Annotated in this window: 54 protein-coding genes (1 of these 54 running past the window's edge); 29 read left to right on the top strand and 25 right to left on the bottom strand. The window is 35.3% G+C overall.

The genetic code is table 11. The features are described 5' to 3' along the window. The first annotated feature begins 57 nt into the window (after window positions 1–57). On the top strand, window positions 58–3063 hold the full coding sequence (locus ABD692_RS11295; protein WP_344767035.1) for a SusC/RagA family TonB-linked outer membrane protein: 3006 nt from the start codon (window positions 58–60) through the stop codon (window positions 3061–3063). Window positions 3064–3083: 20 nt separating this feature from the next. Beyond that, window positions 3084–4454 (top strand): RagB/SusD family nutrient uptake outer membrane protein, encoded by a 1371-nt coding sequence (locus ABD692_RS11290; RefSeq protein WP_344767033.1) that lies wholly within the window; start codon window positions 3084–3086, stop codon window positions 4452–4454. Window positions 4455–4534: 80 nt separating this feature from the next. Here the strand turns inward: ABD692_RS11290 and acs are convergent, their stop codons facing one another. Then, window positions 4535–6430, bottom strand: a complete 1896-nt coding sequence (gene acs, locus ABD692_RS11285) for an acetate--CoA ligase (RefSeq protein WP_344767031.1) — start codon at window positions 6428–6430, stop codon at window positions 4535–4537. Window positions 6431–6642: 212 nt separating this feature from the next. On the opposite strand from acs, the gene rpmB reads away from it, so the two are divergent. The 6 genes from rpmB (at window position 6643) to ABD692_RS11255 (ending at window position 10380) form a co-directional block, all read left to right on the top strand. Next, the gene (rpmB, locus tag ABD692_RS11280; protein ID WP_025145121.1) at window positions 6643–6876 is read left to right on the top strand and encodes a 50S ribosomal protein L28; all 234 of its coding nucleotides are present in this window, start codon (window positions 6643–6645) and stop codon (window positions 6874–6876) included. A gap of 44 nt (window positions 6877–6920) precedes the next feature. Beyond that, complete coding sequence (gene rpmG, locus ABD692_RS11275) at window positions 6921–7103, top strand: 50S ribosomal protein L33 (RefSeq protein ID WP_010599807.1); 183 nt, start codon at window positions 6921–6923, stop codon at window positions 7101–7103. A gap of 84 nt (window positions 7104–7187) precedes the next feature. Next, complete coding sequence (locus ABD692_RS11270; RefSeq protein ID WP_010599808.1) at window positions 7188–7343, top strand: DUF4295 domain-containing protein; 156 nt, start codon at window positions 7188–7190, stop codon at window positions 7341–7343. 86 nt (window positions 7344–7429) lie between these two features. After that, entirely contained in the window at window positions 7430–8392 is a 963-nt protein-coding gene (gene ftsY, locus ABD692_RS11265) for a signal recognition particle-docking protein FtsY (protein ID WP_316756418.1), read from the top strand. A 21-nt stretch (window positions 8393–8413) separates the two neighbouring features. Beyond that, window positions 8414–9745, top strand: a complete 1332-nt coding sequence (gene rimO, locus ABD692_RS11260; protein WP_344767027.1) for a 30S ribosomal protein S12 methylthiotransferase RimO — start codon at window positions 8414–8416, stop codon at window positions 9743–9745. Window positions 9746–9879: 134 nt separating this feature from the next. After that, the gene (locus tag ABD692_RS11255) at window positions 9880–10380 is read left to right on the top strand and encodes a hypothetical protein (protein WP_344767024.1); all 501 of its coding nucleotides are present in this window, start codon (window positions 9880–9882) and stop codon (window positions 10378–10380) included. A gap of 65 nt (window positions 10381–10445) precedes the next feature. On the opposite strand, the gene ABD692_RS11250 is transcribed toward ABD692_RS11255, so the two are convergent. The 4 genes from ABD692_RS11250 to ABD692_RS11235 all read right to left on the bottom strand — a co-directional run bounded on the left by ABD692_RS11250 (window position 10446) and on the right by ABD692_RS11235 (window position 14855). Then, on the bottom strand, window positions 10446–10787 hold the full coding sequence (locus ABD692_RS11250) for a hypothetical protein (protein WP_316756411.1): 342 nt from the start codon (window positions 10785–10787) through the stop codon (window positions 10446–10448). 224 nt (window positions 10788–11011) lie between these two features. Next, the gene (locus tag ABD692_RS11245) at window positions 11012–12010 is read right to left on the bottom strand and encodes an NAD(P)H-dependent glycerol-3-phosphate dehydrogenase (protein WP_316756409.1); all 999 of its coding nucleotides are present in this window, start codon (window positions 12008–12010) and stop codon (window positions 11012–11014) included. Between the two features lie 117 nt (window positions 12011–12127). After that, window positions 12128–13465 carry an efflux RND transporter periplasmic adaptor subunit gene (locus ABD692_RS11240; RefSeq protein WP_316756408.1) on the bottom strand — a complete coding sequence of 446 codons (1338 nt, stop codon included), beginning with the start codon at window positions 13463–13465 and terminating at the stop codon, window positions 12128–12130. Window positions 13466–13496: 31 nt separating this feature from the next. Continuing rightward, window positions 13497–14855 (bottom strand): TolC family protein, encoded by a 1359-nt coding sequence (locus ABD692_RS11235; RefSeq protein WP_344767021.1) that lies wholly within the window; start codon window positions 14853–14855, stop codon window positions 13497–13499. A gap of 70 nt (window positions 14856–14925) precedes the next feature. Here ABD692_RS11235 and ABD692_RS11230 point away from each other — a divergent pair, with 70 nt between their 5' ends. The 3 genes from ABD692_RS11230 to ABD692_RS11220 all read left to right on the top strand — a co-directional run bounded on the left by ABD692_RS11230 (window position 14926) and on the right by ABD692_RS11220 (window position 21190). Continuing rightward, window positions 14926–15543, top strand: a complete 618-nt coding sequence (locus ABD692_RS11230; protein WP_344767019.1) for a polysaccharide deacetylase family protein — start codon at window positions 14926–14928, stop codon at window positions 15541–15543. Between the two features lie 409 nt (window positions 15544–15952). Further along, window positions 15953–18718, top strand: a complete 2766-nt coding sequence (locus tag ABD692_RS11225; protein WP_344767017.1) for a bifunctional aconitate hydratase 2/2-methylisocitrate dehydratase — start codon at window positions 15953–15955, stop codon at window positions 18716–18718. 189 nt (window positions 18719–18907) lie between these two features. Continuing rightward, window positions 18908–21190 carry an aconitate hydratase gene (locus ABD692_RS11220; RefSeq protein ID WP_316756402.1) on the top strand — a complete coding sequence of 761 codons (2283 nt, stop codon included), beginning with the start codon at window positions 18908–18910 and terminating at the stop codon, window positions 21188–21190. Between the two features lie 109 nt (window positions 21191–21299). On the opposite strand, the gene ABD692_RS11215 is transcribed toward ABD692_RS11220, so the two are convergent. The 4 genes from ABD692_RS11215 to ABD692_RS11200 form a co-directional block, all read right to left on the bottom strand. Beyond that, window positions 21300–21620 carry a hypothetical protein gene (locus ABD692_RS11215; protein WP_316756400.1) on the bottom strand — a complete coding sequence of 107 codons (321 nt, stop codon included), beginning with the start codon at window positions 21618–21620 and terminating at the stop codon, window positions 21300–21302. Window positions 21621–21854: 234 nt separating this feature from the next. Next, complete coding sequence (locus tag ABD692_RS11210) at window positions 21855–22259, bottom strand: hypothetical protein (RefSeq protein WP_344767013.1); 405 nt, start codon at window positions 22257–22259, stop codon at window positions 21855–21857. Between the two features lie 58 nt (window positions 22260–22317). Beyond that, window positions 22318–23655 carry a GH1 family beta-glucosidase gene (locus tag ABD692_RS11205; protein WP_344767011.1) on the bottom strand — a complete coding sequence of 446 codons (1338 nt, stop codon included), beginning with the start codon at window positions 23653–23655 and terminating at the stop codon, window positions 22318–22320. A 63-nt stretch (window positions 23656–23718) separates the two neighbouring features. Further along, window positions 23719–25533, bottom strand: coding sequence for a MutS-related protein (locus tag ABD692_RS11200; protein ID WP_344767009.1), 1815 nt, complete (start codon window positions 25531–25533; stop codon window positions 23719–23721). A gap of 41 nt (window positions 25534–25574) precedes the next feature. Between ABD692_RS11200 and rlmH the strand changes: the two genes are divergently transcribed. Then, window positions 25575–26048: a 23S rRNA (pseudouridine(1915)-N(3))-methyltransferase RlmH gene (gene rlmH / locus ABD692_RS11195; protein WP_316756392.1), complete on the top strand. Its 474-nt coding sequence runs from the start codon at window positions 25575–25577 to the stop codon at window positions 26046–26048. A gap of 271 nt (window positions 26049–26319) precedes the next feature. Here the strand turns inward: rlmH and ABD692_RS11190 are convergent, their stop codons facing one another. Further along, window positions 26320–26868 (bottom strand): DUF5606 family protein, encoded by a 549-nt coding sequence (locus tag ABD692_RS11190; protein WP_316756390.1) that lies wholly within the window; start codon window positions 26866–26868, stop codon window positions 26320–26322. Window positions 26869–26939: 71 nt separating this feature from the next. Beyond that, window positions 26940–27398 (bottom strand): peptidylprolyl isomerase, encoded by a 459-nt coding sequence (locus ABD692_RS11185; protein WP_316756388.1) that lies wholly within the window; start codon window positions 27396–27398, stop codon window positions 26940–26942. A 460-nt stretch (window positions 27399–27858) separates the two neighbouring features. On the opposite strand from ABD692_RS11185, the gene ABD692_RS11180 reads away from it, so the two are divergent. Then, window positions 27859–29040 (top strand): asparagine synthetase B, encoded by a 1182-nt coding sequence (locus ABD692_RS11180; RefSeq protein ID WP_344767082.1) that lies wholly within the window; start codon window positions 27859–27861, stop codon window positions 29038–29040. Between the two features lie 255 nt (window positions 29041–29295). Continuing rightward, a complete protein-coding gene (locus ABD692_RS11175) occupies window positions 29296–29988 on the top strand; it encodes a porin family protein (protein WP_344767005.1) in 693 nt (230 codons plus the stop codon). A 53-nt stretch (window positions 29989–30041) separates the two neighbouring features. Here the strand turns inward: ABD692_RS11175 and ABD692_RS11170 are convergent, their stop codons facing one another. From ABD692_RS11170 to ABD692_RS11130, 9 genes are all read right to left on the bottom strand, one after another. After that, on the bottom strand, window positions 30042–32093 hold the full coding sequence (locus tag ABD692_RS11170) for a putative porin (RefSeq protein WP_344767003.1): 2052 nt from the start codon (window positions 32091–32093) through the stop codon (window positions 30042–30044). Between the two features lies 1 nt (window position 32094). Further along, entirely contained in the window at window positions 32095–32910 is an 816-nt protein-coding gene (locus ABD692_RS11165) for a purine-nucleoside phosphorylase (RefSeq protein ID WP_344767000.1), read from the bottom strand. Next, complete coding sequence (lpxK, locus tag ABD692_RS11160) at window positions 32882–33943, bottom strand: tetraacyldisaccharide 4'-kinase (RefSeq protein WP_344766998.1); 1062 nt, start codon at window positions 33941–33943, stop codon at window positions 32882–32884. Before lpxK ends, ABD692_RS11165 begins: the two co-directional genes overlap by 29 nt. Window positions 33944–34241: 298 nt before the next feature. Continuing rightward, on the bottom strand, window positions 34242–35516 hold the full coding sequence (locus ABD692_RS11155) for a mechanosensitive ion channel family protein (protein ID WP_316756376.1): 1275 nt from the start codon (window positions 35514–35516) through the stop codon (window positions 34242–34244). A 155-nt stretch (window positions 35517–35671) separates the two neighbouring features. Then, entirely contained in the window at window positions 35672–37630 is a 1959-nt protein-coding gene (gene ispG / locus ABD692_RS11150) for a (E)-4-hydroxy-3-methylbut-2-enyl-diphosphate synthase (RefSeq protein WP_344766992.1), read from the bottom strand. 106 nt (window positions 37631–37736) lie between these two features. Beyond that, complete coding sequence (locus ABD692_RS11145; protein ID WP_344766990.1) at window positions 37737–38348, bottom strand: RDD family protein; 612 nt, start codon at window positions 38346–38348, stop codon at window positions 37737–37739. Between the two features lie 84 nt (window positions 38349–38432). Next, window positions 38433–39407 (bottom strand): LiaF transmembrane domain-containing protein, encoded by a 975-nt coding sequence (locus ABD692_RS11140; protein WP_344766988.1) that lies wholly within the window; start codon window positions 39405–39407, stop codon window positions 38433–38435. A gap of 5 nt (window positions 39408–39412) precedes the next feature. Then, window positions 39413–40093 (bottom strand): PspC domain-containing protein, encoded by a 681-nt coding sequence (locus ABD692_RS11135; protein ID WP_344766986.1) that lies wholly within the window; start codon window positions 40091–40093, stop codon window positions 39413–39415. A 19-nt stretch (window positions 40094–40112) separates the two neighbouring features. Then, window positions 40113–40802 carry an SDR family oxidoreductase gene (locus tag ABD692_RS11130; RefSeq protein WP_344766985.1) on the bottom strand — a complete coding sequence of 230 codons (690 nt, stop codon included), beginning with the start codon at window positions 40800–40802 and terminating at the stop codon, window positions 40113–40115. A gap of 149 nt (window positions 40803–40951) precedes the next feature. Here ABD692_RS11130 and ABD692_RS11125 point away from each other — a divergent pair, with 149 nt between their 5' ends. From ABD692_RS11125 to ABD692_RS11110, 4 genes are all read left to right on the top strand, one after another. Beyond that, window positions 40952–41686: an MlaE family ABC transporter permease gene (locus tag ABD692_RS11125; protein WP_132403625.1), complete on the top strand. Its 735-nt coding sequence runs from the start codon at window positions 40952–40954 to the stop codon at window positions 41684–41686. Then, entirely contained in the window at window positions 41686–42438 is a 753-nt protein-coding gene (locus ABD692_RS11120; protein ID WP_316756359.1) for an ABC transporter ATP-binding protein, read from the top strand. Before ABD692_RS11125 ends, ABD692_RS11120 begins: the two co-directional genes overlap by 1 nt. A gap of 95 nt (window positions 42439–42533) precedes the next feature. Then, window positions 42534–43415: an RsmD family RNA methyltransferase gene (locus tag ABD692_RS11115; RefSeq protein ID WP_316756356.1), complete on the top strand. Its 882-nt coding sequence runs from the start codon at window positions 42534–42536 to the stop codon at window positions 43413–43415. A gap of 101 nt (window positions 43416–43516) precedes the next feature. After that, window positions 43517–44563, top strand: coding sequence for a hypothetical protein (locus ABD692_RS11110; protein WP_344766982.1), 1047 nt, complete (start codon window positions 43517–43519; stop codon window positions 44561–44563). Window positions 44564–44681: 118 nt separating this feature from the next. Here the strand turns inward: ABD692_RS11110 and ABD692_RS11105 are convergent, their stop codons facing one another. Further along, entirely contained in the window at window positions 44682–44864 is a 183-nt protein-coding gene (locus tag ABD692_RS11105) for a hypothetical protein (RefSeq protein ID WP_344766980.1), read from the bottom strand. Window positions 44865–44880: 16 nt separating this feature from the next. Between ABD692_RS11105 and ABD692_RS11100 the strand changes: the two genes are divergently transcribed. Next, the gene (locus ABD692_RS11100; protein ID WP_344766977.1) at window positions 44881–46026 is read left to right on the top strand and encodes a hypothetical protein; all 1146 of its coding nucleotides are present in this window, start codon (window positions 44881–44883) and stop codon (window positions 46024–46026) included. 102 nt (window positions 46027–46128) lie between these two features. Here ABD692_RS11100 and ABD692_RS11095 read toward each other — a convergent pair whose 3' ends face one another. Further along, window positions 46129–46779 (bottom strand): DUF1349 domain-containing protein, encoded by a 651-nt coding sequence (locus ABD692_RS11095; RefSeq protein WP_344766974.1) that lies wholly within the window; start codon window positions 46777–46779, stop codon window positions 46129–46131. A 93-nt stretch (window positions 46780–46872) separates the two neighbouring features. Here ABD692_RS11095 and ABD692_RS11090 point away from each other — a divergent pair, with 93 nt between their 5' ends. Beyond that, window positions 46873–47637: a response regulator transcription factor gene (locus tag ABD692_RS11090; RefSeq protein ID WP_344766972.1), complete on the top strand. Its 765-nt coding sequence runs from the start codon at window positions 46873–46875 to the stop codon at window positions 47635–47637. 6 nt (window positions 47638–47643) lie between these two features. Here the strand turns inward: ABD692_RS11090 and ABD692_RS11085 are convergent, their stop codons facing one another. Together ABD692_RS11085 and pnuC are read right to left on the bottom strand one after the other, a co-directional pair. Then, the gene (locus ABD692_RS11085; protein ID WP_344766970.1) at window positions 47644–48732 is read right to left on the bottom strand and encodes an acyl-CoA dehydrogenase family protein; all 1089 of its coding nucleotides are present in this window, start codon (window positions 48730–48732) and stop codon (window positions 47644–47646) included. A 79-nt stretch (window positions 48733–48811) separates the two neighbouring features. Next, a complete protein-coding gene (pnuC, locus tag ABD692_RS11080; RefSeq protein ID WP_344766968.1) occupies window positions 48812–49432 on the bottom strand; it encodes a nicotinamide riboside transporter PnuC in 621 nt (206 codons plus the stop codon). Between the two features lie 293 nt (window positions 49433–49725). Between pnuC and ABD692_RS11075 the strand changes: the two genes are divergently transcribed. From ABD692_RS11075 to ABD692_RS11035, 9 genes are all read left to right on the top strand, one after another. Next, a complete protein-coding gene (locus tag ABD692_RS11075; protein ID WP_344766966.1) occupies window positions 49726–50547 on the top strand; it encodes a gamma-glutamyl-gamma-aminobutyrate hydrolase family protein in 822 nt (273 codons plus the stop codon). Between the two features lie 63 nt (window positions 50548–50610). Further along, the gene (locus tag ABD692_RS11070; RefSeq protein ID WP_344766963.1) at window positions 50611–51000 is read left to right on the top strand and encodes a DUF7793 family protein; all 390 of its coding nucleotides are present in this window, start codon (window positions 50611–50613) and stop codon (window positions 50998–51000) included. A 106-nt stretch (window positions 51001–51106) separates the two neighbouring features. Beyond that, entirely contained in the window at window positions 51107–53056 is a 1950-nt protein-coding gene (locus ABD692_RS11065) for a beta-N-acetylhexosaminidase (RefSeq protein WP_344766961.1), read from the top strand. Next, entirely contained in the window at window positions 53056–53529 is a 474-nt protein-coding gene (locus ABD692_RS11060; RefSeq protein WP_344766959.1) for a CYTH domain-containing protein, read from the top strand. Before ABD692_RS11065 ends, ABD692_RS11060 begins: the two co-directional genes overlap by 1 nt. Before the next feature lie 400 nt (window positions 53530–53929). Next, window positions 53930–54394: a BON domain-containing protein gene (locus ABD692_RS11055; protein WP_316756331.1), complete on the top strand. Its 465-nt coding sequence runs from the start codon at window positions 53930–53932 to the stop codon at window positions 54392–54394. Window positions 54395–54402: 8 nt separating this feature from the next. Then, window positions 54403–54825: an SH3 domain-containing protein gene (locus ABD692_RS11050; RefSeq protein ID WP_344766957.1), complete on the top strand. Its 423-nt coding sequence runs from the start codon at window positions 54403–54405 to the stop codon at window positions 54823–54825. 162 nt (window positions 54826–54987) lie between these two features. Beyond that, window positions 54988–55233, top strand: coding sequence for a hypothetical protein (locus ABD692_RS11045; RefSeq protein WP_316756327.1), 246 nt, complete (start codon window positions 54988–54990; stop codon window positions 55231–55233). Continuing rightward, window positions 55233–56000 carry a DUF3667 domain-containing protein gene (locus ABD692_RS11040; protein WP_344766955.1) on the top strand — a complete coding sequence of 256 codons (768 nt, stop codon included), beginning with the start codon at window positions 55233–55235 and terminating at the stop codon, window positions 55998–56000. Before ABD692_RS11045 ends, ABD692_RS11040 begins: the two co-directional genes overlap by 1 nt. Window positions 56001–56005: 5 nt before the next feature. Continuing rightward, complete coding sequence (locus ABD692_RS11035) at window positions 56006–56191, top strand: KOW motif-containing protein (protein WP_344766953.1); 186 nt, start codon at window positions 56006–56008, stop codon at window positions 56189–56191. Between the two features lie 563 nt (window positions 56192–56754). Here ABD692_RS11035 and uvrA read toward each other — a convergent pair. Beyond that, window positions 56755–57671: the 3' end of an excinuclease ABC subunit UvrA gene (uvrA, locus tag ABD692_RS11030; protein WP_344766951.1), read on the bottom strand. It continues 1927 nt past the right edge of the window; 917 of the gene's 2844 nt are visible here — the last part of the coding sequence; its start codon lies off the right edge, out of view — the gene reads right to left on this strand; the stop codon is at window positions 56755–56757.

Here is a 57671-nt window from a genome sequence, read left to right as displayed (position 1 = left end):
TTTGTTACATTAGGGTTATATTCAATTCAACCATTACTAACTAAAACCAACAATTTGATGAAAAAACTACTCTTGAGTTTCTTTTTATCCTTTTGCGTTATTGCATCTGTTTTTGCACAAGACAGAATAATTAGCGGAAAAGTAACTTCGGGCGCAGGCGAGCCTCTCCCTGGAGTGAGTGTGTACGTGAAAGGTTCTCCTTCAACAGGTACACAAACAAATGCAACTGGCGATTATAAATTAAGTGTTTCACAAGATGCCAAAGTATTGGTATTTACTTTTCTTGGTTTTAAAACTAAAGAAATGCCAATTACAGGTTCATCTCTTAATGCAAATTTAGTCGAAGAAAACACAATATTATCTGATGTAGTTGTTGTAGGTTATGGAACGCAAAATAGACGTGATGTAACTGGATCTATTGCAAAAGTAACCGCTGCAGACTTGAAAGACCGACCTTTGACAACAATAGAAAGTGCATTGCAAGGTAAGGCTCCTGGTGTATTTATCAACTCAAGCAGTGGTAAACTAGGGCAAGCTCTTCAAATTAGGGTTAGAGGAATTTCTTCAATTTCGGCCAGCAATCAGCCATTATTCGTAATCGATGGAGTTCCTATTGTGAGCGATGCATTGGGAACTTACACAGAAGCAGATAATCCATTAGCTGCTATTAGTCCAGATGATATTGAATCAATGGAGGTTTTAAAGGATGCGGCATCTGCAGCAATTTATGGTGCCAGAGGTTCAAACGGAGTTGTATTAATCACTACAAAAAAAGGTAAACAGGGAAGAACCAATATAGATTTTGGCTACTATGCTGGCTTTAGTGATCCAACAAAAAAAGGAGAATTCTTAAATGCGGCGCAATACAAACAGTTAATGGAGGAATCTTTCAAAAACATTGGTTACGATGGCTACAATAATTCTTCTGAGTTATGGGCCGATTATACTGGAACAAATGACTGGGATGGTACTGCTGATGCGAATTGGGTAGACGCATCTTTTAGAAAAGGGCATGTACAACAATATAACCTAAATATAAATGGTGGTGATGCTAAAACCCGCTTCTTAATCTCTGGTAATTACAGCAATAATGATGGAATTATAGTAAGTAACCGCTATGTGCGTACAGGTGGCAGAATGAGCTTGGATCATACAGTTTCTAAAATTTTAGATGTTGGTGGAGCAATTAATATTTCTAAAGTTGCCAACTATCGTATTCCTACTGATAATGCATTTTCAAATCCTCTTCAGTTAAATGCATTGCCTCCTATTCAACCCATATATGATGCATCTAGTGAGCTGAATAATAATACGGTTTATTACAATTCACTAATTGATATTGCTAATGGAAGCAATTTATCTACTACATATAGAACTTTTGCTAATGCATATGCGAGTTTAAAAATCACACCAGAACTAGTTTTTAGAAGCGAATATGGCTTTGATTTTAACAGTCTGGAAGAGGAACAATATCTGGGTTCGAAAACGCAAGATGGTGGTAGCACCAGTGGATATGGAAATGATTACAATGCTAAGTCAATCAACTTTAACACGAATAACACTTTAAACTACACTAAAGTATTTAATGAAAAGCACAGCTTAAACGTATTGGGTGGTTTTACTTTCCAGGATACCAAATTTAGATATGGAACAGTTACTGGAACAGGTTTCCCTTCAGATAGATTTGTGAAAATTGCAAGTGCAGCTACGATCTCGGCAGGAAGTTCATTCGAAACCGAATACTCTTTCGTATCTTATCTAGCCAGAGTAAACTATAAATATGATGACAAATACTTGGTAAGTGCTTCTGTCCGAACTGATGGTTCATCAAGATTTGGTTCTAACAATAGATATGGAACCTTCCCAGCGGCTTCAGTAGGCTGGATTGCTACGAATGAAGATTTTTTAAAATCCAGCTCTTGGCTAAGTTTATTAAAAGTTAGAGCGAGTTACGGATTAACAGGAAACGCAGAAATTGGAAATTTTGCATCTAGAACATTATATGGTGGTGTTAACTACGCAGGTACCGCTGGTACACTTCCTAATCAGCTAGGTGACCCAAATCTGACATGGGAGAACACCTCTAACTTTAATCTAGGCTTAGACTTTGGATTCTTATCAGACAGAATTACAGGAACCATTGAAGCTTACAAGAAAAAAACTACAGATTTATTGCTTAATGTACCAATTGCGGCAACAAATGGCTTTACCTCCATCACTCAGAATATTGGAGATATGCAGAATAAAGGATTAGAATTCTCATTGAATACGAGAAACTTTATTGGCGCTTTTAAATGGAGTACATCATTCAATATCGCCTTCAATAGAAACAAAATTCTTCGTTTGGTAGATGGCCAGCCAATTTTTACTGGCGGTAGATTCTTGGGACGGATTGCAGAAGGCGAGCCATTTGGATATTTTTATGGCAAGGCATATGCAGGTGTAGATGCAAACAACGGCGATGCACTTTATTATATTGATGCAAGTCGCACAGCAACAACAAATAACTACAATACAGCACAAAATCAAAAAATTGGAGATCCAAATTCAAAATATTATGGTGGATTAGGAAATCATTTCTCCTTCAAAAATTTTGATTTAGATATTCAAACACAATTTGTTAAGGGCAACGACATCTACAACATGGCAGGCGGTTTTCAATCTGCAAATGGCGATTATTTCGACAATCAAACAATTGATCAATTAAATTATTGGACGCCTACAAATAAAGTTACAATGATCCCTCAGCCAAGATTTGATTCTGCAAACGGGACCAGGCCTTCATCGAGATATATTCAAGACGGATCTTATTTAAGGGTTAAAAGCGTTGTTTTTGGATACAACCTGCCGAAAGAGTTTATAACAAAATACAAATTACAGAATGTAAGAATCTATGCATCGGCACAAAACCTATTTACCATTACAGGGTATAAGGGATATGATCCAGAGGTAAATACTCCTGCTGGTTCTTCTCTTCAAACAAACAATATTCAGATTGGACATGATTTTTACACGCCTCCACAGGCCAGAACGATAACTTTTGGAGTAAATATTGGACTTTAACGGATATAAATATTAGAATTATGAAAAATTATTATAAAAATATACTGGCCGCGAGTCTTCTTATTTTAAGTGCTTCTTCTTGTAAAAAGCAGCTCGAAATCGAGCCAAAACAATCAATTTCTTCAGATGTAGCTTTATCAACGACCGCAGACGTTCAAAATGCTCTTATAGGTGCTTACACAGTATTAGCTACGGGAGATTTATATGGTACAAATCTTATTTTTCTTCCAGATATTTATGCGAGCAATAATTATTTGAACTGGACGGGTTCATTTAGTACCTACAGGGATATTTCTAATAAGGCAATAATTTCTACAAATGCAGATGTATTAAGGACTTGGGTTTCTGCCTACAAAGCGATAAATGTAGCAAATACGGTACTTGCCGCAACTGGAGTTGTAAGTAATGCAGATACTAAAAATACAATTGAGGGTAAAGCTTTATTTATCCGAGGGATTATGCATTTTGAATTAGTAAGACTTTACGCCCAGCCTTTTGACGCAGCTGGGGCTAATTCAGGGCTCGGTGTTCCAATAATAACAAAAGCAGTACAATCAACTAGTGATATTGTAACGAGTGTTCCAAGAAGTACAATTAATGAAGTTTATACAGCGGTTGAAAACGACCTCAAGTTGTCAATCACCAAACTTGGTGCTGTTAATGAAAAATATGCATCAATGGCTTTTTTAGCTCGAGTTTATTTGCAAGAAGGAAAGTATGCTTTGGCTAGAGATCTTGCAAACGACATAATTACTAATAGCCCATATACTTTAATAACCAACTCTTTAGAAGCCCCATTTAGAACCAGAAATTCAAGCGAGGGCATTTTTGAGATTCCACAGAACGAGCAAAGTAATGCTGGCTCTTCAAATGATGGATTGGCAACTTTTTATGCCAGTTATGAAAATTCAACTGGGGGTAATGTAGGTCGCGGAGATGCAAATGTTAATACTATTTTTTATAACTCTTTTGAAGCTGGCGATAAAAGGCAAACCGATCTGATTTATACAGGCACTGGAGCTAAAACAGGCTTATTTACAAAAAAATGGTATGATTATTTTGGAAATATTCCAGTAGCACGCATTACCGAACAATATTTAATTAGAGCCGAATGCAATTTCAGATTAGGCGCGACGATCGGGGCCTCTCCAGCAAGTGATATTAATATGCTAAGGGCGAGAGCGGGTTTAGGTACAGTAATACCAACGCTAGCTATAATATTAAACGAACGAGAAAAAGAATTAGACTATGAAGGCTTCAGATTGCATGATTACAAACGCACAAAACGTTCTCTTGGTGCTTTTTCATACAATGATCCAAAATTAGTTTTCCCTATTCCTGATCGCGAATTATCTGCTAATAAAGCATTAGTCCAAAACCCAGGGTATTAATAAATTAATTTATCTATAATAAAAATGACCTTTGCTGTAGTGGCAAAGGTCATTTTTATTATATTCTTCTACTAAAAGTTTTACAGTTTCCTAGCCGCCTCAATAATCTCTTCAACAACAGCTGGGTCTAACAAAGTAGAGGTATCGCCCAGGCTTGAAGTATCACCCTCGGCAATTTTTCTTAAAATTCTACGCATAATTTTGCCTGAGCGTGTTTTAGGTAAACCTGTAACAAACAAAACTTTATCTGGCTTTGCTATGGCACCAATTACTCTTGTAACTGTTTGCAAAATGTCTTTTTTAGTCAAATCGACATCACCGTGCATTTCAGGATAAATTACAAATGCATAAATACCTTGCCCTTTTACATCGTGTGGGTAACCTACAACCGCACTTTCTACCACTCCAGCATGCATGTTAATTGCGTTTTCAACTTCTGCCGTACCGATTCTGTGTCCAGAAACATTTAATACATCATCCACACGGCCTGTTATTCTGTAATATCCATCCTCATCACGTAAACAACCATCACCAGTGAAATACATATTTTCGTACGTTGCAAAATAAGTTTGCTTACAACGCTCATGATCGCCATAAGTGGTACGCAACATACCTGGCCATGGAAATTTAATACAAAGGTTTCCACTCACCCCATTACCTGTTATTTCAGTACCATTCTCATCTACCAAAATCGGTTGGATGCCAGGTAAAGGTAATGTAGCATAACTTGGTTTAGTTGGCGTTACGGTTGCAATTGGCGAAATCATAATCCCACCAGTTTCCGTTTGCCACCAGGTATCTACAATAGGAGCTTTGCTGTGCCCAATCTTTTCATCGAACCAATGCCATGCTTCTTCATTAATAGGCTCCCCTACCGAACCTAAAACACGAATTGAACTCAAGTCTTTTCCTTTTAACGGATCTTCGCCAAAACTCATTAAAGAACGGATTGCTGTAGGCGCAGTGTACAAAGTATTAACTTTATGTTTTTCTACAATATCCCAAAAACGAGATGGACTTGGATAAGTTGGAACGCCTTCAAATAACACCGAAGTTGCACCCTGCGAAAGTGGGCCATAAACGATATAAGAATGGCCAGTAATCCATCCAATATCTGCCGTACAGAAATAAACTTCACCTGGTTTGTAATTAAAAACATTTGAAAAAGTATAACCCGCATAAACCATGTAGCCACCGCAAGTGTGCACAACGCCTTTAGGTTTACCTGTAGAGCCAGAAGTATAAAGAATGAAAAGCATATCTTCTGCATCCATTTCTTCCGCTTCACAAATATCGTTAACGTGTTTTACTTCATCTTCCCACCAAACATCTCTTCCTTTTAACATAGAAACTGGCGTGCGGACATGTGTTAAAACGATGCATTTTTCTACTGTCGGGCAGCCAATTAATGCGTCGTCAATTACATCTTTTAAAGGGATTTGTTTATTTCCACGGTATGCACCATCGGCGGTAATAACTAATTTACATTGCGAATCGTTAATTCTATCGGCAATAGATTTAGCAGAAAAACCACCAAAAATAACCGAATGAACTGCCCCAATCCTAGCACAAGCTAATACAGCAATAGCTAATTCTGGAACCATAGGCATATAAATGCAAATACGATCGCCTTTTTTAGCACCATTCCTTTTCAATACGTTTGCGAAACGACAAACACGTTCGTGAAGCATTTTATAGGTATAGGTTACCGATTCTTCTTCTGGGTTATTCGGTTCCCAAATAATTGCGGGTTTATCGCCGTTTGTAGCTAAATGTCTGTCTAAACAATTTTCGGTGATATTTAATTTTGCACCTTCAAACCATTTAATATTGGGCTCTTCAAAATTCCAGGATAAGACTTTAAACCAAGGTTTACGCCACTGAAAATTTTGAGCTACTTCTCCCCAAAACTGCTCTGGGTTTTCTACACTTTTTTTATAATCTTCTTCGTATTGTTTAAAAGATGTAATTTGCATTGCTCGTTTATATATTTTGTTAGTATCGGCTAATTTAAGTAAATAATAATAAGCTGAAATGGTGAAATCGTATCAAAATCAATACTCCTCAACTATTTTAAAAATATCTAAAAATATTTAGCAACACACTTGCTGTTTTCAATTATTATTCAGATATTTGCACACTCTTAAAAAAATTAAGCGGAAGATATTAACAACTATATTTACAAGTCATGTCAAGAGTTTGTGATTTAACAGGAAAAAAAGCAATGGTAGGTAATAACGTTTCTCACTCAAACGTTAAAACCAAACGCAAATTTTATCCTAACCTTCAACTTCAGAAATTTTACATTCCTGAGGAAAACCGTTGGATTACGTTGAAAGTTTCAACATCAGCGATTAAAACCATTAACAAAGTGGGTATTAGCGAAGCAATTAACCGTTTCGTAAAAAAAGGATTTTTGTAAAAAACATTAACTGTTGAGATTAACAGTTTACAATTTATATTAAAATGGCAAAAAAAGGTAACAGAGTTCAGGTTATTTTAGAATGTACTGAACATAAAGAAAGTGGCATGCCGGGTATGTCTAGATATATTTCTACCAAAAACCGTAAAAACACTACTGAGAGATTAGAATTAAAGAAATTCAATCCAGTGTTGAGAAAAGTAACCGTACATAAAGAGATAAAATAATTGAACGATAGTTTGATTGAATGAGCGAATTTTAAATTCTATCATTTCAACATTCTTTAACTCAATAATTAAAATTATAAGAACATGGCAAAGAAAGTAGTTGCAACCCTTAAAACAGGTACAGGTAAAGAATATTCGAAAGTAATTACAATGGTTAAATCACCAAAAACTGGTGCTTACTCATTCAAAGAACTTATCGTACACAACGACCACGTAAAAGATGCTATCGCATCTAAATAAGGTTAATATTTTTTAATATTGATAAAAATATTAAAGGCCGTTCCGTATTAACCGGAAGGGCTTTTTTTGTTATATAAAATTTTGATATGGGCTTATTCGATTTTTTCAAAAAGAAAGAAACTGCACCTGAGGCTCAGGAAGCTTTAGATAAAGGTTTAGAGAAAACTAAAGATGGTTTTTTTAGTAAAATAACCAAAGCTGTTGCAGGAAAATCTTCTGTTGATGATGAAGTTCTGGATAATTTGGAAGAAGTACTGGTAACTTCTGACGTTGGCGTTAGTACTACGCTTAAAATTATTAAACGAATTGAAGAACGTGTTTCGAAGGATAAATACCTGAATACATCAGAACTTAATTTTTTGCTTCGTGATGAGATTCAATTATTGCTATCAGAAAATAACAGTAACGATTTCCGCCAGTTCGAATATGGCGACCATAAACCTTATGTAATTATGGTGGTTGGTGTTAATGGTGTTGGTAAAACCACAACTATTGGCAAACTGGCACATAAATTAAAAGAAGCAAATCTTAAAGTTGTTTTAGGTGCTGCCGATACATTTCGTGCCGCAGCTGTTGATCAGTTAAAACTTTGGGGTGAGCGTGTTGGTGTTCGGGTTGTAGCGCAGCCTATGGGTTCTGATCCAGCTTCTGTAGCATTCGATACTTTACAATCGGCAGTAGCTAATGGCGAAGATGTTGTAATTATAGATACGGCTGGTCGTTTACATAATAAAATAGGCTTGATGAACGAACTTGGTAAAATTAAACAGGTAATGCAAAAGGTTGTACCCAATGCTCCTCACGAAATTTTACTGGTTTTAGATGCATCTACAGGTCAGAATGCTTTTGAACAATGTAAACAATTTACCGAAGCGACAGACGTAAATGCTTTAGCCATTACCAAATTAGATGGAACAGCGAAAGGTGGTGTAGTTATCGGGATTTCAGATCAATTTAAAATACCAGTGAAATACATTGGCGTTGGAGAAAAAATAGGCGATTTACAACTTTTTGATAAAAAAGAGTTTGTAAATAGTTTGTTTAAATAAAAGTAAGATTAAGTGTAAAAGATGAATACTAAAGTAGTAAGAAGTAAAACAGCTGTTAAACAACCTAAAATCAATGTAATTACATTAGGTTGCTCAAAAAATATTTACGATTCGGAAGTATTAATGGGCCAGTTACGTGGCAACAATCTAAATGTTGTTCACGAATCTGATAAAATGGGTAAAAACGATATTGTCGTGATTAATACCTGTGGTTTTATTGACAATGCGAAACAAGAATCTATCGATACCATACTTCAGTTTAGCGAGTTAAAAGAAGCTGGAAAAATTGGCAAGGTGGTTGTTACAGGCTGCTTATCTGAGCGCTACAAACCAGAATTAGAATCTGAAATTAAAAACGTTGATGCTTTTTTCGGCACCAATGATTTACAAAATATATTACATGAGTTGGGTGCAAATTATAAACATGAGCTTATTGGCGAGCGTTTACTAACTACACCATCTCACTTTGCCTATTTTAAAATTGCCGAAGGCTGCAACCGTCCTTGTTCTTTTTGTGCGATTCCGCTAATGCGTGGAAAACACTTGAGCAAACCAATGGAGGAATTGGTTAATGAAGCGAAGATTTTAGCTAAAAATGGCACAAAAGAACTTATTTTAATTGCCCAGGATTTAACTTATTACGGATTAGACCTTTATGGAGTTCGTAAATTAGATGAATTAATGCGTCGTTTATCTGATGTTCCAGGCATTGAATGGATTCGTTTACAATACGCCTACCCTTCTGGTTTCCCGATGGAAATTTTAGATGCTATGAACGAACGCGACAACATTTGTAAATATCTGGATATGCCTTTACAGCACATTACAGATAATATGTTAAAATCGATGCGCCGTGGTACTACTAAACAAAAAACCATCGATTTGGTAAACCAAATTAGAGATAAAGTTCCAAATATTGCCATGCGTACAACGTTGATATGTGGTTACCCTGGCGAAACTGAACACGATTTCCAAGAAATGAAAGAATGGGTTGCAGAAACCAAATTCGACCGTTTAGGTTGCTTTACCTACTCGCACGAAGAAAAAACCCATGCACATACTTTAGTTGATGATATTGCTGATGAAGTAAAGCAACAACGTGTTGATGATATTATGGAAATTCAGCAAGGTATTTCATTTGATATCAACCAGGAAAAAGTTGGCAAAACTTTTAAGGTTTTAGTTGATAAGAAAGAAGGTGATTTCTTTGTTGGCAGAACCGAATTTGATTCGCCAGAAGTTGATAATGAAGTTTTAATTGATGCAACGACAGGTTATGCGGCTAATGGAAGTTTTGTTAACGTTAAAATAGACAGAGCTGAAGATTTCGATTTATACGGAATGATTGTATAGATCTTGAACATAAAATATTAAATCCCATCAATTGTTTATTGGTGGGATTTTTTTTGCCCAAAAATCTATTTCCTTATATTGTAGCGAATCAGTTAACCCACTCGTTTTAAGAAGATAACCAAAACTAAATTTATATGAAGAAATTTCTTGCTGCATTCCTTTTGATTTTTATCGTCAATTTAGGTTGCAAAAAAATGGATGTTGGAGGCGGTGGTCTATGCGCTTGTTCTATATTGCCTCAACCAATATTAAGCCTACTAATTAAGAACAGTGCTAATGCCGATTTGCTCAATTCAGCAACAACCAGGTATTTTGATAAAAGTAAAATTCAGTTTTATTACAAAGATGCCAACAATGTAATTAAACAACTTAATTTTGGAATTAACCAACCTTTTACCTACACCAACGACTTAAAGGTTACCGATTATCAGTTGGTTTCTTACGAAATAGGAACGCTTGCTAAAAGCATCGACACTTTTTATTTAAAACTTGGTGATGGTATAGTTTATGAAGTTAAACTAAAAGTGAATAATACCATAATTGAAAAGTTGATGATCAACAATGTAGAGTTATCTAAAGAATTTCCAGCCATTAACATATCACCAATTAACAGCATCTACACTTTTAAAATTTAAAAAAAACTATCACATAAAAAAAGTAGCCCGTATTGGGCTACTTTTTTTATGTGATACTAAACTTATTATTTCTTTTCAACTCGAGTTCTAATTTCGGTTGGTTTTAACCAAATTTTAGCTCCTTTTGAATTTACGTAATATTTTTCATTTTTAGCATTGATGTAAACATCCGAACCATCTGGAGCCATTTTACCTTTCCAGGTTTTATCGCCAACTTTAGATGTTCCTTTTACAGCAACTTCTGCAGTTTTATTACCTACAGATTTAGCCCCTTTATCAATCGCTTTTCCTGTATGTTGTAATGCTTTTCCAACTTCTGTTTTCTTTTTTTCTTGTGCGTTTACGCTTAGTGTTAAACCGCCAAATAATGCGAGTGTTAACATTCCTATTGCAAATTTATTTTTCATAACGGTTATATTTATTTAACGAATAACACACGTTAAAAGGTTTTGTTTTAACTATGAGCATTATCTGTTTTTTATAAACCTTATTGAAGCGGTATCTCCCGATTGAAGCATTTGTTTTTCCATTTCTATGGAGTGCTTAAATATAGCACAGGCTTTTTTATCGGGAATAAAGCGGAAAGAAGGACTGTTGCAACTGATGAAATACTGAAACTGATTTCCAAAAATTAATTTAACTTCTCGGCAAGCAATTTCATTTCGATTTGCGGCGAACGACCTTCGTACAAAATACGATGAACGGCCTTGCTAATCGGCATATCGACATCATAAGTTTGATTTTTAATATGCATACATTTTACAGCATAATAGCCCTCAGCAATCATATTCATTTCGAGTTGAGCAGATTTTACGGTATAGCCTTTGCCAATCATATTACCGAAAGTACGGTTGCGGCTAAATTGAGAATAAGCTGTTACAAGCAAATCGCCAAGATAGGCTGATTCTTTTATATCGCGGTTTATAGGGTGAACGGCATCTACAAATCGTTTAATTTCGCGAATGGCGTTACTAATTAAAACAGCTTGAAAGTTATCTCCGTAGCCAATACCATGACAAATACCACTTGCTACGGCATATATATTTTTTAAAACGGCTGCGTATTCGGTTCCAAAAATATCATCAGATACGTTGGTTTTAATATATCTTGTATTTAAAAAAGTAGCAAATGTTGATGCTGTGCCGATATCGGTACAGGCAATTGTTAGATAGGAAAGCTTTTCTAAAGCAACTTCTTCTGCATGGCATGGCCCGCTTAGCACTAAAATATCGTGGTAAGGAACCTGGTAAATTTCGTGCAGGAATTCGCCAATAATAAGATTGTCTTCAGGTACGATGCCTTTAATTGCAGAAATAATTTTTTTGCCTTTTAAATCACCAGGTTGAATACTTTCCAAAGTGTCTTTTAAAAAAGCCGCAGGAACGTTTAAAATGATATAATCAGCTGCATTTATAATGCAATTAATATCAGTTGATATATTATCTGGTTTTATTTTTAATTCTACAGAACTAAGATAGTTTGGATTATGTTTAAACTTTTTAATGTGTTCGATAGCTTCGCCATTACGCATCCACCAATAAATTTCTTTTTCTGTCAGATTATCTGATAGCATTTTTACAATGGCAGTAGCCCAGCTTCCGCCTCCAATCATTGCTATTTTTGGTACCATGTTTTATAAAAAATGTTAAAGGTAAAAGGTGTAAGATTTAGGTTTTAGCTACTGCCTTAAACCTAAATCTTACACCTTCACTAATGCAAGATACTATTTCTTGCGATTATTTATTAACTACTTTTTAGCGTCTTTGCTAAACAATTGGTCTTTAGAGGTTTTTTCTACAATCATACCATCTTTAAGTTTATTTTGAATGGCAGAATACGGGCCAGTTACAATTTCTTGTCCAGCTTTAACACCTGATTTAACGATGATAAACTGATCGTTTTGAATACCAGTTGTAACCTCAACTTGCTTAACTTTTTTAGTAGCGCCATCGAAAACGTATACGAACTGTTTAACGGTTTTATCTGCAAGTTTCGATTTTTGTTTGTCGTTATTCTCCTGATTATTTGCAGATGCATCAGCAGGTTTATTTTTACTATCAGTAAATACCGATTGAATTGGAACTGATAAACCTTTTAATGATTCGCTTTCGATATCTACAGTTGCAGACATGCCTGGACGGAAAATAGATTGTTGTTTACCTGATAGTTCTTCTGTTATTCTAATTTTTACAGAGAAGTTAGTAACCTGATCTACCGAGGTAGAAGTTGTTGTACCAACAGCTGTAGAAGAACTTGCTATTTCCGTTACTTCGCCTCTGAATTTTTTATCAGAAAAAGCATCTACATCAATCGAAGCCTTATCGCCAACTTTAACTCGTGTTATATCGTTTTCATTAACATCGACATTAACCTCCATTGAAGATAAGTTTGAGATACGCATAATTTCTGTACCTGCCATTTGCGAGGTTCCTAAAATACGATCGCCTAATTCGATAGAAAGTTTCGAAACCACTCCATCTACCGGTGCATAAATTGTAGTTTTTGCAAGGTTTGCACCAGCTTCTTTTACGTTTGCACCTGTTTGATCTAAAGTAAACTTAGCACCTGTTACATTTTCTTTAGCGCTTGCTAATGTTGCTTTTGCAGTTAAATAAGCTGCTTTTGCAGCATCAAATTCTGATGCAGAGATTACTTTTTTGTTGAATAACTCTACATTACGTTTATAAGTAGCTTCTGAGTTTACAAAGTTTGCCTGGTTTTGAATTAACTGTTGCTGAGCAGCGGCAACACTTGCCTTTTGAGCATTAAATGAAGCAACGGTTCTTTCGTAACCCGATTGCAGCACATCTGGCCTAACTTTACAAAGTAACTGTCCAGCTTTTACAATATCGCCTTCTTTTACCTTAAGTTCTACCACCTCACCCGATACTTCAGAACTTAATTTTACTTCAGTTTCTGGTTGGATTTTACCACTCGCGGTAACCGTTTCTACAACAGTTCTATCCGATGCTTTTTCTACAGTAACTTTTTCGGTTTTATCGCCTCCGATAACACCTGCCAGTTTTAATCCGATAAGAACAACCAGGATAACACCAATGGTAATTAAAATGTGCTTCAGTTTCATAATATTTTATTGTATTTCGTTTGTTGGTTTATTAAAATGTAATCTGTTTACCCAAATAGTAGTCAATTACTTTTGCTCTAAATAATAAATCATATTTAGCCTGGATAAAATCTATTTCCGCTTTGTTTCTATTTGTTTGTGCTGTACTATAATCTAATGAGTTTACTAAACCTACATTATAACGCTGCTCTACTACATAAAAAGCATCTTTTTGAGCGTTAAATGCATTTTGAGTTGAGCCATAACGGCTTTCAGCTGCTTTTAAATCTGTGGTTGCCTGAAAAATAACTTTGTTCAAATTATTTTTTGCCAACTGCTCAGAAGTTAATGTATTCTGATAAGTAATTTTTGCTCTGCGAACACTCGATCGTGCCGTAAAACCATTAAAAATAGGAATCTGCAAACTCATTCCTATACTTTGCCCTAAACGTTGATCAATTTGATCTATAAAAGAAGATTGTGGATTTGCACCGTTATAATTAAACTGATAAGAATATGATGTATTTAAGCCCGCACCCAAGCTTAATGATGGAGCGTAAGCTCCCTTTGCAACATCAATAGCCTGTTTTGCTGCAAGAGAACGTAAAGTTGCCAGCTTAATATCTGGAAAAATGTTCAAAGCATTATTAAAAATTTCTTCGGGATTTGCTGCTGAAGTTGCTGCTTTAACATTATCAATTAAAGGTGCCTGAACAACAAATTTTTGATTTGGCTGCATTTCCATTAGCTGCCCTAATGTTAAGTAAGAAATAGATAAGGCATTTTGTGCATTTGTTAAGTTTAACTCAGCAGTTGCAACCTGAGATTTAGCTTGAGAAACATCTGCCAGTGTTTTATTCCCAGCATCTAGTAAAGCATTTTCTCTAATTAAAGTTTTATTAGCAATGTCTAATTGTTCTTTAGATGCTCTTTCTAAATCAGTATTATATAACACCTGTAGGTATGCTGTAACAACATTCAAAATTAAATCGTTTTTAACTTTGTCTACATTGCTTTTATCAGCTTCCAAAAGTGTTTTATTCTGTCTGATTCTATTTATTTTCGCAAAGCCCTGAAACAAATCCACATTGGTGCTTAAATTACCACTTGTATATAATGATGTTTGATTAGTAACCTGAAAAGTTGTTTGATCCAAACCACGGCCAAAGGTTAAATTCGGATTGATACTAGCGTTCAAATTTGGATAAAGAGCATATTTAGACTGAGTTAAATTTTCATCGCTAATAGCTGCACTAAACTGGGCCTGTTTAATGGTAAGGTTATTTTTTAAGGTGTTATCAACAGCTTGCTGTATGGTTATTACTTCCTGAGCACTAACACTTTGACCTAAGCATAATGCTACTAATAATGCAGAACCAGTAAAAAACTTTGTTTGGGTAAACATCTTCATAATTTGTTTCAAATCTATATAAACAACTTTAATAATTTCAATCTATCCATGCAATTACTAACTTTGAGTAATGTACCTGGTCAAATCACCGCTTCTGCTTAAATGGTATTACCCATCATTATTATGGAATAAGCCTCGAAATGAAAAAGTTATTTATTTAACCTTTGACGACGGACCTATACCCAATGTTACAGATTTTGTATTAAAAACTTTAAAAGTCTTTAATGCTAAAGCGACTTTTTTTTGTATTGGTGATAATATTACTAAACATCCCGACGTTTTCGAACGTGTAAAAAACGGCGGTCATGCAATCGGAAACCACACTTTTAATCACCTTAAAGGATGGATAACCGATGATGAAACCTATATTCAAAATATCCTAAAGTGCCAGACTATTACACAAACAAATCTTTTTCGCCCACCATACGGAAGGATTAAAAAATCTCAAATTTTCAATCTCAAATCAAAAATATCAAATCTTGAAATTGTAATGTGGGATATGCTGAGCGGCGATTTTGATATCAATTTATCTCCAGAAAAATGTTATCAAAATGTGATCAAACATACCAGAAACGGTTCTATCATTGTTTTTCATGATAGTTTAAAAGCTTTTGACCGATTGGAATATTCATTACCACGTGTTTTAAAATATTTTTCTGAAAAAGGTTTCACTTTTTCAACGTTATAGCGCTAAGCGATAGCTATGCCATTATGAATAATCATTGTTATTTATTTGCAAAGCGCAATTATTAAGTAATTGATTACTAAAATGCGTTCATAACTGAACACAACTGTTCATTAATGAACAATATAAATCTATCAATCTTGCATAAAAAATTTATGCAAATAAAAGATTACCGATATCTTTAAAGAAAGATAAATAACGGTAAAACTTTATCAATTTAGAACAATTCCAAATTACCTAATCGCCTAGCTAAATTATATTTAAAGGTTGTTTTTTGCTATTTTTGTTTTGGACAAAAAATTGATTTTTTTGCCCAAAAACCACAAATTAATGTGCTAAAATAGTATTTCTCTTGTGAAAAGCAGGTTTGTATTTTGATGTACAACTTTTCACGGAAAACAAATAACCCAAGATGAGTATTTATAACGATTATATCCAGGAGATTGAAGACAGAAAAAATCAAGGTCTTCATCCTAAACCTATTGACGGAGCTGAATTATTAAGTGAAATTATAGCTCAAATCAAAAATGTAAATAATTTTAACAGAGAAGAAGCTGTTAATTTTTTCATATACAACACCTTACCAGGTACTACTGCTGCAGCGGGTGTAAAAGCACAGTTCTTAAAAGAAATTATATTAGGTGAAACTATTGTTGCAGAAATTACACCTGATTTTGCTTTTGAATTATTATCACACATGAAGGGCGGACCTTCGATCAAAGTTTTATTAGACATCGCTTTAGCTGATAATGGCGACAAAGCTAAAAAAGCAGCAGATGTGCTAAAAACGCAAGTTTATTTGTATGATGCAGATACAGATCGTTTAAAAGATGCTTATAACAATGGCAATGCTATCGCTAAAGAAATATTAGAAAGCTATGCTAATGCAGAATTCTTCACCAAACTTCCTGAAGTAGCTGAAGAAATTAAAGTGGTAACTTTTATCGCTGGTATTGGCGATATTTCTACAGATTTATTGTCTCCAGGTAACCAGGCACACTCTCGTTCAGATCGTGAGTTGCATGGTAAATGTATGATTACGCCAGAGGCTCAAGAAGAAATACAGGCTTTGCAAGCACAACATCCTGATAAAAGCGTAATGTTAGTGGCTGAAAAAGGCACCATGGGTGTAGGTTCTTCGCGTATGTCGGGTGTAAATAACGTAGCACTTTGGACGGGTAAAAAATCAAGCCCTTATATTCCATTTGTAAATATTGCTCCAATTGTTGGGGGTACTAATGGCATTTCTCCAATTTTCTTAACAACTGTTGATGTTACTGGCGGTATTGGTATCGACCTTAAAAATTGGGTTAAAAAAACTGATGAGAACGGTAACGTTATCCGTAACGAAAAAGATGAGCCAATTTTAGATCAGGTATATTCTATCGAAACGGGAACTGTTCTTACCATCAATACAAGAACCCAGAAATTGTATAACGGAGATCAAGAGCTAATTGACATTTCAAAAGCTTTGACACCGCAAAAAATGGAATTTATCAAAGCTGGTGGTTCTTACGCTATCGTATTTGGTAAAAAAATACAAACTTTTGCGGCTAAAACTTTAGGTATCGAAGCACCGACGGTATTTGCACCAGCAAAAGAAGTATCTATCGAAGGTCAAGGCTTAACGGCTGCAGAAAAAATATTCAATAGAAATGCTGTTGGTTTGACAGCAGGTAAAGTTTTACACGCTGGTTCTGATGTTCGCGTTGAGGTAAACATTGTAGGTTCGCAAGATACTACTGGTTTAATGACAGCACAAGAATTAGAAGCAATGGCTGCTACAGTTATTTCTCCAATTGTTGATGGTGCTTATCAATCAGGCTGCCATACCGCATCGGTTTGGGATAAAAAAGCACAAGCAAACATTCCTAAATTGATGAAGTTTATGAATGACTTTGGCGTGATTACGGCTCGCGATCCTAAAGGTGAATATCATTCTATGACGGATGTTATTCATAAAGTATTGAATGATATTACAATTGATGAATGGGCAATCATCATCGGGGGTGACTCACACACGCGTATGTCTAAAGGTGTGGCTTTCGGTGCCGATTCGGGTACGGTAGCTTTAGCATTGGCAACTGGCGAGGCTTCTATGCCAATTCCTGAATCAGTAAAAGTTACGTTCAAAGGCGTAATGAAAGAACACATGGATTTCCGTGATGTTGTTCATGCTACACAATTGCAAATGCTGCAACAGTTCGATGGCGAAAACGTATTCCAAGGCCGCATTATCGAAGTGCATATCGGTACTTTATTAGCAGATCAAGCGTTTACTTTTACCGATTGGACGGCAGAGATGAAAGCAAAAGCTTCTATCTGTATTTCACAAGACGATACTTTGATCCAATCTTTAGAAATTGCTAAAAACCGTATTCAAATCATGATAGACAAAGGTATGGATAACCATAACCAAGTGCTTCAAGGATTGATTAACAAAGCAAATAAACGTATTGAGGAAATTAAAACGGGCATTAAGCCAGCTTTAATGCCAGATACAAATGCTAAATATTATGCAGAAGTAGTTATTGATTTGGATTTGATTGAAGAACCAATGATTGCAGACCCAGATGTGAATAATGCAGATGTTTCCAAACGTTACACTCACGATACCATCAGAGACTTGACTTTTTATGGTGGCGATAAAAAAGTAGATCTAGGCTTTGTAGGTTCTTGCATGGTACATAAAGATGACTTGAAAATCGTTGCTCAAATGCTGAAAAACGTAGAGGATAAAAACGGCACGGTAGAGTTTAAAGCACCTTTGGTTGTTGCCGCACCTACTTATAACATCATTGATGAATTAAAAGCAGAAGGCGATTGGGAATACTTACAAAAATACTCTGGATTTGAATTTAGTGATGCATTACCAAAAGCTGCAGCTCGTACAGAATATGAAAATATTATGTATTTGGAACGCCCAGGTTGCAACCTGTGTATGGGTAACCAGGAAAAGGCCGCCAAAGGAGATACTGTAATGGCTACTTCTACTCGTTTGTTCCAAGGACGTGTAGTAGAAGATAGAGATGGTAAAAAAGGAGAATCCTTATTAGCATCTACACCAGTGGTTGTTCTTTCTGCTATTTTAGGTCGTATTCCGAGCATCGAAGAATATAAAATCGCTGTAGAAGGCATTAACTTAACTAAGTTTACTCCTGTTTCTACAAAACTATAAAGAAACAAAAAAGCATTTATTTTGTTAATAAAGTACAAAGGTTATCCGATTCGGATAGCCTTTTTTATTTACACATAACTGAATAGAATGGTTTTAAATAACATAATTTGACAAATCTCAAAAACAAGTTTGTTTAAAATTGTTTAATTTAGTTAGTGTTGTTATTACAATAATTTTAAAATATAAAGTATGGCTTTTGATATAGACATGATTAAAAAGGTTTATGCAAACTTTGGCAGCCGCGTAGATGCAGCTCGTAAAATAGTAGGCAGACCTTTAACATTATCCGAAAAAATATTATACGCTCACCTTTGGGATGGTGATCCTAAAAAAGCGTTCTCTCGAGGAACAGATTATGTAGATTTCGCACCAGATCGCGTTGCAATGCAAGATGCAACTGCTCAGATGGCGCTTTTGCAGTTCATGCAAGCTGGCCGTCCGCAAGTGGCAGTGCCTTCAACAGTGCACTGCGATCACCTAATTACGGCTAAAGAAGGCGCTGCGATAGATTTACCACATGCCAGAACTGAAAGTGCCGAAGTTTTTGATTTCTTATCCTCAGTTTCAAACAAATATGGTATAGGTTTCTGGAAACCAGGTGCTGGTATTATTCACCAGGTAGTTTTAGAAAATTATGCATTCCCAGGCGGAATGATGATTGGAACCGACTCGCACACCGTAAATGCTGGTGGTTTAGGAATGGTTGCAATTGGTGTTGGAGGTGCCGATGCTTGCGATGTTATGGCTGGTTTACCTTGGGAACTTAAATTCCCTAAGCTAATTGGTGTAAAATTAACGGGCAAATTAAATGGCTGGACTGCCGCTAAAGACATTATTCTTAAAGTTGCAGGTATTTTGACTGTTAAAGGCGGTACTGGTGCCATTGTAGAATATTTTGGCGATGGCGCTGTTAATTTAAGTTGTACAGGAAAAGGTACCATTTGTAATATGGGAGCCGAAATTGGAGCAACGACATCTACTTTCGGTTACGATGAAAGTATGGAACGCTATTTACGTGCTACCGACAGAAACGAAGTTGCTGATGAAGCAAACAAAATTGCTTCTTATTTAACTGGTGATGATGAAGTTTACGCTAATCCTGAAACGTATTTTGATCAAGTAATCGAAATTAATCTTGATGAACTGGAACCCTATTTAAACGGCCCGTTTACGCCAGATTTAGCTACTCCTGTTTCGCAGATGAAAGTTGAAGCAGAGAAAAACGGCTGGCCTTTAAAAGTAGAATGGGGTTTAATTGGTTCATGTACCAATTCATCTTACGAAGATTTATCTAGAGCGGCTTCCATTGCAAATCAGGCAATTTCTAAAGGATTAAAAACAAAAGCAGATTTTGGTATCAACCCAGGATCGGAACAAGTTCGTTATACTGCAAATCGCGATGGTTATTTAAAAACTTTCGAAGATTTAAATGCAACAATCTTTACCAATGCTTGCGGGCCATGTATTGGCATGTGGGATAGAACAGGTGCAGAGAAAGCAGAAAAAAATACTATTGTACACTCATTCAACAGAAATTTTGCTAAACGTGCCGATGGTAATCCAAATACTTTTGCTTTCGTAGCATCGCCAGAAATGGTTGCAGCAATTGCAATTGCAGGAGATTTAGGTTTCAATCCATTAACCGATACATTAACTAACGATAAAGGCGAGCAGGTTAAATTAGATCCACCTACAGGGCATGAATTACCTCCGAAAGGTTATGCAGTTGAAGATGCAGGATTTCAAGCTCCAGCGGCAGATGGCTCTAATGTTCAGGTTTTGGTTTCACCAACTTCTCATCGCTTACAACTGTTAGATCCCTTTACACCTTGGGAAGGCACAGACTTAAAAGGCTTAAATCTTTTAATTAAAGCAAAAGGAAAATGCACAACAGATCATATTTCTATGGCTGGCCCGTGGTTAAAATTCCGTGGCCATTTAGATAATATTTCAAACAATATGTTAATTGGTGCAGTTAACTACTTTAACGATAAAACCGACAATGTTAAAAACGAATTAACTGGCGAATACGGTCCGGTTCCTGCAACGCAACGCGATTACAAAGCGGCAGGCATTGGATCGATTGTAGTTGGCGATGAAAACTATGGAGAAGGTTCATCTCGTGAACACGCAGCTATGGAACCTCGTCATTTGGGTGTTCGTGCGGTATTGGTAAAATCTTTCGCTCGTATTCACGAAACCAACCTTAAAAAACAAGGTATGCTAGGATTAACATTCGCTAATAAAGATGATTATGATAAAATTCTTGAAGACGATAAAATCGATATCTTAGGCTTAACAGAATTTGCTCCAGATAAACCTTTAACTTTGGTTTTACACCATGCAGATGGAACTGAAGAGCAATTTCCAGTTAACCACAGTTACAATGCTCAGCAAATTGAGTGGTTTGTTGCTGGTGGTGCATTAAATATTATTAGAAGAGATGCAGCTGCAAAAGCTGCTAGTTTATAGACAAAAAAAGGACTAAAAAAAGATTCGCATAATTCATTATTCTAAACAAAAAATCCCATATCTGTATAAATTCAGAATGGGATTTTTTGTTAAAGAGAAATTGATAAATTTAATTATGTACGAGTTCATAAACCCGTTGCATATAAGAAGCTTCTTCCATTTTTTCAAAAAACTCACGCCATTCTTCTCGAGTAAAAACCAAACTTATATCAGGAAAAGGTGTTGACAAGATTACAACTTCTTTGCCATCGGGCCTATTTTCTAAGTAATTATCAAACTCAAGTCTTTCGGTTGCCTTGTAAAAAACATGAAACTGCTCGAAAGAAAAATTCATTAAAACACCCGATCTCCAAATGTTTAATATTTTACAATTAGTGCATTGTGCTATAGTTATATTTTCATTTTGAGCAAGAACAAGAGTTTTACACATAAATAAATTTTTTAATGTTATCTTAAATTGCGCCTGATTTACCCGCGTTCGTTTTACGCGGGCAAACAGGACTTACTAATCAACAAAAACTAACCAAAATATAATGTTGAGTGCTATTTCTAAACCACGATACAAATATACATTATTTAGATTAAGTCTAAATAAAAATATATAAATAATTTCAAAAAAAACAGTCTTATGTTTTATGCCTGCCTTTTTAAAACAGTGTTTTTTTTAATAGACAATTTTTGGTTTACCATTTTCACAGATTATAGATTTTGGAGCGATGATGATGCTACAAGCCGAAACTAAATTCCACTTTACATTAAAAGCTTTCTGTTTAGAGTTGTAATCAGTAACCTTCTGTAAAAATAATTTGGTATCAATATTTATTGAATAGAGCGCAAAACCAGTTGCACCACCGCATGATTTGGAGCCAATAGGAACGATTTTCCAATCTGTAGGATTATCACAACTTACCTGATCGGACATTGTTTGAATTTCTGCTCTAAGCATTTTCAGTTCTTGCTCGTCTTTTTCTTTCGAACTATAAAGATCTTCTTGCTTGCAAGCTGAGGTTAATAAAACTATGGATAAAAATAATGCGGAAAGGCTTTTTGTAAATAGTCTGGTTTTCATAATTATAAGATATAAATATAAAACGAGCCATAAAAAACAAACGCTACATTCTGTAATACTATATGTTCAGAAACTGCTGCCACCAATAACCCGAATCTTTAATGGTTCTCTGTTGGGTTTTAAAATCGTTGTAAACCAACCCAAAGCGGGCATTAAAACCTTCAGCCCACTCAAAATTATCCATTAAAGTCCAGGCCATATAACCAGTAACTGGCAAACCATCGTTTTTGGCTTTAAGTAACGCAGTTAAATATAATTGAAAGTAAGCTATACGTTCGGCATCATTCACTGTACCATCAATAATCTTATCATGATATGCAGCTCCATTTTCGGTTATAATAATATTTTTTACACCTGTGTAGGCCGCGAACTGCTTTATAATATTGTAAAAACTATCGGGATTAATTTCCCAACCCATTGCTGTATGCGGCTTTTTTCGACTTTTAGCTTTAACTTCCCAAGCCTGAATAACTGGGATAAAAGCATTGTATTTTACCGTTAGTGGAAAATAATTTTGCAGACCAATAAAATCAAAATCGAATTTATAACGATCGATATGTCGCCACGTTCCGTATTCTATTTGAAACTTCTCCAACAAATCCCAATCTGCAGTCGGAAAACCTAAGCCCAAAGTTGGTTCGATAAAAAGCCTGTTCATTAAACAATCTATCCTTTTTGCTGCAATAATATCGCTATCGCTTTGCGTGTTTGGCAGTATCTCAGAACAAGAGAATGTTGTACCAATATTTGCTTTACTAATTTCAGCACGTAAAATTTTACCGCCTTCAGCCTGGGCCAAAGCCGTATGATGAACGGCCGAAAAGAAATTGCTTAATCCTGTTCTGCCAGGTGCATGTACACCAAGCATATATCCTAAAGAAGTGAAACCAAAAGGTTCGTTAATGATAATCCAGTTTTTAACTTTATCACCAAACTCTAATGCACAAATACTTACAAAGGCATTAAACGCTGCGTTAATGCTAAAACTTGTCCAGCCGCCCTCATCTTCCAAAGCTTGTGGCAAATCCCAATGATATAAGGTAATATATGGTGTGATGCCATTTTCCAGGCATTCATCGATAACATTATGATAAAACCTAATGCCTTCTTGATTAATTTCTCCTTTTCCGTAAGGAAGAATTCTCGACCAGGCGATTGAAAATCTAAAAATTTTAAACCCCAAAACGTTAACCAAGGCAATATCTTCTCTATACCTATGGTAGAAATCGCAGGCAGCATTTATTTTATGGCCTTTTTTTATTTTTCCATTTTTGGCAGAAAACGTATCCCAGATGGATGGTCCTTTACCATACATATCGGATGTGCCTTCTATTTGGGCTGCTGCTGTTGCAACGCCCCACAAAAAATCTTCGCCAAAATCTGTAGATTTTATCATTCCATATTTTTAATTCTATAAATATGAGAAGTTAATGTTAACAGGTGATTAAATTCTAATTCACTAATCGAGGGTTAAACCAATCTCTTTTAATAATATTGCAGCATTAAAAGTTTCGCATGGGCCATTTTTCAGCTTGTAATCAAACATCATCTCTCCGTTATTAATTGTAATATCGAAATGATAGTTACGAAGTGTATTTTGATTCGTAAGCTTTAAATCAGCTAATTGCAAATCGTGCGTAGCAAAAAGTGCTGGTGTTTTTTCGGCAATAAGTTTTTCTACAAATACTTTCGAGCCTAAATACTTATCACGGCTATTTGTACCCCGAAGCATTTCATCTATTAAAACAAAAGTTTTTTTATCGTTTACTACATTGTCTAAAATCATTTTTAGTCGATTTAACTCCGCTTTAAAAGTAGATGTACTTTCGTTAAGCGAATCTTTTATCCGCATATAAGTATTTATAGAAAACACCGATAAACGCATCGCCTTAGCACAAACTGGGGCACCTGTATAAGCTAAAACCATGTTAATGCCCAAGGTGCGGAGAAAAGTACTTTTTCCCGCCATATTCGAACCCGTTACAATATCTACCGTTGGTAAATTTTCTACACTAAAATCGTTGGAGATTCTAATTTCTGGCGATATTAAAGGATGCCCAATTTGCGCTGCTTTTAAAGTAAAGGAATCTTCAACACTTGGAAAAACCCATTCCTGGTGATTATACGCAAGCGTTGCTAAAGAGATTAGTTCCTCGAAATCGCCCAAATGATTAAGGGCTGAAATTACATCTGTTGATGAAGATTGATGCCATTGATTTAAATTAACACAGCACCTTAAATCCCAAAGTAAAAGCGCATTTAAAACAACTCCAACTACAATGTTTAACCTGGAATCGAAATTTTGGATAATTTTAGACAGGCTTTTAATCTCTTTACTTACTGGCGTATTTGAGCCAATTAATGATAAAATATAACTATTCTTCCATTTGTGGTTTTCAGTCCAAAGTATGGCATCGGCATAGCCATTTAAAAGATTTGAACCTCCGCTAAAACTATAAAAAACCTTATTTATTTTTGAGCCTTGTAAAACATTCCATGCGATATTAATTAAACAATAAAGCGTAAGCACATTCCAAAAAATAGTATTTACAAACACCGCAGCAAGAATTATTAGGCAAGAAATGTAGGGCGTTAATGTTACATAAAATTTTAAAAACCTATTTCGAACAAAAGCTAGCTGGTTGCCAAGTTGCTGCTCCAATTGTATTTTAATCAATTCAATTTTCTCTACATCGTGCCCTTGTAGATTTGCTCTGAAATCGAAAGTATCGTCAATATTGCTTAAAATTTCTTTAACAGCCTCCTGTCGTTTTAAAATTGTTTCTGTCGATGCTTTTTCAGAAAGATTTTTTCCGAGCATCACTTTGCCGCTTTTGGTGTAACATCTGTTTATCAAAGAATATAAAGATGCATTGCCAAAAATATCTAAATCCGAACTATAAGGATGTGATTCTGATTCGAATTGAGTTCCATCATCATAACCGTTTTTAATATCATTCAATTGATTCCATTCATTTTGATAAACCCACAATAATTGCTTTTGATAATTAATCTCAAGATCTAACTTACTCTGCTTTTTAACTACAAATGCAAAAACAATAACTGGGATTATTAAGCCGATTTGAATCAGCATTCTCCAACCATCTTCAGCAGAATTTAAAAGTAAAACGAATAACAAAACCTCGGCAACGAACAAGCCAATACGCACTAAAGAAAGCTGATCAACCAGTTTTTTTCTTTTATTAATCTGGGCAGTAACTTCGTTAATTTTTATGCTGTAGGTAGATATTATTTGTGCTTGTGTTTTTAACATTATCTTTGAATTGAAAAATGATAAATATAGGTAAATATTAAATGAAGATTACCCTTATCGCCATTGGCAAAACAGAAGATAAATACTTAATTGAAGGCATTGATAAATATATTAACCGTCTAAAACACTATATAAACTTTAGTTTTTTGGCTATACCTGATGTTAAAAATGTTAAAAACTTATCAGAGGCACAACAGAAAGCAAAAGAGGCTGAGCTATTACACAAACAAATTAATAATGGCGATGTTGTTATTTTACTTGATGAAAAAGGGAAAAAGTATAGCTCAGTAGAATTCTCTAATTACCTTAACAAACAAATGGTTGGTAGTGTACAACATTTAATCTTTATCATCGGCGGACCATATGGTTTCGATGATACCATTTATAAAAGAGCAAATGGTTTGATATCTTTATCTGATATGACTTTTTCGCATCAAATGATTCGTTTGTTTTTTGTAGAGCAATTGTATCGCGGTTTCAGCATTTTAAAAGGCGAGCCCTATCATCATGCATAATATAGAAAATATAACGTTATCGGTTGATAAAATTAAATATCGTGTGGAATTGAATTAATAAAATCATCATTAAATAAAAAGCTATGATACTTGATAAATATAAACGACAATATAAATTTAAAAGCAGACAAAGCGGAGGCGACAAATATTTTTGGATTAGCATAATTGCATCTTCTCTAATTTGTGGCCTAATTTGGTACTTCTCTTAAATTTAAGCGCATAAAAAAACATCGAATAAATTCGATGTTTTTTTAACATTTTAAAGAAGCAATTAAACTCCTTTTTTACTTGTCATGCTTGCTTTTTTAGCAGGAGCAGATGTTTTAGTAGTTGCTTTCGCGTTTGAAGCTTTAGCACCTGTAGCTTTCTGTTTTTTATCTGCAGCAGCTTTTTCTTCAGATAATTTCACTTCAGCAGGTGTACCTTGTGTTTCTGGAGTATCTTCAGTAAACAATGGCAAATCTTTAATTAAGTTATACCAGCCAATAATTTTTTTCATGTCAGAAGCATAAACTTTGTCTTCATCATGTCCTGGCGCAACTTCATTAAAGTAAGCACGTAAAACCGAAGTATCAGCTTTAGTATCTGGAGTAGTTCCTTTAGCCGAAATTTTCGTAAAAACATCAACTAATTTAATTTCCTCATCTTCGCCGTAAACGGTAATATCTTCTAACGATGCAAGCTTAGTATTTGTGATGTTAGCCACAACTTTAAGTTTTTGTGCATCTAAACCTTCTAAAATATAACCTACTTTATTTTGTCCCACAAGTTTAAACAAACCTGGTCTGCCCGAAACGGCAACAATTCCTCTTAAATTCATATTTAATTTGTTAAGCGATTAGCGTTTAGGATAAAGCGTAAAAACGCCAGTCGCCTTACGCTCAACGCATTTTAATCTTCAATTATTTCGACAGTTAAAATTTTATCTCCCTGACGGATATCATCAACAAGATCAACATTTTCAACTGCTTTACCAAATACAGTGTGGTTACGATCTAAATGCGCAGTATTAGTTCTGCTGTGGCAAATAAAGAATTGCGAACCACCAGTATTACGACCTGCATGAGCCATTGATAACACACCACGATCGTGATATTGGTTTTCACCATCTAATTCACAATCGATTTTGTAACCAGGACCGCCAGTACCAGGCATACCAGAAGCACCATCTTTTGAATTAGGGCAACCTGTTTGAACCATAAAATTAGGAATTACACGGTGAAAAGTTACACCATCGTAAAAGCCTTCTTTTGCTAATTTTTTAAAGTTTGCAACTGCTTTCGGAGCATCTTGTTCAAAGAACTCAACAGTCATATCACCTTTTTCGGTTTTTATTATTGCTTTACTCATATCAATTTTTCTTTATTAAAAACATCCCAAAAATTTTAAAACTTTTATGGGAACCGCAAAAATAACAAAATTGTATAAATAGAACATCTTTAAAGATTTAAATATGTCATTATCTTCCTAAAAATATTAAGAAAACGAATGTTTGGGTAATTCTTCTTATTATTCAGCCCTGCCATTCGCTGTAGCCCTCGTAAAAAAAAACTCGGGGCTGCCGCTTTTGTCAGGTTTACGAACAAAGTTAAATGCACATAAAACATAAACTAGTCAAAAAAATAACAAAAAATTTATCCCTGCAAAATGTAGGTAATTCAAATCGATAACACGATTAAATTTTTGGAAACAGACTAAATGAAGTATTTTAGTGTTTTATGTAATTATGGCGACTAAAAAGAAGTATTACATTTTGATTTTCTGCTTGCTAACCAGCATTGGTGTAAAAGCATCATCCCTATTAATTTTTATGGATGAAGATCAAAAAAATCATTTAAAGGCCTACGGAATTGCATATTGGACAATAAGCAAACAAGTTGAAGTTGATTGGTTATTAAATTACCGAGGCGGAAGCTTTTTGATTAAATACAATAAAACCGTTGAAGACGAATGTAAAATAAGAGCTGTATCTTATGAAGTATTGGCCGATGCAAAAGTAACCAACTTACTAAACGAAATTAGTGATCCATCCGTTAATATGGAGATGGTGAAGCTCGAGAAAACGCCAAAAATTGCCGTTTATTCGCCTAAAAGCAAACTCCCCTGGGATGATGCCGTAACCTTGGTATTAACCTACGCAGAAATTCCTTATGATGTAATTTATGACGATGATATTTTACAAGATAAACTAAGCAAGTACGATTGGCTCCACTTACATCATGAAGACTTTACTGGTCAGTACGGGCGCTTTTGGTCATCTTTCAGGTATGCAACATGGTACCAGGAAGATGTTAAAAACCAGGAAGCCTTAGCCAAAAGAATGGGTTATAAAAAAGTTTCGCAAATGAAGCTGGATGTAGCCAAACACATAAAAGAGTATTGTGCTGGTGGTGGCTTTATGTTTGCCATGTGCTCTGGAACGGATAGTTTTGATATCGCCCTTGCAGCCGATGGCGTAGATATTTGCGCAGCCATGTTCGATGGTGATGCTGCTGATCCAAATGCACAATCGAAGCTTGATTACAGCAAATCGCTAGCTTTCCAAAATTTTAAACTGGACAACAACCCAATGAATTACGAATTTTCGGATATTGATGTAACCAATAACCGAGGTTTAAATGAATCGAACGATTATTTTACCTTATTCGATTTTTCTGCTAAATGGGATTTAGTTCCAACGATGCTTACGCAAAACCATGATAAAGTTATTAAAGGGTTTATGGGTCAAACAACTGCTTTTAAAAAAAGTCTGATTAAAACAAGCGTTACCGTATTAGGTGAAAACAAAGGCGCAGCAGAAGTTAGATACCTGCATGGAGAAATTGGTAAAGGTCAGTTTACTTTTTATGGCGGCCACGATCCAGAGGATTACCAACACGCTGTTGGCGACCCACCAACCGATTTAAATTTACATCCAAATTCTGCAGGTTATCGGCTAATCTTAAATAATGTTCTTTTTCCAGCAGCAAAAAAGAAACCCCAGAAAACTTAGCTCCCTTTTTATTTTTCAGCTAAAAGCTAAATAATTCCTGTTAACTATACAGAATTAAGGAATCAAAAGAAGCATTTATACCAAGAAACAAGCTTACTGAAAGAGCCGCAAAACATACTGTACATCAATAAATTAGCAATCGAAATGTAACACACTTGATACTTTGGCATAGCTTTTGGAATGAGAGGTTTAATTAATTCAGGATTTACCTGGAAATACTTAAACGAAAAATCTTTTACCTAAAAAGAAAATATTATGAAAAAGTTACTATTAAGTGCAGGAGTTTTATTGTTGGCAACAGGTGCATTTGCACAAACAACCATGAGTGGCAACTCTGCAAGATTCGGATTAAAAGCAGGTGTTAACCTTTCTAGTTACAGTGGTACTGGTGCTTTAGATCGTGATTACAAAAATAATGTTGGTTATAACGTTACTGCATTTGGCGATTTCGGAGTTGGAAATAACTTCTTCATTCAGCCAGGCGTTTCGTTACAAAACAAAGGTGCAAAATTAGAAAGCACAGGAACAGCAGCTGGAACAACTGTAACGGGAACATTTAAACAAGATGTTATGGCTATCGAAGTGCCAATTAATGCTGTAGTAAGAATCCCAACTGGCGATGCTGGTGCATTCCAAATTAGTGCAGGGCCATACGTTGGTTTCAATATTTCTGGTAAAAACAAATACACAGGAACCTATACAAATGGTGCTGTTGCAGGTTCATCGTTTACCGATAGAGATATAGAATTTGGTAGTACAACTAGCGATGATTTAAGCAGCATTGATTTTGGAGCTAACTTTGGATTGGCATACCGCTTAAATAGTGGAGTATCAATCGGAGCAAATTATGGTTTAGGTATATCTAATTTAGTACCTAAAGATTCGAGAACTAATGATGATAAATTAAGAAACCGTGTATTAGGTTTTACAATCGGTTATTCATTGTAGAAAAACGATTTAAGTAAAAAAGCCTGTTTTGAAATTCAAAACAGGCTTTTTTATTAATCGTAAAAATTCCAGGTTACGCCAAATTTAAGTAAGGCGTCGGGCATCGGATATCGATTTACCGTATAATATCCCGTTGAGGATAAACCTTGATTCGCATAATCATATTTCACAAAAATATTTGCCCGTTTTAAGTTAGCTTTCAAGAATACATCAACTACTGGCGTAGATTTAAATACAGTTGCATCTCCTACAAAAAACTGCGATACAGCAGGCGAATAAGAATAGTTAGCATAAGATGTATTGTACCTTACATCAAAGCCAATATTAGTTTTTAAAACTTTAAAAATGTTTAAATCAACATAAAAACTATTACAGGTATAAAACTCAGGCGTTCTTAAAATACTTTCATTATCCGTTTTTTGGTAAGCTAAATAATTTTCAATTGTAAATTTACCCAGCTTCCATTTCTTAGAAACATCTAAACGAATTAAACTAATATCAGAGGTTTCCTGATATGGTTTTATATTATAATCCTTAATTAATGTACTACCTGTTCCAAAATATAGATAGTTGCTAGTTAGAAAATATTTAGCACCCGCCTGCAAACCCAGTTTATCATTTATATACTCAAAAGATAGGTTAGCAACCTTAGTGTTTTTTAAATCGGAATTAGTCCAGAAGAAATGGTTACCGTTGTAAAAACTAAAAATTTCTGAAGGAGATTGATTTTGAAGATAAGCCCCTAACTCTATTCTTCCAATATCTTTGCCTAGGGCAATTCTACTTTTAGCTTCATACAGGAAATCTCCAGCATTTCTACCCTGAAAAATCTGTTGAACATCCAAATTGAAGTCGATATTACTGGTAAAACGATAACCTAATGCACCAATAATGCTTAAATTTTGGAAACCAAATTTGCTGTTTTCGTAAGTATTACCATTTTTCCTTCTGCCAATCGTAGTATAGTTATAATAATCATGTCGGATCCCGGCATCCAACTTCAATTCATTTTTAATTACTGATGAATTTTTAGCCCTTAAAAAAAAACTGTAAACAAACTCATTTTTAATATGCTGAACATGTGTTGAATCGTTGGTAAAGGTAGGATCCAAAGCCAAATCACTAGCATCAGTAGGCCTAAGCGTCATTTTTGTAGTTTTATCTAAGGCTGTTGGAATAACACTGTTATCATCTAACTGATCTTTAGTAAAATCGTAACTATCATTATTGTATTCAATAGTGTAGGTAACTTTATTTGTTGGTAAAATCGAACTGTTTGTTTTAGAACTATCTATCCTGCCAACATAATAAGTTTGCTTTAAAAAAACTGTATTTTTTCGATACAAATTTCTGGCATTTGATAACCGAATGGCTTCAGCATCTCTCTGAATTTTTGAGTAGCCAGTATTAAAAATACTATCTGCCCGAACAGAGCCATTTTCGTAAGCACGCATCGTATTAAAAATAGCAGAAGCCCACATGTTATACCTTTTACTAGGCGATTGATACCAGCTAAACAGGGCAATGTTTAAATTATCCCCTCTCTGGCGGCTATAAAACCCTCTCGAATCCATTCTATTAAAGTTAAAACCAGCATTCCAGTTTTTCTTAATATTCTGACTATGGATCCCTTTAAAAAATTGCTCCTTTTGCCCTGCACTTACTAAGTACAAACTTGTAAAAGGAGCTCTAGCCTGATAATAAATAATATCTTCGGGTGTTAAAGCATAATAATCTAAAGAATGATAACCTGGATCGAAACCAATTCTTTTAGAAGGCTCATATAACAATGGCCTTGCAACCTGCCCCATACTTCCAGTTGTAATTGTTGGGTGTTTAGGTTGCATTAAAGGGCTATAATTTTGAATATTAAAAGTAGATGTATCTAAGGGAATAAGCACAATACTGTCTTTACTTAAAGCCATTTTCGTGAATTTAATGTATTTAGCATTGTAAACAATAGAATCCTTTTCCCCCTCTTCTTTCTTGCGTAAAGAATCCAGCTCTTTATTATTACCCACACTCGTTTTTAAATCTTGAGCAAAAACATCGCTTATTCCAACGAATAAAGAAATTAAAAAGCAGAACAGAACAACTCTACGCATTTTATAATTCGGCAATTAATCTGGTTAAAATTTCAGTCATTTTAGGTTCTGCTTTTGCTGCAGCTTCTAAAATCTCGTCTAAATTGAAAGGCTGTAAATCTTCAGGAAAACCCTCATCAGTTAAAACTGAGATTGCAAAAACGGGTAAACCTGCGTGGTTTGCAACTATTACTTCTGGTACAGTGCTCATACCAACCGCATCGGCACCAATTAAACGTAAGTATTTATACTCTGCCTTTGTTTCTAAATTCGGACCAGAAACAGCTACATAAATACCTTTATGGCATTTTACATCAACATCTTTTGCAATATCTAAAGCTTTGGCAATAATACTTTTTTTATAGGGCTGACTCATATCTGGAAAACGAGGGCCTAACGAGCTTTCAATTATGCCTCGTAATGGATTATCGGGCTGAAGATTAATATGATCTTCAATAATCATCAAATCACCTTTCTTAAACTCAGGATTTAAAGACCCTGCAGCATTCGAAACAATTAAATTTTCGATACCTAAACCTTTCATTACGCGAATAGGAAATGTAATTTGCTGCATAGTGTAACCTTCATAATAGTGCAAACGACCTTGCATGGCTACGATTTTCTTTCCGTTTAAAGTTCCAAAAATTAATTTGCCGCTATGAAACTCTAATGTTGATATTGGAAAATTTGGAATATTAGAGTACATCAATTGATGCTCTACTTCAATATCTTTAACCAAACCACCCAAACCAGTTCCTAAAATTATTCCTATTTCTGGTTTAAAGTTTTCGGTTTTACGTTTTATGTACTCAACGGTTTCTTCTATTGCTCTTAACATAGTTTAAAATAAGTTCGTCAAAGTTAATCTTATCTTCTTCAAATAAATCAACCTCGATAGGTAAATAATATACGGGTAAATTTACCAGTAAATCTTCAAATCCAGTAGCTCTTAAACGCTTGCTGTCCTTTTCTGTTGTGATTATGATTTTATCTTTTTTTATACCAGCCTCAAAAGTCGATTTAAGCTTCTTAATATCAACTTCTTTGAATGCGTAATGATCAGGAAATTCTAGGTGTTTAATGGTTTTAGAATATTTTTCGAGCTCATTAACCAAAGGTTCGGGGTTGGCAATCCCTGTTAAAAGAAAAACTTCATAATCTTTTATCGAACCTAAAATACGGCTTTCTGCCTTATACAAATGTTGTAGAAGGCCATATTTTAAATATGAATGTAAAACTGACTGATTACGGTTTGGCTGTAATTCGTTAACAGAAGCTTGTTGTGCTACGTGCAATAACGGAACTGGCGATTTAGTAACCAGCAACACATCAGCTCTTTTTCGCGATGAAAAAACATCTCTTAAATTTCCCGCTGGGAGCAAGAATTGTAAAGTGCCGAGTTTTTGAAACTCAAAGAGTAGAATATTAAAACCAGCTTTTACTGCCCTATGCTGAAAGGCATCATCAAGAATAATTAAATCATGATTTTCCTTTAATTTTTCGATGCCAGCTACCCGATCTTCGCAAACAGCAACTGTTATATTTTCAAATTTCTGATGATATTGCAACGGTTCATCGCCAATGGTTTCGGCAGTTGCAATATCATCAGCCAATATAAAACCTTTTGTTTTTCGGCCGTAGCCCCTACTCAAAATTGCAATTTTATAATCGGCTAATAAACGCACTAAATATTCGGTTGTTGGTGTTTTGCCCGAACCGCCGACCGCTAAATTACCTACACAAATTACAGGCAAATCGAATTTAACCGAGCGTATAACGCCCCAATCGTACAGCTTTTTGCGAATAACAATTGCCACACCATAAATTAAGGAGAACGGAAGTAGTAAAAAACGCAGATATTTAAGTAGCATAATTCGTGTTTTCAAAATTACTCATTATTTAAAAAAGAAAAGCATTACGTTTAGCAATGCTTATTAAAGCAATTTCGTTCTTAAAAGTTTTTTGAAAAGCCAAAACAGTAACACCGATTAATGCTCGTCGGGCTTTGCGCTAAATCTTTTATCGCGAACGTTAGCATTATTAGTTTATCGAACTGCTGCAATAAAAGGATATCGCTGCAATCCCGTTTACTAAAACAATACAATGCAAGTATGCAGAAAGTCTTAAATTACGGTTAAGCTGAACCAGGTTTTGTATGAGAAAAAAAATCTAATCGTTCCCCCTTCCTACAAAACCACGCATATCACTTCCACTTGGGCTTTGGAAAATCTCTAAATCAAAATAGGGAACCGCAGCAAGTAAATGGTCGAAAATATCGGCAGCAACCTCTTCAAATTTCCTTAAACCTTTCTCCTTTGAGAACACGTAAATTTCTATAGGCAAACCATTTTCTGTTGCCTGTAACTGGCGAACCATAAAAGTTAAATCGGTATTGATAAAAGGGTTACTTTCCAAATATTTTTCTGCGTAAACTCTAAAAGTACCAATATTAGTCATGTGTTTTCCGTTAACCAGATTATTGGGATTGACAGCATTTTCAGCATTAAACTTAGCAATTTGCAACTGGGTTTCTTTTAAATAATCTTTCAGAAAATCGATGTTTTGCAAACGGGAAATGAGCTCTTCATCGCAAAATTTTATGCTCGAAATTTTAATATTGATATGTCGCTTAATTCGTCTACCCTCACTTTCTTCCATGGCACGCCAGTTTTTAAACGATTCGCTTACAATGGCATAGCTTGGCACAATGGTTACGGTTTTATCCCAGTTTCTAACTTTAATAGTAGTTAAATTAATTTCTGTAACCTCACCATCTGCACCGTATTTTTCAACCGTAATCCAATCACCAACACGAACTAAATCAATCGCACTCATTTGTACAGAGGCTACAAAACCTAAAATTGGGTCGCGGAAAACCAAGATAAAAACCGCCGTTACAGCCCCGAAACCACCAAAAATATATAAAGGATCTTTATCTAAAATAATTGATAAAATCAATACAAAACCAAGAATATAGATAATGATTTTAGCAACTTGCTTATAACTTCTTATTGGTTTGTCGGCATATTTTCGCGATGATTCCATGATGGAAACAAGTGCGTTAAGAAAAGCATTGATAGCAAACATGGTTGCCAAAACCACATAAATTTTAGAAATTATTAATGCATAAAAAAGCCAGTTCGTAAAATCAATAAAAATAAAAGGAACAGCATTATAAATTATGTATGCACCGAATATTAATGCAAAAGCTCTAAAAACTCTAAATTCGAAAAGCGCACTTTGCCAATTTGGTTTTGTTTTAGCACTTTTTACAGCAAAAATGAATACTTGTCTGGTTAAAAATATAGTTATAAAAAGGAAGAATGTTACACCAATTAATCCAATAAAAAAGTAAGAATAAATTAATTCTGTACCCGAAAGATCTTTTTCAACAAGCCATGTTCTTAACTCATTGAATATATATTGAAAAGTAGGAATATTCATTAAAACAAATGTAGGTTATTGATTTGAAAATGAATGAGGCAATCAATCGCTGTTACGTAAAGCTTGTCGAAACAAATTTATTAAGTTCTGCCAGCACCAGTAAAGTTTTGGAGCAGCTGTTATTACGATATCGATCTTTCATCAATTGAAGCAATTTATTCTTTCTCTACCCAATTGCCATCACCTTTAATAATATCAATCAGTTCATCCAAAGCAAAAGCGGTAGTTACATTTTTCTTCACGACTTCTTGCCCTCTGTAAAGGGTAATTTTATCAGGACCAGTTCCTACGTAACCATAATCGGCATCGGCCATTTCGCCAGGACCGTTTACAATGCAGCCCATAATACCAATTTTTAAGCCTTTTAAATGATCGGTGCGAGAACGAATTAATTGGGTGGTTTCCTGTAAATCGAAAAGCGTTCTACCACAACTTGGACAAGAAATATATTCCGTCTTGCTTATTCTTGTTCTTGTTGCCTGTAAAATACCAAAGCTTGTAGAATTAAGCAAAGCTAAACCTGCATTCCGAGCATCAATCCAGATACCATCTCCAAAACCGTCAGTAAATAAAGCGCCAAAATCGGTTGAAGCATAAAGTTGCAGATGATCTGCATCATATTCTTGGTAAGTCCTTTTAATGATTACTGGGACCTGGATATTTTTCTCTTGAAGCGCAACAAAAAACTCTCTTTGTTCAGCCATTCCATGGTTTGCAGATGTCTTCAACACAAAAACCACATTAATCAGTTGATGTAAAGATAAATGATTGAAATGCGCTGCATCAATTTCTACGAAGTTTAAATGCTCGTCCTTAACTACTGACTCATTAAACTCATCTAAAGAAAATAATGGGTGGCAATTATTTTTATCCTTTAAACCTAACCAGGTTTGATAATTGTACACTTGTTTTAAGTTCCCTGGGAAAGAGAATGATGGTAAATTATCGCCTAAGAAAGCTAAATCACAAGCTTGATCTGCTAGGTTATATTTATCTAAACCAGCGCTGTAATTATAACCTACAGCACTTAAAAAATAAGGATCTTTTAGGTTTTCTGCCGAAACATCGATCATTACAACGGGGTGGTGATGGCCTCCAATGTGCTGTACAGATTCTGTGATTCTTCGAGCATAAGCGTAAGGAGAATAAGTTTTGGTGGGAGATGGTTGTGAAACGGATGATTTGGTTTCCGATTCCTTGCTTCTGAAAACATATCGGTCGGCCAAAGCTTTGGCAACTGGAGCCTCAAATTCTGGGTCTTCGGTTAACGAAACACGAATAGTATCGCCTAAACCATCTTCTAATAAAGTTCCTATTCCAACAGCCGATTTAATACGACCATCTTCTCCATCGCCAGCTTCGGTTACACCGAGATGCAAAGGATAGTTCATACCTTCTTTTACCATTGTTTCTACCAGTAAACGGTAAGCCTGAACCATTACCTGCGTATTACTGGCTTTCATTGAAATAACCAGATTATAATAGTTTTCGGCCTCGCACATACGCATAAACTCCATTGCCGATTCTACCATTCCACGTGGTGTATCACCGTAATGGCTCATAATACGATCCGAAAGGGAACCATGATTTGTACCAATACGCATCGCTGTACCGTATTCTTTACAAATTTTAATAAGCGGAATAAACTTTTTATTGATTCTTTCTAATTCGGCTGTATAGGCTTCTTGTGTATATTCTAAATTTTCGAATTTCTTTTTATCAGCATAATTACCTGGATTTACGCGAACCTTTTCTACAATTCTAGCTGCCATTTCTGCTGCATTCGGCGTAAAATGGATATCGGCGATTAGGGGAACATTATATCCGCGGTAGCGTAATTCTTTTTTAATATTGGCTAAATTTTCGGCTTCTTTAATACTAGGCGCAGTAATACGAACATATTCGCAGCCAGATTCTATCATTCGGATGGTTTGCTCAACCGTTCCAATGGTATCCATGGTATCGGTGGTGGTCATCGATTGGATTCGAATTGGATTATGACCGCCCAAAGCGATATCACCAATATTTACTTCGCGGGTTAAAAACCTCGAATATTGCGTTAAACTGTTGCAATATCCACCACCTAACTCATGCTTTGCCAAAATATTTTCCATGCGATTGCAAAGATATAGATAGAATTTCGAATGAGAGAATTTTGTATGATAGAATGACTGAATGTTTACTAGCAACTTCCAGTCAATGACCTAAATTCAACCAGTTTTAAATTAACCTATCTTTTATAACTAAAGTATCGGCGGCGATATCATGCCAGCATTGGTTTTTCTTATTCAAAAAACTATATAAATAGCCAAAAAAAACAGGGATTACAGAAAATATTTTAGAAAAATTTCTTCCTAAAGATTTACCAAGAGAAATTGGACTTCCTTCTAAATCGGTAACTTTTATATTTACCAAACGTTTTCCGATGGTAGCTTGTTTTTTAGTCGATTCGGCGATGCTTCCGTAAATTAACTTAACGAGGAAAATGGATGGCAATGGAATCAGAAAAGCCATAATTCGTAGATCTTTCCCTTCAACAAAAATAAAACTAAAAAGAATGATTGCGCAGAACACTAGAAAAATCAAGAAATGATCGATAACCGAAGCCAGCAGTCTTAAATCGAAAGAAGCAAAATATTGTGGTGCAGTTTTTTGATAACTAAAACCCAAAAGCTCACGCAATTCTGGAATTGCATGAGCTTCTTTATAATCGTCCATTCCTGGTTTCCGTATAAACGTATTTGGTTTAATGTTTAAATCATTAAGCTCAGAAAGGCTATATGGCCCTTGAGGTTTTCCGTTTATAACTACTGTATACAGATTAGGATTCATTTGATTTTATGATTTTAAGATTAGGGTTTTACAAGCTTTGATGATATAAGCCTTAAACCTTCAGCCTTTAAACCTTAAACCTTTTTAATATCTATCAACCTCAAAGCTACTCAATCCACCATCTAAATTAATAAAGATTTTTTTTGTAGATGTTTTATAATTCGAAGTTTGGTAAACGCCATCGCTAATTTTATCAAATCCAGAGAAATCTTTTGCCGATAAACCTGTTTTTGTTTTAATTATACAACCAGAGCCTTCAGGAATTTTTATTTTAACTTCGGCGACTCCAGATTTTACTATTACATCAGTAATTGGCAACAAATTTCCAATCTTGATATCCATAGATGCAGCGCCTCCATCGAAACGGAAAGTGCGAACTTTATAGTCTGCAAAATCAAAATCGGCCTCTCCAGCACCTAGCTTCATGTTGATTGTCCATTCTGGTAATTTATTCAACTTGAAATCAACATCATTACCACCATCACCAAAATTCCACTTATTCTTTTTATCACCCATTTTAAAATTTAAAACAGTTGTGCTGTCGGTAGTTTGCTTAGTTAAAGAGAAATTACCATGCTTTTTCTTAATGTCAGCATTAATTAATTCAGCAGTTTCACCATCAAGGTTAAAAGAAACCCCACCTCCAGAAATATTAAGAATGGTTTTTTTCGCACTATCTATCGCTACCAACGGCTCAGATAATTTCAACTGATTGAAAGCAGTATCATTGCTATCATTATCGTTGTCGTCGTTATCATCTATATTGATATCAACATCCTTTTTAAAATTATGTCCCCACCACGAGTTACGATCAGGTTCTTGCTGCCCTCTAAAGAAAAGAAAAGACAAGGTTACAACTAAAACAGCTATCGAAATTATACTGCCCGTTTGCGAATTGTTTTTATTAAAAAGAATATTTACACCTGCAATAATTAAAAACACAGGCCAGAAATGCCATACGTTACGCCAGTAAAAATCGATTACGCCAAAATTTTCGAGTAAGAGTACACCGCCAATGAAAAGCAGTAAAATACCCCAGATTAATCTATCTAGTTTCATAATATTTATACTTGAGGGTTATTAGGTGTTGAATTATTTTCGTCTTTTGGTATATGAGTTTCCTCAACAACTACTGCATCCGTTACAGTTTCGGCTTTAGGCTCGTTACCAGTTTGCTGGTTTTGAAAGGCCGCCCATTCATTTTTTCTTTTCGATTTCGCAATTATGCTAATACCTAAAACGATAAAGATAACTGGCCAGAAGTTTCTGAATCTGAACCAATCTGGAATGAAGTCCAATTCACGCATTAAAAAAAAACATCCGATTACAAGTAAAACTAATCCTCCAATTGTACGGCCAGTATCGTTTGGTTTATTTAGTTTACCAAAATTCGCTTGTGTTTCGAATGGTGTTTTCTGTGCATCGCTAACAGGCTGAGTCCAGTTTGTATTACCCGAACCTACTGGGCCTGCAAAGGGATCAGCATTTCCAAATGGTGGGGTATTTGGGTTGTTTTTATTAAAGTAATCATTAAATTTCGAGAATTTTGCTGCTGGGTCATTGTTAACCGGCACAATAATCCACATAATTATATAGGCTACCAAGCCACCTCCAGCCATAAATATGGCAGATAATGCAAACAATAATCTAACTATGGTTACCTCTACCTGCATATAATCTGCAAGCCCCGAAGCCACACCCGCAATCATCTTATCGTGTTCGTTTCTAAAAAGCTTCTTTTCCATAACGCTGTTCATTTTGTGTTTAAAAATCCAGCGGAGTAATTAGCACTTCATCAACATTTACCCCTTTACTTAAGTTTAAAATGGTAAATAGAGTTTCTGCAATATCTTCGGGTTGTACAAATTTTTCATCAGGAATCGTTGTTCCTTCCCAGGATGATGTTTTGGTTGAACCCGGCAAAAAAGCAGTTACTTTTACATTGTGTGGAGCTAACTCTTGCCGCAATACATGATTAAGACTTAACATCGCTGCTTTTGTTACACTATAACTTCCACCATTTTTTACAGGCGCCTTACTAGCCACCGAACAAATGTTAAATATGTGCCCACGCTGTTGTGAACGCATTTTTTTTCCATAAAACTTACTGATATAATAACCAGCATTTACATTTATATTTTGCTGTTTCTCAAAGGTTTCATCATCCTCATCGAGCATACTACCTGGTAAAAAAGCGCCAACATTATTTACTAAAACATCAACGAAACCAAATTCATTCTCCGCTGTATTTAAAAATTTATAGACTTCTTCTTTAATGCCATAATCTACCGCATAAATTAAAATTGTTCTCCCAGTAACAAATAGTTCATCCCGAAGTTTCTCGAGTTCTGGCTGATTTCGAGCCGTAAGTAGCAAATCGTAACCATTTTCCCAGAGCTTAATCGCTATTGCTCTACCAATTCCTTTTGTTGCTCCGGTTATTACAGCCTTCATACTTTTATGGTTTAATTTTTGTAAGCAAAAAACCATATTTATATTTAAAACCACGAATATTTTTGTAATTAACAAAGGCCTACAACTTTTTTATCGTTTCTTTGTAGTATAATATATATTGAACATTTAAATTAAGCAACACATACGGAATGAATTTTACCAATTTCGGCAGGTATATACTGCTACTCAAATCAGTATTCAGAAAGCCGGAAAAACTGAAGATATATCTTAAAGAAATTGCCAAACAGATGGATTATGTTGGCGTTGGCTCGTTGGGGTTAATCGCTATTATTTCAACTTTTATTGGTGCGGTAATGACCTTGCAAATTGCTTTCCAGTTGGTAAGCGATTTTATTCCAAAAACAATTATTGGCTCTGTAAACCGAGATTCGAGTATTCTGGAACTAAGTCCAACCATTAGTGCAATTGTACTGGCTGGTAAAATTGGCTCAGCCATTTCGTCGGAAATTGGTTCTATGCGAGTTACCGAGCAAATTGATGCCCTTGAAATTATGGGTATTAATGCGCCAGGTTATTTAATTCTTCCAAAAATCATTTCAGGCATCACAATGGTACCGATGTTGGTTATCATTTCAATGTTCTTAAGCATTTCAGGTGGCTATATTGGTGGCTCGATTTCTGGAGCGGTTACACCTGCAGAATACATTCAAGGAATTACAACTGATTTCAATCCATATACAATTGTAGTGGCATTGGTTAAAGCATTTGTTTTTGGCTTCATTATCACCTCAGTTCCAGCTTACGAAGGATTTTATGTTCGCGGTGGAGCATTAGAAGTTTCTCAGGCAAGTACAAGAGCAGTTGTAATTAGCTGTATCTCTATTCTTGTTTGCGATTATTTAGTTACTCAATTGTTATTATAATGATCGAAGTTAAAGATATATACAAATCATTTTCTGGAAACGATGTTTTAAAAGGTATTTCAGGAAAATTTGAAGAAGGCGTTACTAATTTAATTATTGGAGGTTCAGGATCTGGTAAAACGACCTTATTAAAATGTATGGTTGGCTTACATCAGCCAGATTCGGGCTCTGTTCTTTACGATGGACGAGACTTTACTCCCATGACCTATGAACAACGTATTGAGGTTCGTAAAGAAATTGGAATGCTTTTCCAAGGATCGGCTTTGTTTGATAGTATGACTGTTGAGGATAATATTATGTTTCCCTTAAATATGTTTACCGATCAAACACGAGCAGAAAAAATGGAGCGTGTAAATTTCTGTTTAGAAAGGGTTAATTTGGCAGGGAAAAACAAGTTATTTCCAGCAGAGCTTTCTGGAGGAATGAAAAAGCGTGTAGGTATAGCCCGTGCAATTTCGATGAATCCAAAATATTTATTTTGTGATGAACCAAACTCGGGTTTAGATCCAAAAACATCTATCGTAATTGATGAATTGATTCAGGAATTAACTGAAGAATTTAAAACCACTACCATTGTAGTTACTCACGATATGAACTCCGTTATGGGTATTGGGGATTATATTCTTTTTTTACACGAAGGAAAAAAATTCTGGGAAGGTAGTAACAAAGAAATCGCACATACAGATATTAAAGAACTTAACGACTTCGTATTTGCCAGCCGCTTTATGAAAGCTGCCAAAGATAAGTTTTAACTTTAATCGTCATCGCGAGGCAAAAGCAATCTAATTGAAAATAAACCAATTAAGATTACTTCGGATCTCGTAATGATGACTACATAAATTAACACATGATACAATTACTTGCCCCAACCCATTGGAAAGATTACGAACTAATTGATTGCGGGGATTTTGAAAAATTAGAACGTTTTGGAAATGTTATTTTAATCAGACCAGAGCCACAGGCCGTTTGGAAAAAAACATTATCAGAACAAGAATGGAAAAAAACAGCCAACATCACTTTTCGTGGTCGCTCTGCAACTTCTGGCGAATGGGTTAAAAAAAATCCTGCAACACCAGATAGATGGCATGTTGAATATAAAAATAATGAAGTTGCCATTAAACTTCGTTTAGGCTTAACTTCTTTTAAACACGTTGGTGTTTTTCCAGAACAAGCGGTAAACTGGGATTTTATTTCTTCATCAATTAAAAAATTTAAAACTCCACAACCGAAAGTATTAAACCTTTTTGCTTACACTGGCGCTGCATCTTTAATTGCAAATGCAGCTGGCGCAGAAACTACTCATGTAGATTCGATTAAACAGGTAGTAACGTGGGCAAACGAAAACCAGGAACTTTCGGGCTTAAAAAATACCCGTTGGATGGTGGAAGATGCTTTAAAGTTTGTTAAAAAAGAGCTCAAAAGAGGTAAAAAATATAACGGAATTATTCTTGACCCACCTGCCTACGGTCATGGCCCAAATGGCGAAAAGTGGAAGCTTGAAGACCATATTCAGGAAATGATGCAAGATGTAGTTCAGTTATTAGATGAGAAGGAACATTTCTTAATATTAAACACTTATTCTCTTGGATTTTCTTCTGTTATTGTAGAGAACTTAATTCGCACATCATACCCTAATGTTAAAAATTTAGAGACGGGCGAATTATATCTTCAGGCTACTGCAGGCATTAAACTTCCTTTAGGTGTTTTTGGTAAATTCTGCAATGTGTAAATGTTGATTACTTTATTTTGAACTCTCAGTTTTCCATCCTACTTTCATGCATAAACAGATTCGGAAAACCTGTCTAAACATTAAAAACCTATAACATATTTATGAAATTTCCTCAATTAGCGGGTACCTTAGTACTTGGTTTTGCCGCAATTAGCTTATTTGCCAACTGCAATTCAGATGGCAAAAGTGGTGGCGTTGGCAAAATGTTCTCATCAGACAGTACAAAAAAGAAAACAGATTCTACAGTAAATGTAATGAAGCCTGTTGATCCTAAATTATATGATTCTTTAGTTCGTAAATTAGCAAACGGTGATACAACAGGCAGATGGCCTGTGAAAAATCAGCCAGTTCCTTTAGCTGGTGCTATTTTACCATTTAAACGTATTGTTGTTTATTATGGCAACCTGCATTCTAAAAAAATGGGTGCTTTAGGCGAATATGCTCCAAAAGAAATGTGGCAACGTTTAAATGCTGAAGTTAAACGTTGGGAAAAAGCAGATCCATCTACACCAGTCCAACCAGGTTTACACTACATTGCAGCGGTAGCTAGCGGAACTCCTGGCAGAGATAATAAATACATTAATCGTATGGCTAATTCGCAAATTGACTCGGTTTTAAAAATCGCGAAAATGCAGCCTAATACAATTGTGTTTTTAGATTTACAAGTTGCATTAAGCACCATAAAAGCAGAATTACCACACATCGAAAAATATCTACAATTACCATACGTACATTTAGGAATCGACCCAGAATTTTCAATGAAAGATGGTTCTCTTCCAGGAAAAAGAATCGGTACTTATGATGCAGCTGATATTAATTACGTTACTGGCTATTTAGCTGATTTGGTTAAAAAATATAACTTGCCTCCAAAAGTATTCGTTCTGCACCGTTTTACTAAAAAAATGGTAACCAATGCATCGAACATTAAGCTTCGTCCAGAAGTTCAGGTTGTAATGCACATGGATGGATGGGGTGAACCAGATTTAAAAATAGGAACTTACCGTCACTTTATACAAGGTGAACCTGTTCAGTTTACAGGCTTCAAATTATTTTACAAAAATGATTTAAAGAAAGAACCTAAACGTTTAATGACCCCTGAAGAGTTATTAAAACTTACTCCAAAACCGATTTACATTCAGTATCAATAATATTAAAGCCCATGATTAAAATCATGGGCTTTTTTTACATCTATTTAAACCCTCCAACATCTATGAAATCTATTTTCTTCCTAATCGTTATTTCATTTTTTTCATTACGTGGCTTTTCTCAAGAGCTAAAGTCTTCCAAATCATTAGCCTCTGCGTTATCTTCATCGGCTAAAACACATAAACCTGTGTTATTGGTAATCTTGCCACCAGTTATGGTAAATCCACCAGTTAATAGTAAAGCAAATTTTAAATCGGGATTGGATGAAAAAGATGTTTCAGATCTGGTGAATGAAAATTTCATAGTATATAAAACGATTATGACCGATACCAGCGTAAGATCAATTATGCGAATTGGAAACATCAACCGTTATCCTGCTTATATTTTTCTAAGAGAAAACAGCGAGATATTTTATAGCGAATTTGGAAATTCAACCGATAAAAATAAATATTTATCAATGGTTCAAAATGCGTTGACAGCTTATAAAGAAAAATCTATCTCTGAACTGGAAAAAGATGTAGAGATGAATAAAGGAAGCATCTCTCAGCTAAAAAAATTGATTGATGCCCGTCAAAAAATTGGAATAACCAATAATGCAGATTTGATTGAGCAGTACGTGAGCAACCTTACAATAGGTGATTTTAACAAGTATGAAAATGTGCTGTACATTTTGCAGGCGGGTCCTTATGTAGATGGCACTGCCTACAAGCTTGCCTACACAAACAGAAAACTCATAGATAGTTTATATAGAAACGAGTCGGCACAAAAAAGAATAGCGATTAATAGAGCAATTATTTCGAATACGATGAAGGCCGCTGTAAAAGATAAAAATGTTAATAGAGCCATGGCGGCGGCAAATTTTGAACGCTCTACTTGGTCCAGAGATTACAGAGCAGGAGAGAAATCTTACAATAACCAAATGCTTTGGTACTATTATACCGTGAAAGATACGGCAAGTTACTTTAGAACTGCAATGTATTTTTACGACAATCACTACATGAATATTAGTGCCGATAGTATTAAAAGGATTGAAAAGAAAAATCTAGATCGGAACCTGAAAAATTCATTTCCAGAAGATTTAGGAAAAAAAATCGTTTCAAAGGAAAAAATGGACAGCTTATTAAAATTGCCTGGAATGAAAAGTGCGACCAAATCTGTTGTGGGGGTGAGCTCTCCTGTTTCAAACTATGCAAACGAACTAAATAATGCTGCATGGAATTTTTATCAAACAGGCACTAAAAACCTTAATTACTTAACAAAAGCGATGCTTTGGAGCAGGCGTTCGATTGAATTAAATCCAATTGGAGGCTATTATGATACTTTAGCACACTTGCTGTATAGGCTAGGTTACTTTGAAGAGGCAATTAAAACTCAGGAAGATGCAATAGAAAAATCTAAATTGCAAGGAATGAATCCCGTTAACTTGCAAGCTGAATTAAAAAAAATGAAAGCAAGACAAATTTAGTGGTCTGCAAAATTGCAAAAAAGCGCCTCGATATAAAATCGAGGCGCTTTAATTTTGGCTATTAACAATTAAACCATGTTTTCCATCGGTAGATGAATATTTTTAGTTCTTATTCTTCTTTAACCACTCCAATCTTCTTTGATCTGGTAAGTGCTTAACTTTAAAACTTTCAAATTTAACTTTAAAGCCATTTCCATCAGGGCTTGCAGCCATTAACCCAACCATTACGGGCCTGTTATCCTGAAGATTTGCATTTCGCAACATTAAATAGGTTATATCATCATAAGAATAAAATACTTCTACAGCATCCAATCTTCTAACAGCTTTTATCCATAAAAACGGCGGTGTTTTATCTAAGGTTGTTACGCTCCAGTCACTTGTTTTGTGGGTTACAACTGTACTCAGGTTGTATTTGCCATCAACAAATTCAATTCCTGTTTTAATATAGTTTTCATGATCAATACGAAGCATTAAACCCATCTGATCAAAACGTACTTTATAATCGCCAGTTATTTTCACTTTAACCTCAAATTCGCCGCCATAAGTCGAGTAATAAAATGGTGCATCATCAACGGTAAAACCATAATGCGAAATTCTCCAGTAATCGCTTTGCGGAGTTACAAACATATTTAAAGCATTATCCTTTATCTCCCATTTTTCGGGCTCGTTAAACCATTGCATTTTTTCGAGACTTTGCGCAAAAGCCATTTGCACCATTGCCATTGCAAGGACGCTTAAAATAATTTTCTTCATTTGTGCTTAGAGCTAATAACCATATTTATATTTACAGCAACAAAGGTATAATACTGCAAGCAGGCGGTCAATACTGATAAATAACCATATAATATGAATATTGTAGATACACTGAATGAAAAACTGCTTACACAGGTTTTTAAGGAAGATGACGATAAAACCATAAGTTTGGCGCATTACCAATATATGGCTTTTATGTATGCGCAAATCGAAAACTCAATTGCGGTGCTCAGTGATATGAAGGCGAATAAGAGTTTTATTTACAATGGAAATGTGGCCAAGGTATTCGGGCTTTCAGAGCAGGATAATTCTTCAGAAATAAATTCGATATGGGAAGAAGAAATTTTCAATAAGATTCATCCTGATGATTTACTGGATAAACATTTACTCGAACTGCAATTTTTTAATATGATTAAAAATATACCAACGACAGAGCGGGCGAATTATCATGTAAGTAGCAGAATTCGAATACGCAATAAAAGCAACGAATATATTTTCATTAAACATCGAATGTTTTATATATCCAGTTTGCCCAATGGAAGTTTGTGGTTGGCGCTTTGTTTATATAATTTCCTCGATGATGAATTTAACATTGATAAACCAGAGCGGCTAATTGTAAATTCAGCTACTGGAGAAATTATAAAGCCCGACAATCAAAAATCAATTAATATCTTAACAACTCGCGAAAAAGAAATCTTACAGCTTATTAGAAAAGGAAAAATGAGTAAAGAAATTGCAGATTTATTTGCAATAAGTATAAACACCGTAAACCGTCATCGCCAAAATATATTAGAAAAATTAAGGGTAAACAACTCTCACGAAGCTTGCCGAATCGCTGAAATTATGCACCTAATTTAAGAACATTTAGCTTTCAAAAGTGAGCAAAGCATGTTGACTTGCCGTGTGAATATCTCTCCAAACGCGATTGATTTCAGAATCTTTTCTCGCTGCCTCTAAACCACAGTAGGGAAAAAGTGTATCGGCCGATTTTCTACAAGCATGTGCCAGTTTTCGGCTTATTAAACTTACTTCTGCAAGCTGTTCATTATTTATAATTTGATTTGATAATAACTGCATCCAAGACTCATCGAATGTTTTATAAAATTGCTCCTTTAACTGTTCGATTTCATCTTTACATCTATTAAGTTCGAATGTAAAAAAATCGATTTGTGTTTCTGTATATCTTTTCAGTCCAGAGCGGCTAAAAAATGCTTCCTCAACCAATCGGATAAAATGATTAGCCATACCTAAACTATTCACGGCTAAAGTAGTTTCTGCAAGTTGTAAAAACGGATAATCAAACCCTTCATCTGCAACTTTAATATCGTTATTAATTTTAAAGGTTCGGTTTAATGGAACTTCCAGATTTTTAACCTCGAAAGCGTGACTACCAGTTGCAACTAAACCAAAATAAGACCAGCCAGCTAAAATTTCTACTTCATCCTTTTTTAGGATAAACGACATTACTTTTGGATTTCCATCCTGATCTAAAATATCAGAACCATCATCAGATTTAAGCAGGCAGTTTGCAGTGAAAATTGTTGCGTGTAGTGCCCCACTTGCGTATTTCCAATGTCCGTTAATTAAATAACCATGATTAGTTTTAACAGCAATGCCACCAACGGCCCCACTTCCCGCGAAACAGACTTTTTTATCTGAAAAAATTTCTTCGGCTAATTCGGGGTTTAAAAAGCCTGCAAACCAGGCAGCACCTGCACAAAGCGTAACCGTCCAGCCTAAACTCCCATCGGCTTCCGCCAGTTCTTCCTCCAAACGCAAAATTTCGGGGAGTTTTTTACCTGCTCCGCCATAAACCTCAGGCACGAAAAGTTTAAACCAGTTTTCCTGATAAGCTTGTTCTAAAATTTCGGGATGTAGTTGTCCCATTTCTTCAGAAAGCTGAGCAAACTCACTTACTTTATCTTGCCAGGTTTGCGTTAGTATGTTTTGCATAAATGTATTTTTTTTTAACAGGTAATCATCGAATCACGAAAAAATTCATTTGATTTCTTATGGCCTACCAATTAGATGTTTAAACTGTTCTTAGATTTCGTTTTCCAATAATTTTCTTCCAATCTATAAAACCAAAAATGGCAACCACAAATAAGAAAGTAGTTAAGCAAGCCATTAATGGCAATTTTTTATGGAATAGCAACGGGATAGCAACAAGGTTTGAAATATTAAGAAAAATCCAATTTTCGATTTTACGTTTAGCCAAAAGCCACATACCAGCCCACGCAGTAGAAGAAACAAATGCATCGAGCAAGGGCACATCAGAGTCAGTATGATTTCTCAATGCAAAATAGAACACAAAAAACCCGATAATAGAAATCAGAACGGCAATAGTTAGCTCTCGATTTGTACTCCAGGAAACCTGATTTTCGCCATCGAGTTTGCGTTTCTTCCAAATTATCCAGCCATAAACACTCATTACTAAGTAGTAAATACTTAGAAGCATTTCTGCATAAAGTTTAACGTTTAGTAGTAGAAACATACTTAATAAAATGGATACAATACCCGTTGGATATAACCAGATATTATTTTTTTTAGCTAGTAAAACTTCAGATACACCAAAGCCCACAGCCAGCCATTCTATTACTGAAGTGTGCAAAATTTGCTCTCGAAAGAGCCCGAACCATTCTTGAAAATTCATTTACAATAATTTCTGCCTTTGGGCATAATAAAAACATTGAAAACTGCTTTCAGGGCGAAACAGTATTGTAAACTTAACCTCTTCCCTACGTCGGCATTATCCGAATCAGGTGCATATCTTTTAGAAGTTCCAATAATCAAATATCAATTTCCAAACGTTTGAATATTGAATGTATTGGTCATCTTTCAAGACAATGGGTGTAATCTCAGCCGATTATTGACAAAAGAAATTGTCAGGAATCAGCACCCCTTTGAGTAAGGCAAATATAGTTTTTATAATGGAAAAACTATATTATGAAGAAAAAGAATAAAAATCTGTTGCAATACTGGCAAGTTTCGATTTCAAAATTCGATGTTGCTTTTTTATTATTGATAATTGAAAAAATCATTAATTTTAAAACCATGAGCAGCAAAATAATAATTGGTGTTACCGATTGCAGTAAATTCGAAATTTATCGCGATTGGGTTTTATCCTATGATGAAAGCGTTGAAGTAATACAACTGGGCTACAAATTGGATAATTTTGAGGAGATCAATCGTTGCCATGGCATTGTACTTACTGGCGGAGAAGATGTTCACCCTCGTTTTTATAATAAACCAGAATACCATACATACTGCTATGAAGATGATATTGATGAGCAACGAGATGAATTCGAGTTCAAAATATTATCCTATACAGAAGAAAATAGTATCCCAGTTTTAGGTATTTGTAGAGGAATACAAGTTGGCAATGTTTTTTTCGGCGGAACTTTAATTCCAGACATAGCAAGCTGGGGTAAATTTGACCATTCTAAAATGCCCGATAAAAGCGATAGATACCATGAAATAATTGTTAATCCATCCTCGTGGTTAAATAGAATTGTAAATACCGATAGAGGATTAGTTAATAGCAATCATCATCAAAGTACCGACAGAGTTGGTAAAGGCCTGGTGGTAAGCGCCATCTCTCCTGATGGAGTTGCAGAAGCAATTGAACGCACACAGCCCGAAGGAAAATCCTTTCTGCTATTTATACAATGGCATCCTGAACGATTGAAAGATAAACAAAGTCCGTTTAGCAAAAACCTACATAATGCTTTTCTAAATTCGATAAGCAACGGCGATAAGAATTATTAATACTCACCCATACGCTCTATAAAATTTTGAAAAGGGTAAAAACTATTGTTAGCTAGAAAAAGAATGGAAAACATAAGAGACAATAACCTTATAGATGGAGAAATTGCAGATTATCTGTTAACTGATGAAGGGATACTAATTTCTTACAGCAAAAGTACTTTACGCACCGTTGAAAACATTTCTGCCAATGTAGCCCTTGTTAAAAAAATTACAAATGGCAAAAAAGTGCCTCTTCTTATTTACTTAAAAAACTCGCCCATTCCAGATCAGAAAACCCGTAAATTTTCGACTGAAAAACTTCCTGAAATTTACACCGCAATGGCGATGGTTTCTAAACCTGGCTTGGCCCAATTTATTATGAAGATACTTTTCAAATTCCAAAACCCGCCTATTCCAATGCAATCATTTACTGATGATAAAAAAGCCATGGAATGGCTAAGAAGATTTTTGTAATTTATATCTATCAGGGAGTAATTACTACTCAAACTCATCAACTCTAAATCTTTTTTAATAAATTGCCAATTAATACTTTTTCAGTTAAACCACAGTTACATATTTAATGAAAAGAATATTCGTGATGCTATCGTGCTGCATTTTTGCAGTTAATACATATGCTCAATCCATCGTTTCAGAAACAGAAATCGGAGAATCTGAAAGTGCCATTTCGAAAACACCAATTGCCATCATTCCTGAACCTGTTTCATTAATGAAAAAAGCAGGAACTTTTATCTTACCAGAAAATGTAAGTATTCTGGCAAGCAAAAGTGGCGAATTAAAACAATCAATTGAGTTTTTATCGCAAAGAATAACAATGGGAACAGGGAAATTTGTAAGTACTCCAGCAAATGCTGCACATCCTACCATAAAACTAATACTGAACACAAATGAAGATGTTCAACTTGGTTTAGAAGGTTACAAATTAAATGTAAATCCTACACAAATTGTAATTACAGCCAATAAGCCTGCTGGTATATTTTGGGGTGTTCAGTCTTTAATTCAACTTTTCCCTGCCGAAATAGAAAGTAAAGAATTAATAAAAAACATAAAGTGGACAGCACCATGCGTTGATGTAATCGATTATCCAAAATTGGGATGGAGAGGTTTAATGTTCGATGTAGCACGTCACTTTTTCACCAAGCAAGAAGTAAAGCAATTTATTGATGATATGGTTCGCTATAAATTCAATTTATTACACTTACATCTTGCCGATGATGAGGGATGGAGAATTGAAATTAAAGGCTTACCAAAATTAACCGAGGTTGGTGCATGGAGTGTTCAAAAAGTAGGCACCTTTGGCGATTTCATACCACCTACGGCTGATGAACCTCGAACTTACGGTGGCTTTTACACGCAAGAAGACATCAAAGAATTGGTACAATATGCACAAGAACGCTTTGTAAATATTTTACCAGAAATTGATGTACCAGGCCACAGTTTAGCTATTATTGCCTCATATCCTGAATTATCCTGCACACCTGATGCAGTAAATTATAAAGTACGTTCGGGCGAAAAAATTATGGACTGGAGTCGTGGCGCACCACCAATTGCGCTGGTAGATAACACACTTTGTCCTGCAAACGAAAAAGTTTATGGCTTTTTAGATACTGTACTAACTCAAATTGCTCAGCTTTTCCCTTTCGAGTACATCCATATGGGTGGCGATGAGGCCTCGCATAATTTCTGGGAAAAGAATGATCAGATAAAAGCATTAATGCAACGTGAAGGCTTGAAAACCATCCCGCAAGTTCAGGCTTATTTTGAAAAACGTGTAGAGCAAATTGTAATATCAAAAGGTAAAAAATTTATGGGATGGGATGAAATACTCGAAGGAGGTGTTTCGCCAACCGCCGCAGTAATGAGTTGGAGAGGTATGAAATATGGTATCCAGGCAGCTAACGATAAACATAATGTTGTAATGAGCCCAACAGATTTTGCTTATTTGGATTATATGCAGGCCGATGTTATTACGGAACCAAGAGTTTATGCTTCTTTACGTTTAAATAAAGCTTATCAGTTTAACCCAGTTCCAGCAAGTGTTAATGCCAAATATGTTATCGGCGGACAAGCAAACCTGTGGACAGAGCAAATATTTAATTTCCGCCAGGTACAGTATATGGTTTGGCCTCGTGCTTTTGCCATTTCAGAATCGGTTTGGAGCCCAATAGAAAAGAAAAACTGGACTAATTTTGTTGAGCGTACAGAAGAACAATTTAAACGTTTAGATTTAGCTGAGGTAAAATATTCTCCAGCCATTTACGATCCAATTATATCTGTTAAACGCTCACCAGATAAGCAATTAATGATTGAGCTAACGCCAGAAATTGATGGATTGGATATTTACTACAGCTTTGACAACTCTACCCCCGATCGCTTTTACCCAAAATACACCAGCGCGTTAGTACCGCCAAAAGATGCCAGTATGTTGCGTATAATTACCTACAGAGGCAAACAACCGATTGGCCGATTAATTAGTTTACCAGTTGGTGATTTACAGAAAAGAGCAAAATAATGGGGCAAGAAATAGAACGCAAATTTTTAATCAATTTATCTGAATGGGAAAAACTTGATAAACCAGCAGGAAAACATTTCAGACAAGGTTATATTTTAACTGATCCCGAAAAAACAATTCGGGTTCGAAAAACTGAAACAGCAGGTTGGTTAACCATGAAGGGCATTTCTGTTGGGGCAACAAGGTTAGAGTATGAATACGAAATTCCGTTAAAAGAAGCCGAAGAACTGCTAGATAATTTTTCGGAAAATGAATTAGAAAAAATTCGACACGAAATTGTTCACGCCAATAAACTTTGGGAAGTTGATGTATTTTTAGGCGATAATGAAGGCTTAATCGTTGCCGAAATCGAACTTCTATCAGAAAATGAACCATTCGAAATACCCAATTGGATTACAGAAGAAGTAACCCACGAAAAAAAATACTACAACTCCAATTTAACAAAACATCCTTTTAAAGATTGGAGTTTGTAATCCTACAAAAGTTATCATAATCAAGGTTCGTAAAATATTCGAACCTTTTTTTGTGGTGATTTTTTTTAGAAAAGCAAGTTTGAATAAAAATTTAAGTTGTACGGGCTTTCTGCTAAATCTTTTTTGTGATGGTAATGTGCCTCATTCTTATTAAGCACAGCAAAAAAGTATATCGCTTCAATCCCGTTTAGCAACTATAGCCTGTACACAAATTTAAGATTGCTAAGCTAAACATCACTAACTAACTAATGTGAATAAAAAAACCTTTAAGTTTTATTTCGTTTAAAACTCATTTCATATATTAGTTGCTTCATAAATCGTCCCTTGATTAGTGAATTAAAAGTGTTAGCAATAGCACATTTATTTCAATTTGCTTTTAATAAAATCAATATAAAAGAGGATGAAAACAACTAAATTTTTAATGAGTGCGGTTATCGCAGCAACGCTATTCTTAGCCAGCTGTAAACCAAAGGATGCAGATATCCAGGCTGCAGTTCAGGCTAAGGAACCTGCAGGGATTACAGTTGTCGTTGCAAAAGGCGATGTTACGTTAACAGGTGAAGTAGCAGATGATGCAGCCAAAGCTAAGGCCGAAGAAATAGCCAAAGCCGAAAAGGGTGTTAAATCTGTTATTAACAGCTTAACAATTAAACCTGCACAAGCTCCTGTAGTTATTTCGGAAGACACAACATTAACTAAAAATGTTGCTGATGCTACCAAAGATTTCCCAACGGTAAAAACGGAAGTTAAAGATGGTGTGGTAATTCTTACAGGCGAAATTAAAAAAGCTTCGTTAATTACCTTAATGCAACATCTAAGTGCGTTAAAACCTAAGAAAATCGAAAATAAATTAACTGTAAAATAACCTGAACAATGGCACTACAAGACAAATATAAAGCATTAACCGATGCGGCAATTGCTGCAGGTATAACTGATTTAGCTGTACGCGAACAAGATGGTATTTTATATGTTGATGGAACAGCAGCCGATGGCGCAACAAAAGATAATCTTTGGGAAATTTACAATCAAATCGACCCGAACTTTACCTCTGGCGATTTAGTTTTAAACGTAAACGTTGCTATTGATGTAGCGGTTACCCACGCAAAAGTTATTACCCAAAGCAGCAACTTAAACATTCGCAAAGGGCCAGGAACCGACCAGCCAATTGTTGGTAAGGCTGCACATAATGAAGTTATTACTCTTGTAAATCGCAGTAACGATTTATGGTGGTTAGTACGTACAAATGACGGCGAAGAGGGTTATTGCTACGCTCAATACCTAGAGCCACAAGCTTAATCTATTGCTAATTTAACAAATCCGCAGCCTTAAAACTGCGGATTTTTTTTGTTCTTTAAATTCAAGAAACCCGCGTTGTTAGAAACAAGAATCTAGATTATATAGGAATATATTTGAACTTTTATTAAATTCGGCAACTGTTCAGGAAAACCAAACTATTTTATGAAAAATAATTTATCAGACCAAAGTCTCGAATTTTTAATAAAACAAAGAAATTTGTTAAAAGGCGTAGCAATAGGATTTGGCATCGTATTACTTTTAGCGTTTGGCATATTTGCGTATGTAGCAATTGAGAAGAAAAATTTTGCACTACTTGCTATTTTTCCAGCCAGCATGATTACAATGCTTCCCATCCTTTTAAGATTTGGACAAATAAATAAAGAAATAAAATCAAGACAAACTAACTAGTGAATTCAAACGCTCCATTAGCCCACCATAACTGCTTAAACTGCAACAACGAAGTAATTGATAAGTATTGCGAAAGCTGCGGACAGAAATCGACTACACATCGTTATTCTTTAATACATTTTATTGAACACGATTTCGTACATGGCGTTTGGCATGTAGATAAAGGTATTTTATATACCATTAAGGCGCTGTTCACCAGGCCTGGACATAGCGTAAGAGAGTTTATTCAGGGTAAAAGAGCACGGCTCTTTAACTTTGTAACGCTGATCATGATTATTTTAACAGTTTCAACTCTCTTAGCACCTTATATACATATCCGTTTGACTGATATTATGCCAAAGAATATTCAGGCGACCATGGGTGAAATTGAAAAATTTAGTGCTAAGTATCCAAAATTAATGGTGCTTATATTAATCCCTTTTTATTCTTTATTTAGCTTTGTATGGTTTAAAAAAGCAAAATTAAATTACAGCGAACATCTGGTTTTAAATTCCTACAAAACATCCGTAGAATTAATTATTGGATTGCTATTTTCCATATTGACAATTTTTTACACCAACCCCACAAGCCTGTTTATTATTTATTATGTTGTTGTGGGTTTAGGAGGAATGATTTATTCAGTTTGGTTTTACAGCCAATTCTTTTCACGATACGGCTATTCTAACAAGGCTGCAGTTTTCAGAGCAATTATGATTCCTGTATCCTATTTATTTCTTTCGGCATTTGTTGGATTTGCAATTGCCATTGTATCTAAGTTAATTAAATAACTATAATGAACCAAACTACCATTGACCTAAAGGACGGTGATCAATGCAAGGTGATTGCTGGAACGCATAAAGGCAAATCGGGAACGGTTAGAGATATCAACACCAGTAAAACTGGACATATTACGATTACAGTTGAGCAAATCGACAGTGTGCGTTTTAAAACGCTTGCAAGAAATGTTGAGTTAATTTGATTAAATGCCCATTCCTCGATAGCAATCATAATTAATTTCAATCCAAGTATTGTCTGTCTGAGCGATATCGAAGACTTTAACCCATCGGTTGCTATAGCACCGACCGAAAAATAAATAGTCTCACTGCTTTCCGTATAATTAACCCAACAGAAACGGTTTTAACTATCGGTTGGTGTCTCACCGACCGAAACATAAATAGTATACAAGCTTCGATACAATAAACCCGACAGAAACGGTTTTAACTATCGGTTGGTGTCTCACCGACCGAAACATAAATAGTATTACAGACTTCAGTATAATAAACCCGACAGAAACGATTTCAACTATCGGTTGGTGTCTCACCGACCGATACACAAATAGTATTACAGACTTCAGTAAAATAAACCCGACAGAAACGATTCCGATTTTTCATCGGATAAGTGTATGGCGGGATTTTCGGAACCGATGGAAACCCGAACCCTGCTTTCCAAAAAAATAGACATCGTTTAAATTTTAGTTGATAAAACTGAGATGTAGAATTACACTAAGCTTTCTGATTTCGCAGAAAGCTCAGTATGTTCAGACTAAAGTCCCATTTCTTTTTTAAGGAATTTACCCGTTAAGCTAATCGGATTCTGGATTAAACCTTCTGGTGTGCCTTCAAACAAAATCCTGCCACCGCCAGCGCCACCTTCTTCACCCAAATCGATAACCCAATCGGCAACTTTAACCACATCTAAATTGTGCTCAATTACCAAAATGGTATTTCCTTTATCTACCAGTTCTTGTAGAACGCCCAGAAGCACATTTATATCTTCAAAATGCAGCCCTGTAGTTGGTTCATCTAAAATGTAGAACGTTTTACCTGTATCCTTTTTCGAAAGTTCGGTAGCCAGCTTAACCCTTTGTGCTTCGCCGCCCGATAAGGTTACCGATGACTGCCCTAAAGTAATGTAGCCCAAACCAACATCTTTAAGCGTTTTGATTTTACGATAGATGATCGGAATGTGTTCAAAGTAAACACAAGCATCTTCGATACTCATATCCAAAACATCGCTGATTGATTTCCCACGATAACGAACTTCAAGTGTTTCACGGTTGTATCTTTTACCGCCACATTCTTCGCAAGGCACTTGTACATCAGGAAGGAAGTTCATCTCAATAACCTTCATTCCCCCACCCTGACAAGTTTCGCAACGGCCACCTTTAACATTGAAAGAGAAGCGACCTGGTTTATAACCACGAATTTTAGCTTCAGGTAATTGAACAAAAAGGTTTCTGATGTCAGAAAAAACACCTGTATATGTCGAAGGGTTCGAACGCGGTGTTCTGCCAATCGGCGCCTGGTCGATTTCAATTACCTTATCAATTTCTTTTAACCCCGAAATTTTCTCGTAAGGAAGCGGTGTTTTCTTTGCTCTGAAAAAATGGTGATTTAATATCGGATATAAGGTTTCGGTAATTAAACTCGATTTGCCACTCCCCGAAACACCAGTAACTG

The sequence above is a fragment of the Pedobacter ginsengiterrae genome (assembly GCF_039537385.1).
GTDB classification, from domain to species: Bacteria; Bacteroidota; Bacteroidia; order Sphingobacteriales; family Sphingobacteriaceae; genus Pedobacter; species Pedobacter ginsengiterrae.
Note: the sequence above shows the minus strand (reverse complement) of the source record. Positions and strands in the feature narration are given on the sequence as shown.

What these genes read in the sequence shown, in the direction of transcription:
- ABD692_RS11295 (WP_344767035.1), top strand. Translation starts at nt 58, where the DNA reads ATGAAAAAACTACTCTTGAGTTTCTTTTTATCCTTTTGCGTTATTGCA.
- ABD692_RS11290 (WP_344767033.1), top strand. Translation starts at nt 3,084, where the DNA reads ATGAAAAATTATTATAAAAATATACTGGCCGCGAGTCTTCTTATTTTA.
- acs (WP_344767031.1), bottom strand. Translation starts at nt 6,430, where the DNA reads ATGCAAATTACATCTTTTAAACAATACGAAGAAGATTATAAAAAAAGT.
- rpmB (WP_025145121.1), top strand. Translation starts at nt 6,643, where the DNA reads ATGTCAAGAGTTTGTGATTTAACAGGAAAAAAAGCAATGGTAGGTAAT.
- rpmG (WP_010599807.1), top strand. Translation starts at nt 6,921, where the DNA reads ATGGCAAAAAAAGGTAACAGAGTTCAGGTTATTTTAGAATGTACTGAA.
- ABD692_RS11270 (WP_010599808.1), top strand. Translation starts at nt 7,188, where the DNA reads ATGGCAAAGAAAGTAGTTGCAACCCTTAAAACAGGTACAGGTAAAGAA.
- ftsY (WP_316756418.1), top strand. Translation starts at nt 7,430, where the DNA reads ATGGGCTTATTCGATTTTTTCAAAAAGAAAGAAACTGCACCTGAGGCT.
- rimO (WP_344767027.1), top strand. Translation starts at nt 8,414, where the DNA reads ATGAATACTAAAGTAGTAAGAAGTAAAACAGCTGTTAAACAACCTAAA.
- ABD692_RS11255 (WP_344767024.1), top strand. Translation starts at nt 9,880, where the DNA reads ATGAAGAAATTTCTTGCTGCATTCCTTTTGATTTTTATCGTCAATTTA.
- ABD692_RS11250 (WP_316756411.1), bottom strand. Translation starts at nt 10,787, where the DNA reads ATGAAAAATAAATTTGCAATAGGAATGTTAACACTCGCATTATTTGGC.
- ABD692_RS11245 (WP_316756409.1), bottom strand. Translation starts at nt 12,010, where the DNA reads ATGGTACCAAAAATAGCAATGATTGGAGGCGGAAGCTGGGCTACTGCC.
- ABD692_RS11240 (WP_316756408.1), bottom strand. Translation starts at nt 13,465, where the DNA reads ATGAAACTGAAGCACATTTTAATTACCATTGGTGTTATCCTGGTTGTT.
- ABD692_RS11235 (WP_344767021.1), bottom strand. Translation starts at nt 14,855, where the DNA reads ATGAAGATGTTTACCCAAACAAAGTTTTTTACTGGTTCTGCATTATTA.
- ABD692_RS11230 (WP_344767019.1), top strand. Translation starts at nt 14,926, where the DNA reads ATGTACCTGGTCAAATCACCGCTTCTGCTTAAATGGTATTACCCATCA.
- ABD692_RS11225 (WP_344767017.1), top strand. Translation starts at nt 15,953, where the DNA reads ATGAGTATTTATAACGATTATATCCAGGAGATTGAAGACAGAAAAAAT.
- ABD692_RS11220 (WP_316756402.1), top strand. Translation starts at nt 18,908, where the DNA reads ATGGCTTTTGATATAGACATGATTAAAAAGGTTTATGCAAACTTTGGC.
- ABD692_RS11215 (WP_316756400.1), bottom strand. Translation starts at nt 21,620, where the DNA reads ATGTGTAAAACTCTTGTTCTTGCTCAAAATGAAAATATAACTATAGCA.
- ABD692_RS11210 (WP_344767013.1), bottom strand. Translation starts at nt 22,259, where the DNA reads ATGAAAACCAGACTATTTACAAAAAGCCTTTCCGCATTATTTTTATCC.
- ABD692_RS11205 (WP_344767011.1), bottom strand. Translation starts at nt 23,655, where the DNA reads ATGATAAAATCTACAGATTTTGGCGAAGATTTTTTGTGGGGCGTTGCA.
- ABD692_RS11200 (WP_344767009.1), bottom strand. Translation starts at nt 25,533, where the DNA reads ATGTTAAAAACACAAGCACAAATAATATCTACCTACAGCATAAAAATT.
- rlmH (WP_316756392.1), top strand. Translation starts at nt 25,575, where the DNA reads ATGAAGATTACCCTTATCGCCATTGGCAAAACAGAAGATAAATACTTA.
- ABD692_RS11190 (WP_316756390.1), bottom strand. Translation starts at nt 26,868, where the DNA reads ATGAATTTAAGAGGAATTGTTGCCGTTTCGGGCAGACCAGGTTTGTTT.
- ABD692_RS11185 (WP_316756388.1), bottom strand. Translation starts at nt 27,398, where the DNA reads ATGAGTAAAGCAATAATAAAAACCGAAAAAGGTGATATGACTGTTGAG.
- ABD692_RS11180 (WP_344767082.1), top strand. Translation starts at nt 27,859, where the DNA reads ATGGATGAAGATCAAAAAAATCATTTAAAGGCCTACGGAATTGCATAT.
- ABD692_RS11175 (WP_344767005.1), top strand. Translation starts at nt 29,296, where the DNA reads ATGAAAAAGTTACTATTAAGTGCAGGAGTTTTATTGTTGGCAACAGGT.
- ABD692_RS11170 (WP_344767003.1), bottom strand. Translation starts at nt 32,093, where the DNA reads ATGCGTAGAGTTGTTCTGTTCTGCTTTTTAATTTCTTTATTCGTTGGA.
- ABD692_RS11165 (WP_344767000.1), bottom strand. Translation starts at nt 32,910, where the DNA reads ATGTTAAGAGCAATAGAAGAAACCGTTGAGTACATAAAACGTAAAACC.
- lpxK (WP_344766998.1), bottom strand. Translation starts at nt 33,943, where the DNA reads ATGCTACTTAAATATCTGCGTTTTTTACTACTTCCGTTCTCCTTAATT.
- ABD692_RS11155 (WP_316756376.1), bottom strand. Translation starts at nt 35,516, where the DNA reads ATGAATATTCCTACTTTTCAATATATATTCAATGAGTTAAGAACATGG.
- ispG (WP_344766992.1), bottom strand. Translation starts at nt 37,630, where the DNA reads ATGGAAAATATTTTGGCAAAGCATGAGTTAGGTGGTGGATATTGCAAC.
- ABD692_RS11145 (WP_344766990.1), bottom strand. Translation starts at nt 38,348, where the DNA reads ATGAATCCTAATCTGTATACAGTAGTTATAAACGGAAAACCTCAAGGG.
- ABD692_RS11140 (WP_344766988.1), bottom strand. Translation starts at nt 39,407, where the DNA reads ATGAAACTAGATAGATTAATCTGGGGTATTTTACTGCTTTTCATTGGC.
- ABD692_RS11135 (WP_344766986.1), bottom strand. Translation starts at nt 40,093, where the DNA reads ATGGAAAAGAAGCTTTTTAGAAACGAACACGATAAGATGATTGCGGGT.
- ABD692_RS11130 (WP_344766985.1), bottom strand. Translation starts at nt 40,802, where the DNA reads ATGAAGGCTGTAATAACCGGAGCAACAAAAGGAATTGGTAGAGCAATA.
- ABD692_RS11125 (WP_132403625.1), top strand. Translation starts at nt 40,952, where the DNA reads ATGAATTTTACCAATTTCGGCAGGTATATACTGCTACTCAAATCAGTA.
- ABD692_RS11120 (WP_316756359.1), top strand. Translation starts at nt 41,686, where the DNA reads ATGATCGAAGTTAAAGATATATACAAATCATTTTCTGGAAACGATGTT.
- ABD692_RS11115 (WP_316756356.1), top strand. Translation starts at nt 42,534, where the DNA reads ATGATACAATTACTTGCCCCAACCCATTGGAAAGATTACGAACTAATT.
- ABD692_RS11110 (WP_344766982.1), top strand. Translation starts at nt 43,517, where the DNA reads ATGAAATTTCCTCAATTAGCGGGTACCTTAGTACTTGGTTTTGCCGCA.
- ABD692_RS11105 (WP_344766980.1), bottom strand. Translation starts at nt 44,864, where the DNA reads ATGAAATTTTCATTCACCAGATCTGAAACATCTTTTTCATCCAATCCC.
- ABD692_RS11100 (WP_344766977.1), top strand. Translation starts at nt 44,881, where the DNA reads ATGACCGATACCAGCGTAAGATCAATTATGCGAATTGGAAACATCAAC.
- ABD692_RS11095 (WP_344766974.1), bottom strand. Translation starts at nt 46,779, where the DNA reads ATGAAGAAAATTATTTTAAGCGTCCTTGCAATGGCAATGGTGCAAATG.
- ABD692_RS11090 (WP_344766972.1), top strand. Translation starts at nt 46,873, where the DNA reads ATGAATATTGTAGATACACTGAATGAAAAACTGCTTACACAGGTTTTT.
- ABD692_RS11085 (WP_344766970.1), bottom strand. Translation starts at nt 48,732, where the DNA reads ATGCAAAACATACTAACGCAAACCTGGCAAGATAAAGTAAGTGAGTTT.
- pnuC (WP_344766968.1), bottom strand. Translation starts at nt 49,432, where the DNA reads ATGAATTTTCAAGAATGGTTCGGGCTCTTTCGAGAGCAAATTTTGCAC.
- ABD692_RS11075 (WP_344766966.1), top strand. Translation starts at nt 49,726, where the DNA reads ATGAAGAAAAAGAATAAAAATCTGTTGCAATACTGGCAAGTTTCGATT.
- ABD692_RS11070 (WP_344766963.1), top strand. Translation starts at nt 50,611, where the DNA reads ATGGAAAACATAAGAGACAATAACCTTATAGATGGAGAAATTGCAGAT.
- ABD692_RS11065 (WP_344766961.1), top strand. Translation starts at nt 51,107, where the DNA reads ATGAAAAGAATATTCGTGATGCTATCGTGCTGCATTTTTGCAGTTAAT.
- ABD692_RS11060 (WP_344766959.1), top strand. Translation starts at nt 53,056, where the DNA reads ATGGGGCAAGAAATAGAACGCAAATTTTTAATCAATTTATCTGAATGG.
- ABD692_RS11055 (WP_316756331.1), top strand. Translation starts at nt 53,930, where the DNA reads ATGAAAACAACTAAATTTTTAATGAGTGCGGTTATCGCAGCAACGCTA.
- ABD692_RS11050 (WP_344766957.1), top strand. Translation starts at nt 54,403, where the DNA reads ATGGCACTACAAGACAAATATAAAGCATTAACCGATGCGGCAATTGCT.
- ABD692_RS11045 (WP_316756327.1), top strand. Translation starts at nt 54,988, where the DNA reads ATGAAAAATAATTTATCAGACCAAAGTCTCGAATTTTTAATAAAACAA.
- ABD692_RS11035 (WP_344766953.1), top strand. Translation starts at nt 56,006, where the DNA reads ATGAACCAAACTACCATTGACCTAAAGGACGGTGATCAATGCAAGGTG.